The organism is Arthrobacter sp. NPDC089319 (assembly GCF_040684925.1).
In the GTDB taxonomy this organism is placed as follows: Bacteria; Actinomycetota; Actinomycetes; order Actinomycetales; family Micrococcaceae; genus Crystallibacter.
Genome location: NZ_JBFBGZ010000007.1, coordinates 171,376 through 229,046, shown reverse-complemented (window position 1 = coordinate 229,046; position 57,671 = coordinate 171,376). Strand labels below are relative to the sequence as shown.

48 protein-coding genes and 1 tRNA gene (2 of these 49 only partly in view) are annotated in these 57,671 nt (G+C 66.5%); 16 read left to right on the top strand and 33 right to left on the bottom strand.

From position 1 onward, the window contains the following. On the bottom strand, positions 1 to 329 hold the beginning of the coding sequence (gene coaE / locus AB0N75_RS12485) for a dephospho-CoA kinase (protein WP_364650099.1). It extends 883 nt beyond the left edge of the window; 329 of the gene's 1,212 nt are visible here — the first part of the coding sequence; it begins with the start codon at positions 327 to 329; its stop codon lies off the left edge, out of view. Between the two features lie 57 nt (positions 330 to 386). Then, a complete protein-coding gene (locus AB0N75_RS12480) occupies positions 387 to 617 on the bottom strand; it encodes a DUF6480 family protein (protein ID WP_364650096.1) in 231 nt (76 codons plus the stop codon). A 162-nt stretch (positions 618 to 779) separates the two neighbouring features. Between AB0N75_RS12480 and AB0N75_RS12475 the strand changes: the two genes are divergently transcribed. After that, entirely contained in the window at positions 780 to 1,454 is a 675-nt protein-coding gene (locus AB0N75_RS12475; protein ID WP_364650093.1) for a YigZ family protein, read from the top strand. Continuing rightward, positions 1,447 to 2,613, top strand: a complete 1,167-nt coding sequence (locus tag AB0N75_RS12470) for a methyltransferase (RefSeq protein ID WP_364650090.1) — start codon at positions 1,447 to 1,449, stop codon at positions 2,611 to 2,613. Before AB0N75_RS12475 ends, AB0N75_RS12470 begins: the two co-directional genes overlap by 8 nt. 6 nt (positions 2,614 to 2,619) lie before the next feature. On the opposite strand, the gene AB0N75_RS12465 is transcribed toward AB0N75_RS12470, so the two are convergent. Beyond that, positions 2,620 to 2,934 carry a PRC-barrel domain-containing protein gene (locus AB0N75_RS12465; RefSeq protein ID WP_364650087.1) on the bottom strand — a complete coding sequence of 105 codons (315 nt, stop codon included), beginning with the start codon at positions 2,932 to 2,934 and terminating at the stop codon, positions 2,620 to 2,622. A gap of 350 nt (positions 2,935 to 3,284) precedes the next feature. Here AB0N75_RS12465 and sbnA point away from each other — a divergent pair, with 350 nt between their 5' ends. The 6 genes from sbnA to AB0N75_RS12435 are packed head-to-tail and all read left to right on the top strand — an operon-like array spanning position 3,285 to position 13,281. Further along, positions 3,285 to 4,352, top strand: coding sequence for a 2,3-diaminopropionate biosynthesis protein SbnA (gene sbnA / locus AB0N75_RS12460; RefSeq protein ID WP_364650084.1), 1,068 nt, complete (start codon positions 3,285 to 3,287; stop codon positions 4,350 to 4,352). After that, positions 4,349 to 7,405: a Pls/PosA family non-ribosomal peptide synthetase gene (locus tag AB0N75_RS12455; protein WP_364650081.1), complete on the top strand. Its 3,057-nt coding sequence runs from the start codon at positions 4,349 to 4,351 to the stop codon at positions 7,403 to 7,405. Before sbnA ends, AB0N75_RS12455 begins: the two co-directional genes overlap by 4 nt. Beyond that, complete coding sequence (locus AB0N75_RS12450) at positions 7,402 to 10,017, top strand: amino acid adenylation domain-containing protein (protein ID WP_364650078.1); 2,616 nt, start codon at positions 7,402 to 7,404, stop codon at positions 10,015 to 10,017. The genes AB0N75_RS12455 and AB0N75_RS12450 overlap by 4 nt, the downstream gene beginning before the upstream one ends. Then, positions 10,017 to 11,024 carry a TauD/TfdA family dioxygenase gene (locus AB0N75_RS12445; RefSeq protein WP_364650075.1) on the top strand — a complete coding sequence of 336 codons (1,008 nt, stop codon included), beginning with the start codon at positions 10,017 to 10,019 and terminating at the stop codon, positions 11,022 to 11,024. The genes AB0N75_RS12450 and AB0N75_RS12445 overlap by 1 nt, the downstream gene beginning before the upstream one ends. Next, entirely contained in the window at positions 11,021 to 12,088 is a 1,068-nt protein-coding gene (gene sbnB / locus AB0N75_RS12440) for a 2,3-diaminopropionate biosynthesis protein SbnB (RefSeq protein WP_364650072.1), read from the top strand. The genes AB0N75_RS12445 and sbnB overlap by 4 nt, the downstream gene beginning before the upstream one ends. Before the next feature lie 50 nt (positions 12,089 to 12,138). Continuing rightward, the gene (locus AB0N75_RS12435; RefSeq protein WP_364650069.1) at positions 12,139 to 13,281 is read left to right on the top strand and encodes an acyl-protein synthetase; all 1,143 of its coding nucleotides are present in this window, start codon (positions 12,139 to 12,141) and stop codon (positions 13,279 to 13,281) included. A gap of 12 nt (positions 13,282 to 13,293) precedes the next feature. Here the strand turns inward: AB0N75_RS12435 and AB0N75_RS12430 are convergent, their stop codons facing one another. From AB0N75_RS12430 to AB0N75_RS12420, 3 genes are all read right to left on the bottom strand, one after another. Next, positions 13,294 to 14,382: a M20/M25/M40 family metallo-hydrolase gene (locus AB0N75_RS12430; protein ID WP_364650066.1), complete on the bottom strand. Its 1,089-nt coding sequence runs from the start codon at positions 14,380 to 14,382 to the stop codon at positions 13,294 to 13,296. Positions 14,383 to 14,572: 190 nt separating this feature from the next. Beyond that, positions 14,573 to 16,045, bottom strand: a complete 1,473-nt coding sequence (gene rpsA, locus AB0N75_RS12425) for a 30S ribosomal protein S1 (protein ID WP_127514615.1) — start codon at positions 16,043 to 16,045, stop codon at positions 14,573 to 14,575. Between the two features lie 204 nt (positions 16,046 to 16,249). Continuing rightward, positions 16,250 to 17,584, bottom strand: a complete 1,335-nt coding sequence (locus tag AB0N75_RS12420) for a GNAT family N-acetyltransferase (RefSeq protein WP_364650063.1) — start codon at positions 17,582 to 17,584, stop codon at positions 16,250 to 16,252. A 95-nt stretch (positions 17,585 to 17,679) separates the two neighbouring features. Here AB0N75_RS12420 and AB0N75_RS12415 point away from each other — a divergent pair, with 95 nt between their 5' ends. After that, a complete protein-coding gene (locus tag AB0N75_RS12415) occupies positions 17,680 to 18,438 on the top strand; it encodes an ABC transporter permease (protein ID WP_364650060.1) in 759 nt (252 codons plus the stop codon). Between the two features lie 10 nt (positions 18,439 to 18,448). Here AB0N75_RS12415 and polA read toward each other — a convergent pair whose 3' ends face one another. Then, positions 18,449 to 21,223, bottom strand: a complete 2,775-nt coding sequence (polA, locus tag AB0N75_RS12410) for a DNA polymerase I (RefSeq protein ID WP_364650057.1) — start codon at positions 21,221 to 21,223, stop codon at positions 18,449 to 18,451. Between polA and AB0N75_RS12405 the strand changes: the two genes are divergently transcribed. Beyond that, positions 21,222 to 21,719 carry a hotdog fold thioesterase gene (locus AB0N75_RS12405; protein WP_364650055.1) on the top strand — a complete coding sequence of 166 codons (498 nt, stop codon included), beginning with the start codon at positions 21,222 to 21,224 and terminating at the stop codon, positions 21,717 to 21,719. The genes polA and AB0N75_RS12405 overlap by 2 nt on opposite strands. A 48-nt stretch (positions 21,720 to 21,767) precedes the next feature. Here the strand turns inward: AB0N75_RS12405 and AB0N75_RS12400 are convergent, their stop codons facing one another. From AB0N75_RS12400 to AB0N75_RS12385, 4 genes are all read right to left on the bottom strand, one after another. Further along, complete coding sequence (locus AB0N75_RS12400; RefSeq protein WP_364650052.1) at positions 21,768 to 23,546, bottom strand: DUF222 domain-containing protein; 1,779 nt, start codon at positions 23,544 to 23,546, stop codon at positions 21,768 to 21,770. A gap of 301 nt (positions 23,547 to 23,847) precedes the next feature. Continuing rightward, entirely contained in the window at positions 23,848 to 24,396 is a 549-nt protein-coding gene (locus AB0N75_RS12395) for a dihydrofolate reductase family protein (protein WP_364650049.1), read from the bottom strand. 26 nt (positions 24,397 to 24,422) lie between these two features. Then, positions 24,423 to 24,647, bottom strand: a complete 225-nt coding sequence (locus AB0N75_RS12390) for a hypothetical protein (RefSeq protein ID WP_364650046.1) — start codon at positions 24,645 to 24,647, stop codon at positions 24,423 to 24,425. After that, positions 24,644 to 26,029: an inorganic phosphate transporter gene (locus tag AB0N75_RS12385; RefSeq protein WP_364650044.1), complete on the bottom strand. Its 1,386-nt coding sequence runs from the start codon at positions 26,027 to 26,029 to the stop codon at positions 24,644 to 24,646. Before AB0N75_RS12385 ends, AB0N75_RS12390 begins: the two co-directional genes overlap by 4 nt. 249 nt (positions 26,030 to 26,278) lie before the next feature. Between AB0N75_RS12385 and AB0N75_RS12380 the strand changes: the two genes are divergently transcribed. Together AB0N75_RS12380 and AB0N75_RS12375 are read left to right on the top strand one after the other, a co-directional pair. Beyond that, the gene (locus AB0N75_RS12380) at positions 26,279 to 26,638 is read left to right on the top strand and encodes a nuclear transport factor 2 family protein (protein WP_364650041.1); all 360 of its coding nucleotides are present in this window, start codon (positions 26,279 to 26,281) and stop codon (positions 26,636 to 26,638) included. Between the two features lie 101 nt (positions 26,639 to 26,739). Further along, entirely contained in the window at positions 26,740 to 27,360 is a 621-nt protein-coding gene (locus tag AB0N75_RS12375; RefSeq protein ID WP_364650038.1) for an L-threonylcarbamoyladenylate synthase, read from the top strand. Positions 27,361 to 27,368: 8 nt separating this feature from the next. Here AB0N75_RS12375 and ligD read toward each other — a convergent pair whose 3' ends face one another. Further along, positions 27,369 to 28,391, bottom strand: coding sequence for a non-homologous end-joining DNA ligase (gene ligD, locus AB0N75_RS12370; protein ID WP_364650035.1), 1,023 nt, complete (start codon positions 28,389 to 28,391; stop codon positions 27,369 to 27,371). A gap of 51 nt (positions 28,392 to 28,442) precedes the next feature. On the opposite strand from ligD, the gene AB0N75_RS12365 reads away from it, so the two are divergent. Next, positions 28,443 to 29,108, top strand: a complete 666-nt coding sequence (locus AB0N75_RS12365) for an alpha/beta family hydrolase (protein WP_364650033.1) — start codon at positions 28,443 to 28,445, stop codon at positions 29,106 to 29,108. Between the two features lie 58 nt (positions 29,109 to 29,166). Here AB0N75_RS12365 and AB0N75_RS12360 read toward each other — a convergent pair whose 3' ends face one another. Further along, positions 29,167 to 29,607: a nuclear transport factor 2 family protein gene (locus tag AB0N75_RS12360; RefSeq protein ID WP_364650030.1), complete on the bottom strand. Its 441-nt coding sequence runs from the start codon at positions 29,605 to 29,607 to the stop codon at positions 29,167 to 29,169. Between the two features lie 301 nt (positions 29,608 to 29,908). Here AB0N75_RS12360 and AB0N75_RS12355 point away from each other — a divergent pair, with 301 nt between their 5' ends. Continuing rightward, positions 29,909 to 30,361, top strand: coding sequence for an SRPBCC domain-containing protein (locus AB0N75_RS12355; RefSeq protein WP_364650027.1), 453 nt, complete (start codon positions 29,909 to 29,911; stop codon positions 30,359 to 30,361). Between the two features lie 43 nt (positions 30,362 to 30,404). Here AB0N75_RS12355 and AB0N75_RS12350 read toward each other — a convergent pair whose 3' ends face one another. From AB0N75_RS12350 to AB0N75_RS12325, 6 genes are all read right to left on the bottom strand, one after another. Then, a complete protein-coding gene (locus tag AB0N75_RS12350) occupies positions 30,405 to 32,582 on the bottom strand; it encodes an elongation factor G-like protein EF-G2 (RefSeq protein WP_364650024.1) in 2,178 nt (725 codons plus the stop codon). Positions 32,583 to 32,754: 172 nt separating this feature from the next. Next, positions 32,755 to 34,734 (bottom strand): acetate--CoA ligase, encoded by a 1,980-nt coding sequence (acs, locus tag AB0N75_RS12345; RefSeq protein ID WP_364650021.1) that lies wholly within the window; start codon positions 34,732 to 34,734, stop codon positions 32,755 to 32,757. A 6-nt stretch (positions 34,735 to 34,740) separates the two neighbouring features. After that, positions 34,741 to 35,415: an acetate uptake transporter gene (locus AB0N75_RS12340; RefSeq protein ID WP_364650018.1), complete on the bottom strand. Its 675-nt coding sequence runs from the start codon at positions 35,413 to 35,415 to the stop codon at positions 34,741 to 34,743. A 199-nt stretch (positions 35,416 to 35,614) separates the two neighbouring features. Next, positions 35,615 to 36,079, bottom strand: coding sequence for a phage tail protein (locus AB0N75_RS12335; protein ID WP_364650015.1), 465 nt, complete (start codon positions 36,077 to 36,079; stop codon positions 35,615 to 35,617). Between the two features lie 104 nt (positions 36,080 to 36,183). Next, complete coding sequence (locus AB0N75_RS12330; RefSeq protein WP_364650012.1) at positions 36,184 to 38,259, bottom strand: chloride channel protein; 2,076 nt, start codon at positions 38,257 to 38,259, stop codon at positions 36,184 to 36,186. Positions 38,260 to 38,655: 396 nt separating this feature from the next. Further along, positions 38,656 to 38,736 (bottom strand) — tRNA-Leu (locus tag AB0N75_RS12325). Between the two features lie 141 nt (positions 38,737 to 38,877). Between AB0N75_RS12325 and AB0N75_RS12320 the strand changes: the two genes are divergently transcribed. Next, positions 38,878 to 39,471, top strand: a complete 594-nt coding sequence (locus AB0N75_RS12320) for a response regulator (protein WP_364650009.1) — start codon at positions 38,878 to 38,880, stop codon at positions 39,469 to 39,471. A 108-nt stretch (positions 39,472 to 39,579) separates the two neighbouring features. Here AB0N75_RS12320 and pyk read toward each other — a convergent pair whose 3' ends face one another. The 11 genes from pyk to hisI form a co-directional block, all read right to left on the bottom strand. Next, on the bottom strand, positions 39,580 to 41,064 hold the full coding sequence (pyk, locus tag AB0N75_RS12315) for a pyruvate kinase (protein WP_364650006.1): 1,485 nt from the start codon (positions 41,062 to 41,064) through the stop codon (positions 39,580 to 39,582). Between the two features lie 46 nt (positions 41,065 to 41,110). Further along, a complete protein-coding gene (locus AB0N75_RS12310; protein WP_364650003.1) occupies positions 41,111 to 42,571 on the bottom strand; it encodes a glutamate synthase subunit beta in 1,461 nt (486 codons plus the stop codon). After that, positions 42,564 to 47,195: a glutamate synthase large subunit gene (gene gltB, locus AB0N75_RS12305; RefSeq protein ID WP_364650000.1), complete on the bottom strand. Its 4,632-nt coding sequence runs from the start codon at positions 47,193 to 47,195 to the stop codon at positions 42,564 to 42,566. The genes AB0N75_RS12310 and gltB overlap by 8 nt, the downstream gene beginning before the upstream one ends. Before the next feature lie 521 nt (positions 47,196 to 47,716). Then, positions 47,717 to 48,826: a prolipoprotein diacylglyceryl transferase gene (gene lgt, locus AB0N75_RS12300; protein ID WP_364649998.1), complete on the bottom strand. Its 1,110-nt coding sequence runs from the start codon at positions 48,824 to 48,826 to the stop codon at positions 47,717 to 47,719. 97 nt (positions 48,827 to 48,923) lie between these two features. After that, positions 48,924 to 49,727, bottom strand: coding sequence for a tryptophan synthase subunit alpha (gene trpA, locus AB0N75_RS12295; protein WP_364649995.1), 804 nt, complete (start codon positions 49,725 to 49,727; stop codon positions 48,924 to 48,926). Further along, positions 49,724 to 51,052, bottom strand: coding sequence for a tryptophan synthase subunit beta (trpB, locus tag AB0N75_RS12290; RefSeq protein ID WP_364649992.1), 1,329 nt, complete (start codon positions 51,050 to 51,052; stop codon positions 49,724 to 49,726). The genes trpA and trpB overlap by 4 nt, the downstream gene beginning before the upstream one ends. A 93-nt stretch (positions 51,053 to 51,145) precedes the next feature. Beyond that, positions 51,146 to 51,964, bottom strand: a complete 819-nt coding sequence (gene trpC, locus AB0N75_RS12285) for an indole-3-glycerol phosphate synthase TrpC (protein WP_364649989.1) — start codon at positions 51,962 to 51,964, stop codon at positions 51,146 to 51,148. Positions 51,965 to 51,966: 2 nt separating this feature from the next. Continuing rightward, a complete protein-coding gene (locus AB0N75_RS12280; protein ID WP_364649986.1) occupies positions 51,967 to 52,248 on the bottom strand; it encodes an HGxxPAAW family protein in 282 nt (93 codons plus the stop codon). A 119-nt stretch (positions 52,249 to 52,367) separates the two neighbouring features. After that, complete coding sequence (locus AB0N75_RS12275; protein WP_364649983.1) at positions 52,368 to 53,012, bottom strand: Trp biosynthesis-associated membrane protein; 645 nt, start codon at positions 53,010 to 53,012, stop codon at positions 52,368 to 52,370. Continuing rightward, a complete protein-coding gene (locus tag AB0N75_RS12270) occupies positions 53,009 to 54,580 on the bottom strand; it encodes an anthranilate synthase component I (protein WP_364649980.1) in 1,572 nt (523 codons plus the stop codon). The genes AB0N75_RS12275 and AB0N75_RS12270 overlap by 4 nt, the downstream gene beginning before the upstream one ends. A 66-nt stretch (positions 54,581 to 54,646) precedes the next feature. Then, positions 54,647 to 55,084 carry a phosphoribosyl-AMP cyclohydrolase gene (gene hisI / locus AB0N75_RS12265; protein WP_364649977.1) on the bottom strand — a complete coding sequence of 146 codons (438 nt, stop codon included), beginning with the start codon at positions 55,082 to 55,084 and terminating at the stop codon, positions 54,647 to 54,649. 109 nt (positions 55,085 to 55,193) lie between these two features. Between hisI and AB0N75_RS12260 the strand changes: the two genes are divergently transcribed. After that, positions 55,194 to 55,838 (top strand): TIGR03085 family metal-binding protein, encoded by a 645-nt coding sequence (locus AB0N75_RS12260; protein WP_364649974.1) that lies wholly within the window; start codon positions 55,194 to 55,196, stop codon positions 55,836 to 55,838. A 3-nt stretch (positions 55,839 to 55,841) separates the two neighbouring features. On the opposite strand, the gene hisF is transcribed toward AB0N75_RS12260, so the two are convergent. From hisF to AB0N75_RS12245, 3 genes are all read right to left on the bottom strand, one after another. Beyond that, on the bottom strand, positions 55,842 to 56,612 hold the full coding sequence (gene hisF, locus AB0N75_RS12255) for an imidazole glycerol phosphate synthase subunit HisF (RefSeq protein ID WP_364649971.1): 771 nt from the start codon (positions 56,610 to 56,612) through the stop codon (positions 55,842 to 55,844). A gap of 17 nt (positions 56,613 to 56,629) precedes the next feature. Continuing rightward, positions 56,630 to 57,475 (bottom strand): ATP phosphoribosyltransferase, encoded by an 846-nt coding sequence (gene hisG / locus AB0N75_RS12250; RefSeq protein ID WP_364649968.1) that lies wholly within the window; start codon positions 57,473 to 57,475, stop codon positions 56,630 to 56,632. A gap of 96 nt (positions 57,476 to 57,571) precedes the next feature. Next, positions 57,572 to 57,671: the end of a phosphoribosyl-ATP diphosphatase gene (locus AB0N75_RS12245; RefSeq protein ID WP_127514683.1), read on the bottom strand. It continues 164 nt past the right edge of the window; the window shows 100 of its 264 coding nt (coding positions 165-264); its start codon lies beyond the right edge, outside the window — the gene reads right to left on this strand; it ends in the stop codon at positions 57,572 to 57,574.

Sequence of the window (57,671 nt, the reverse complement as noted above, 5' to 3'; positions counted from 1 at the left end):
TGGACAAGGATTCCGCCTTCGCCTGCGGCGGCTGCCAGCTCGGCCGCCCGCGCGCGGACCAGCGGGTGCACAATCGCGTTCAGGCGTTCGCGTTGGGATGGATCATTGAACACCAGGGCGCCCAGCGCCGGTCGGTTCAGCCAGCCCTCGGGGTCCAGGATCTCCGGGCCGAAGGCTTCGACGACGGCCAGCAGGCCGTCGGTGCCTGGCTCCACCACTTCGCGGGCGATCGCGTCGGCATCGACCAGAGTGGCGCCGAGTTCCGCCAGCCGCAGGGCAGCCAGCGATTTTCCAGCGGCAATTCCACCTGTCAGTCCGATTCTCAGCACGACCTCAGTCTAGCCAGCAGGCCAGGCTGGGCCGTCACCGGAATGTGGCGGTCCGGGCTATTCCTCGTGCCCTTGGTCTGCGCTCATCTGATCCTCGGCGGGCGGCGTTTCGCCGGGCGGAACGCCGCCACCGGGTTCCAGCCCGGTGATGTTCTGGTTCTCGGGATCGGGATTGGCCGAGGCACCCTGGTCGGCCGACACCCGTTCCGCGTCGGTCTTGTCCGTGCCCGGACCATGGTCCTGCTCGTCCTGGATGCGCCGATTGAATTCGGGCTGGTTCTTCGCCATAGCTTTACCCTTCGTTGCCGGGGCAGCCGCGCCGGTTCGGGCGGCCCACCTTTCGCCAGACTAAGCACGGTCCGGCCGGCCGGACAAGGGGCGCGTGGGCAACAGGGCGCCGTTCGTCGAAGCCAGGCTCCGGCCCTCCAGAAGGCGATTAGGCTGGAGGATGTGCCCCCTGAGTCCAACGCCAGCAGCTACACCACCATTGCCGGCGAACACCGCCACGAGATCGAGATAAAACGCTCGCGATTCATCACCGTGCTGCGCCGTGCAGAGACCGAGGAAGAGGCCCGGAGCCTGGTGACGGATCTGCGCCGCGAATTCCACGACGCCAGGCACCATTGCAGCGCCTTCGTGCTGGGCCCCGATCGTGCCGTCCAGCGTTCCAACGACGACGGCGAGCCCTCCGGCACGGCCGGCATCCCCATGTTGGAAGCCCTGCTCAAACGTGAGACGGCACCCGGGGTGACGGACCTAAGCGACGTCGCCGCCGTCGTCGTGCGTTACTTCGGCGGGATTCTGCTCGGCGCCGGCGGACTGGTGCGGGCCTATTCTGAATCGGTGTCGCAGGCCGTTGGCACTGCCGAAATGGTGCGGCGGCGCCGGATGCGGTTGTTGGCGGCGCCGACCATGCACGCTGACGCGGGCCGCTTGGAGAATGACCTGCGGGCGTCGGGGACCGTTGTGCTGGGCAGCGACTATGGTGCCGCCGACGTGCGGATCCGGCTCGCCCTGGAAGACCAGCCTGATGTCATCGACCGGTTCAAGGACCAACTGGCAGCGCTGACCTCGGGCGGTCCCGCGCCCATTGAGCTGGGGACGGAGTGGGTGGACCTTGGCTGAACACCGCGACGACACCGCCGACGCCGGAAGCCTCCAGCCGACCTTCGACTTTGCCGTGCTCCGGCGCTGGCCGGATGTGGAAGCGGACAACCTGTTCGCTCACGACGCGGCCGACAAACTCCTGCTGGACACCGCCCGGCCGCTGCTCGCCGGTCTGGAGGGAAGCCGGATCGCGGTGGTTAACGACCACTATGGCGCGCTGACGCTGGCCATGGCCGCTGCCGGTCTGCAGGGCGTCCACGTGGTGCAGGACGCCCTCAGCGCGGAGCGCGCGCTGGACAGCAACGCCTCCCGGCTGGGGTTGGCGGGCTACCGCCACCACCTGTTAGAGCCCGACGCTTTTGACGGCGTCCGGCTGGTGCTTCTTCAGCTGCCGCGCTCGCTCGACGAACTGGAAGAGATCGCCGGCTGCATCGCCGCGGCGGCTTCCCCCGATGTCACGGTGCTGGCCGGCGGCCGGGTCAAGCACATGAGCACCGCCATGAACTCCGTGCTGGCCACATCGTTCTCCTCCGTGACTGCAGGCCTGGCGCGGCAGAAAGCAAGGATCCTCACCGCCTCCGGTCCGCTGCCGTCGGCGGACGGGCGCTTCCCTCGCACCGAAGAGCACGACGTCGGCCTCCCGGCTCCGCTGCGGCTGGTCGCCTTCGGCGGCACCTTTGGCGGACCCAAGGTGGACCCGGGCACGCGGTTCCTGCTCCCCTTGCTCAACGGTGCCCGGCAGGCCGAGCGGGCGGTGGATCTTGGTTGCGGCAATGGCACGATCGCCGCCTATCTGGCCTTGGCGCACGGCGGAATGCGGGTGCTGGCCATGGACCAGTCGGCTTCCGCGGTCAGATCAACGCGTGCCACGGCCGAGGCGAATGCGGTTGCCGACCGGGTGGAGGTGCGGCGGGATGATGCCCTGTCCTCGCTGCCCGCCGCTTCCGAACAGCTGATTGTGCTCAATCCGCCGTTCCATATGGGCAACACCGTCCATGCCGGCATTGCCCTGAAACTCTTCGCCGACGCCGGCCGCGTCCTCGCCCCCGGCGGGGAACTGTGGACGGTGTGGAACAGCCATTTGGCCTACAAGCCGGCGTTGAACCGGTTGGTGGGGCCCACCCGGCAAGTGGCGCGCAACCCTAAATTCACGGTCACCGTCAGCACCAGGGACTGACGCGGCTTAGCGCTCGGTGCCGTAGTAGCGGCGCAGCTCCGCCTCTTCCTCAGGGGTCAGGCCTTCGGCGGCCGCCGGCGAGGGCGAGTCTTTGATGATGTTGTGGCTGTAGGCGACGAAGACGTCGTGTTGATCAATCCGCGCCCCGTCGACCGGCACGAACTTTTCCCGGCTGTCCGCCAGACCCAGGCCCACCGTGATCCACTGGATGGTTCCGGTGACCGGGTCCTGGTGCACCTGGCCCACCACTCCCAGTTTCCGGTCTGCGTTGTCCCACACCGTGGCTTGTTGCAGGGCGTGGACGTCCACTTCTTCCGGCATGATGTGTCTCCAATCCGGCCAATGGCCTGCCGCGGGGCTTTCCCACACCGTAGTGCAGTGTCCCGTTTTTTTGATGGCTCGAGGGCGAAGCGGCCGCGGAAACCACCAAGACAGGCGCCGCGGCCGCGGGTCGCAAGCCGCTTCCCCGGGCCCAGATCTCGATGAGCTGGAACGTGTGCCAATAACGGCGCAATAACGGCGCGATAACGGGGCTGGAGGTTCACTGAAAGGGCATTGCAAACTTGCAGCTTCATGGGGTTCTTGGGGAGAACAGCGATGCTCACTGATCCGACCCGCCATTCTGTGGCGACCCTCGTGACAAAGCTCATGTCAGGGGAACGAGGGATACCATGCCGATCATTAAGGATCCGCACCTGTTTAACGAACAGAGTCTGTTCGTCGACTTGGAAGGGATGCTAGGCCGCCGCCTCTACCTGAAGATCGAGGGCTTCAACTTCGCCGGCTCGATCAAGCTCAAGCCCGCGCGGGAAATGGTCGAGCGCGCCGAACGGGAGGGGCTGATCGGCCCAGACTCCACCCTCATTGAGTCCTCTTCGGGGAACCTCGGCGTTGCGCTCAGCATGATCGCCGCCAGCAAGGGATACCGCTTCGTGTGCGTGATCGATCCGCGCTGCAACCCGGCGACCCGGCAAGTCATGGAGTCGCTCGGGGCACAGGTGGACCTGGTGACCGAACCGGATCCCGTCGACGGATTCCTCGGGGCCCGGCTCAACCACGTCCGGGACCTGTGCGCGTCCGACGAGCGGTACATCTGGCTCAACCAGTACTCCAATCCCGGCAACTGGGGAGCGCATTACCGCTGGACCGCCCCCGAGATCTCCGATCAGTTCCCCGAACTGGACGTGCTGTTCGTGGGAGCCGGGACAACGGGAACCCTGATGGGTTGCGCGAAGTACTTCCGCGAGCACCGGCCCGATGTCCGGATCGTCGCGGTCGACGCCGTGGGATCGGTCTCGTTCGGTGGCCAGCCGGCCACCCGCCTGATCCCCGGCCTCGGCATGAGCGTGCGGCCGCCGCAGCTCGACGAGTCCTTCATCGATGACGTGGTGATGGTCGAGGAGCTGGACACGGTGCGTGCCTGCCACCGCCTCGCGGCGGGCGGGTTCATGCTCGGCGGTTCCACCGGGACTGTGGTCCACGGCGCCTTGTCCTGGCTTGCCGAACACGACGCCCAGGACGCCACGGCGGTGGCCATCTCGCCGGACTTGGGCCGCCCATACTTGGAAACCGTCTACGACCCGGACTGGGTGCTCGACCACTTCGGGGCCGAAGCGCTCGCCACCGCCGAAATGACGGTGGCCCCGGACCGACGGTCCGAGCCGGCATCGGGACGTCGGAACACGGCACCCGTGGCCGATTCCGTCGCCACCGCCTCACTAAGGAGCTTTGTGCAGTGAAACTGCCCGTAGACGACCTGAAGGGGTCTCCGCTGGCCACGGGCGCGGGCGTTGCCCTGGAGCGCCGGCTGGCGGAACTTCTCGCATCGGTCGTTCAGAAGGACGATGTCCCGGTGGACGCCAACTTCTTCCTGGAGCTGGGCGCGGACTCGCTGGTGATGGCGCAGTTCTGCGCCCGCGTGCGCAAGCAGCCGGACCTTCCAGCGGTGTCGATCAAGGACATCTACCAGCACCCCACTATCTCGGCGCTGGCCGCGGCCCTGGCACCGGCGGAAGAGCCGCCGGCGACGGGGCAGGGACAGGTGCAGGACCGGTTGGCGGAGGTGCTGTCCGGCGTGCTCGGCATCGAGCAGGTGCCGGTGGACGCCAACTTCTTCAACGATCTGGGCGCTGACTCGCTGGTCATGGCGCAGTTCTGCGCCCGCGTACGCAAGCAGCCGGACCTGCCAGCCGTGTCCATCAAGGACATTTACCAGAACCCAACGATCACTGCGCTGGCCGCGGCCCTTGCGCCGGCGGAAGATGCATCGGCAACGATGCAGGTGCAGGACCGGCTGGCCGAAGTGCTTGCCGGCGTGCTGAACATCGAGCAGGTGCCGGCGGATGCCGACTTCTTCCATGATCTGGGCGCGGACTCGCTGGTGATGGCGCAGTTCTGCGCCCGCGTGCGCAAGCAGCCGGACCTCCCTCAGATCTCCATGAAGGAGATCTACAGCAACCCGAATATCTCCGCGTTGGCAGCGGCCTTGCAGGTTCTTCCGCAGCAGGAGAAAGACCCGGAGCCCTCGCCCACCGTGGCCTCCGTGCCGGCCACGCCGCCGCCCATGGACGCGCGGACGTGGGAGTACGTCGCCTGCGGCGCCCTGCAGGTACTCGTCTACATCGGCTACTGCGTATTCGCCGGCTTCATCATGGTCGTGGGGTACCTGTGGTTGTTCCCGGACGCGTCGTCGGGTAACCACGACTGGGTGAGCCATGGAACGCCCTTCTGGGAGCTCTACCTGCGATCTATCGCCTACACCGCTGCGACGTTCGTCGTCATGTGCATCCTGCCGGTGATCGCCAAGTGGATTTTCATCGGGCGCTTCCAGCCCAAGGAGATCCGCATCTGGAGTCTGGCCTACTTCCGGTTCTGGCTGGTCAAGGCACTGATGCGCACCTCTCCGCTCTCGCTGATGGCCGGTTCACCGCTGACGACCTTCTACTTGAGGGCCATGGGGGCGAAGGTTGGCCGCAACGTGATGATCATGACCAACCGGCTGCCGATCTGCACCGACCTGCTGACGATCGGGGAGGGCACGGTGATCCGCAAGGACGCCATGCTCAACGGATACCGTGCCCACGGCGGCGTCATCCAGTTGGGTGGGGTGACGCTGGGCCGGGACGTGATCATTGGCGAGGGCAGTGTCCTGGACATCGACACGGCGATGGGTGACCGCTCGCAGCTGGGCCACCGGTCCACGCTCTACACCGGCCAAACCGTGCCCGACGGCGAGCGGTGGCACGGTTCGCCAGGCCGGCCCGGGGCTGCGGACTACGCCACGGTCGAGCCGACACCCTACCGGCCGTGGCGCCGGGGATGGTTCGCCGTTTCCCAGCTGCTGGGCACGGTCGGGCTGGGCCGCACCATGTGGGGACTGGTGATCACGCTGGTTATCCTGGCGGACCCGAACGTCGCGGCCCTTCTGGCGACGCACGAGTGGGCGTTCAACAACTGGATCTTCTACGCCGACGCCGCCGCCTACGCCGGCCTGGGCATCATCGGTGGAACGATCGTGGCGCTGGTCCTCATCACCACCGTGCCGCAACTGCTCCAACTCGCACTGAAGCCCGACAGGGTATATCCGCTGTTCGGGCTGCGTGACGCGGCGGCACGCACGGTGGGCAAGATGACGAACAGTCCCATGCTCGGGCAGTTGTTCGGCGACAGCTCCTACGTCGTGAACTACGTGCGGGCCATCGGGTACCGCCAGCCACAGGTCCAACAAACCGGCTCGAATTTCGGCACGGGGTTCAAGCACGACAACCCGTTCCTTTCGACCATCGGCACCGGCACCATGATCGCCGACGGGGTGTCATTCATGAACACGGACTACTCGGCAACCTCGTTCAAGATCAGTGGGGTGGCGATTGGTGCCCGCAACTTCCTGGGCAACGCCGTTCTGTACCCCGCCGAAGCCAAGACCGGGGACAACTGTCTGCTCGCGACGAAGGTCATGGTCCCGGTCGACGGACCGGTGCGCCAGGACGTGGGCCTGCTCGGATCGCCGGCCTTCGAGATCCCCCGCTCCGTGCTGCGGGACACCCTGCCCGAGGAGCAGAGGAGCCGCACCGAGCTGCGCCGGGACCTGGCGGCCAAGAACGGCCACAACCTGCGCACCATGGCGCTCCTGATGCTGGCGCGGTGGTTCAACGCCACGGTGGCCCTGCTGGTGATGTTCGCCGGCCTTGAGCTGACCGACCAATTCGGTTTCCTTGCGCTCAGTGCGTCGTTCGTCGTGATGCTCGTGCTCGGCGTGCTGGTCCCCATCGGCCTCCAGCACGTTGCGACAGGGTTCCGGCGGCTGCGGCCCCAGTTGTGCTCCATCTACAACCCCTACTTCTGGTGGCACGAGCGGTACTGGAAGCTGCAGGCCCAGAGCCGGTACCTGGCTGTCTTCAACGGAACACCGTTCAAACCGCTGATCTGGCGTTTGCTGGGCGTTCGGATCGGCTCCCGGGTCTTCGACGACGGCCTGGGGATCGTCGAACGGTCCCTGGTGACCATAGGCTCCCGCTGCACGATGAACAACGGCACCGGTATCCAGTCCCATTCCCAAGAGGACGGGATGTTCAAGTCCGACTACAACGTCATCGGAGACGATGTCACGCTCGGCGTCGCAGCCTTCGTCCACTACGGCGTGACCATTGAAGACGGTGCCGCTGTCGCCGCCGACTCCTTCGTCATGAAGGGGACGACTATCCCTCGGGGAACCCTGTGGGGTGGCAATCCGGCCGAAGAGGCCCTTGCCACCGCCACGTCCCCCGTCGCATTGGAAAGGCCTGTGCCATGACCACCCCCTCAGCGCTGACCTGCCGAACCGTCACCGACCACCCGTCGGGATTGGGCAGCGACCGGATCGCCCCCGCCGGCGCCGCACCGACGGCGATTCCCCGGTGGACGCAGGACCGCCGGCCGGGTCAGGGGCGGGTAGAAGTGGCGGTTCCGGAGGACCTGCGGCACGCCGTGCGGACACTAGCCCGGACGCTGGACGCGTCCCCGACATCCATCTGGCTGGCGGCACACGCAAGGGTGCTTCAGGCGCTGTCCGGCGAAACGGAGGTCACCACTGGCTGCAGGTACGCGTCCGGCACCTGGGCCTGCGAAGTCGATCTGGGACAAAGGTCATGGCGGGCTTTGGTCTCCGCGGTGCACTTGCGGGAGGCCCAGGCCGACGCGGGGCAATCCGGCCGCGGGCAGGCGGGTTACGAGGCGGCCGCGCCAAGCTACGAGGTGGTATTCGACGCCGTCCCGGCCGACGATCCCGACCTGCCGGAGGGCCTCGTCCTGGGCGTGTCCATTCGCGACGCCGCGGGTGGCGACGCGTTGTGCCTGGACTACCGGCGCGACGTCCTCGACGAGGACGCAGCCCTCCGGATCGCTGGCTATCATCTGAATGCACTCCGCCATCTGGTCGCCGACCCCGAGGCGGACCCCGACGACGCCGACCTGGTCGATCCCGACGAGCGGCGGCTGCAACTGGAACAGCTGGCCGGACCCGAGCGGCCCCGGCCCCAGCGGCGCTTCCATGAGCTGTTCGAGGACCGTGTCCGGCAGCATCCCGAGCGCATCGCGGCTGTCCAGGATGAGCGCGAGTGGACGTACGAGGAGCTGAACGCCCGCGCCAACCGGATCGCCCGCTCCCTGCACGCGCACGGTCTTCAAGCGGAGGACATCGTGGCAGTGGTCGCCGAAAGGGACCTGGAGTGGATGGCCGCCGTCGTTGGCATCCTCAAGGCCGGCGGTGCCTACCTGCCGATCGAACCGCACTTCCCGGCCGACCGAATCGCCAGAACGCTCACCCGGGCCGGCTGCCGGGTAGTGCTGACCGAAAGTGGCAGCACCACGACGCTCGACGAGGCACTCGACGGGATGCCTGCATTGACCAAGCTCCTGTTCGAGGACGTCGAGGCCGAGGGGCACACCGACGACGACCTCGGCGTGGACGTGCGTCCAGACCAACTCGCCTACGTCTACTTCACCTCGGGCTCCACGGGCGAACCGAAGGGGGCGATGTGCGAGCACGACGGGATGGTGAACCACCTGTACGCCAAGATCGAGGACCTGGGGATCGGCGCCGGCGACGTCGTCGCGCAGAGCGCCCCCCAATGCTTCGACATCTCGCTGTGGCAACTGGTCTCGGCCCTGCTCGTCGGCGGCCGCACACTCATCGTCGGGCAGGACCGCATCCTCGACGTCGAACGGTTCGTCGACACGGTGGACCGGGGTTCGGTGGCGGTCTTCCAGGTCGTCCCGTCGTATCTTGATGCCGTAGTGGCGTATTTGGGCGGCAATCCCCGTGCCCTGCCGCACCTCCGCTGCGTATCGGCGACCGGCGAGGCCCTGAAACGTGAGCTGGTCCACCGCTGGTTCGAGGTGATGCCGAACGTCAAACTGGTCAACGCGTATGGATTGACGGAGACCTCGGACGACACGAACCACGAGGTGATGAGCGCGGCGCCCGCAGGCGACTCCGTGCCATTGGGCCCGCCGATCGCTAACGTCCGGATCCACATCCTCGACGAGCGGCAGCGGCTCGTGCCGCTCGGGGCGCCGGGCGAGATTGCCTTCTCCGGGGTCTGTGTGGGCCGAGGCTACATCAACGATCCGGAGCGGACGGCGCAGGTGTACTCCACCGACCCCTTCGCGGACGGGGCGCGGCTCTACCGTGCGGGCGACTACGGCCGCTGGTCCCCGGACGGCAAGCTGGTGTACTTGGGCCGGCGGGACAACCAGGTCAAGATCTCCGGGTTCCGCATCGAGATCGGCGACATTGAGAACGCGCTGTTGCGGGTTCCCGGCGTCCGCGACGGCGCCGTCGTCGTCGGTGAGGGCGCCGGGCAGTCCAAGTTCTTGGTGGCGTTCTACTCCGGCAACGAGTCGCTCGAGATCGACGAAATTCGCAACGAGCTGGCCGCGCGGCTGCCGGTCTACATGGTGCCGTCGGCCTACAGATGGCAAGAGAGCCTGCCCCTGACCGGCAACGGGAAGATCGATCGGAAGGCATTGACGCGTATGGCGCGGGAGGTCGTTCCCGAGGCCGGCGCTGTCACGGAAGCCCTCTCGGCCACCGAGCAGCGGCTCGCCGAGGCATGGGCGACGGTGCTCGGCCTCCCGGCAGGCCGGATCGGCGGACAGGATTCGTTCTTTGCGCTGGGCGGCACCTCGCTGTCCGCGGTGAAGCTCGCCGTCCTGCTCAAGCGCGCTGTGTCGATCAAGGACATCATGCAGACACCCGTCCTGGCCGACCTGGCAACTCTGCTCGAGGCCGCGTCGCTGGCGGACCTTACTGTTCCGCCCGCCCCGCATCCGGCGGAAGCCGGCGCGGAGCCCCACTCCATGGCGCCTGCGGCAGGACAGGTTGGCCACTCCCACCCGCTACCCGTGAAAGGAAAGGACCTCTGATGTCGTCTCAATCACCCAGGATCCAATTCGACGTGGAACGCCAAGCCGGCCGGACGCCGATGCTCACCGTCGAGTACGGCCACGACCCCGTGCTGTGGGCCGAACAGAACCGTGAGGCGCTGCGTGCGGCCGTGGATGATCAAGGCGCAGTACTGGTCCGCGGCTTGGGCCTCCGTGATCCGGCCGAAGTAGCCGATGCTTTCCAGCGGCTGGTCTCCGGCGGCCTCATGCCGGACCGGGAGGCCTTCGCCACCCGGCAGCCCTACTTGGACGGCGTGTACTCATCCCTCACCTGGCCCGCGAACCAGCCGATGTGCATGCATCAGGAGCTCAGCTATGCGCTCGAGTTCCCCGGTCTGATGCTCTTCGCCTGCCTACGGGCACCCAGCGTCGGTGGGGTGACCGGTGTGGCGGACGCCAGCGCCGTGCTCGACGCCATACCCACGGACATCGTCCGGCGCTTCGAAAGCGAGGGGTGGCTGCTCGCCCGCAGCTACAACGAGGACATCGGCGCCTCCTACGAAGAGGCGTTCGGGGTCTCCGACCGCGCCGACGTCGAGAGCTACTGCCGCGCGCACGAGATCGAGTTCGAGTGGCAGCCAGACGGGGAGCTGCGGACCAGGCAACGGCGCCCTGCCGTGGTTCGGCACCCGGCGACCGGCCAACGCTGTTGGTTCAATCAGGTCGCGTTCCTGAACGAATGGACGATCGCGCCCGAGGTGCGGGAGTACCTGGTGGACGTCTACGGTCCCGACGGTCTGCCGTTCAACACCCGCTTCGGCAACGGCGAGCCGATCGGCGAGGACATCGTCGCCCTCCTGAACGAGATCTACGAGGCACACACCCTTCGAACCCCTTGGGAACCGGGAGATCTCATGCTGGTCGACAACGTCCGCATGGCCCACAGCCGCGAGGCGTACGAGGGACCTCGGGAGATCCTCGTCGGCATGGCCGAGCCGCGCAACATCTTCGATCTCGATACCCACACCCAGGACGGTGCACCATGACAGAGTTTGCCACTCCCCCGGTCACAGAGGCCTCCGGCCCGAAGACCGTTCCGCCTTTCGCGGTCATTGCAGGGGCCCAGGTGCAGCAGGTGCTCCAGGGGCGGGAGAAGCAGGTGGTCGAGCTGGTCGAGCAGACCTACCGGGTGCATGCAGCCGGAGACTCGGTGAACCCCCCGTCCTACTTCCTGCGCTTCCCGGACCGGCCCACCTCGCGCATCATCGCTCTGCCCGCCTCGGTCGGCGGAGAGGTGGAGGTTGACGGCATCAAATGGGTCTCCAGCTTCCCGGACAACGTGGCGTCGGGGATTCCGCGTGCCTCGGCGGTGTTGATCCTCAACGACCGGGCGACGGGCTACCCCTTCGCGTGCATGGAGAGCTCCATCATCAGCGCCTCCAGGACTGCTGCATCGGCCGCCGCCGCTGCGGACTGGCTCAGCCGCGGCCGCGGGCGCCCCCGGCGCATCGGGTTCTTCGGCGTCGGCCTCATCGCCCGCTACATCCACACCTTTTTGAACGCGACCGACTGGTCCTTCGACGAGATCGGGGTGTTCGACCTCTCGGCCGAGAGCGCGGAGGGTTTCAAGGGCTATCTTGAACGCAGCGGCACCCGAGCCCGGGTGACCGTGCACGACGGCCCCGAACAGCTGATCAGAAGCAGCGACCTCGTCGTGTTCGCCACGGTGGCGGGCCAGCCGCACGTGCAAGACCCCACGTGGTTCGCGCACAACCCGCTGGTGCTGCACGTATCCCTGCGCGATCTGGCCCCGGAGATCCTGTTGGCGTCCACCAACATCCTCGACGACGTCGACCACTGCTTGAAAGCCGGCACGTCGGCGCACCTCGCGGAGCAGATGGTCGGCCACCGGGACTTCGTCGACGGCACCTTGGCCGACGTCATGGAAGGAAAGGTCTCACCGGCGGACGACCGCCCCGTGGTGTTCTCACCGTTCGGCCTAGGCGTGCTCGACCTGGCGGTCGGCAAGTACGTCTACGACGAACTTGCCAGCAGGGGGCAGCTGCAAGTGGTCGAGGACTTCTTTTCCGAACTGCGTAGGTACGGCTGACCCGGCGGCCAACCACGTTCATCGATTCGCACCCACCGAGGAGTAACACAATGCTCTCGTTAGCGCAGATGCTGGGGAATGTGTCCCAGGCACACGTCCAGTCCCCTGATGACTGGGCTCAATCGGTCACAGATGTCCTTCGGGACGCCGCGATCTACCATCAGGCCAGAAACGGCTTCTACCGTGCCCAATGTGACGCATTGGGAGTCGATCCCGCCGCGATCAGCGACATCAATGACCTGCAAGACCTGCCCCTGTTGCCGGTCGGCATGTTTAAGCGTCCGGACTCCCAGGTGCTGCTCAGCTGCTCCCTGGCCGACGTCGAGACCGAGACCCGCTCCAGCGGAACCCACGGGGTCCAGTCCGTCGCCCGCCGCAACAGCGAGACTATGACTCGGGCGCTGGTTGGCCTGATCGGGACCTATCGGGAGTTCTTCAACTTATCCGGCGGCGCCGGCCTATTCTTGAACCCAACAGACGCCGAAGCCTCAGAGATGGGTCTGCTCAAGGACTTCAACATCCTGAACAGCGTCTTCGACTACCACGCCTACCTCGTTGCCGACCAGGCGTTCGACGCCAGGGCGGCTTTGGAGCACTTGCACCGGTGGAAGGGCCATATGACCCGGCACATCATCGGTCCGCCGTTCCTTATCGGCCGGCTCCTCCGGTTCCTCGAGCAGGAGAAGATCAGCGCGCGATTGGATCCGTACAGCATGATCATCACTCTGGGCGGATGGAAGCGGCACACGGCCGAGGCCCTCCCTGCCGATGGCTTTTGGGAGCGCTGCCACGACCTGCTCGCCGTACGGCCGGGGAACGTGCGCGACATGTACGGGATGATTGAGTCAAACATGCTCGCTGTCGAATGCCACCTGCATCGCAAGCACGTCCCGCCGTGGTGCTACATCTCCATCCGGGACCCCGGTCAGGTCGGTAAGGAACTCGCTGCGGGGAGCACCGGCACCATCGCCATCCTGGACGCCATTAACACCAGTTACCCGGGCTTCCTTCTCACCGACGACCTGGGCGACGTTGAGACCGGCACCTGCGGCTGCGGGCGAACCGGCCAGGTCATCAACTTCCGCCGTAGGGGGCAGGGCAGCGTGCTTGGCAACTGTCCCGTCACCATCGAGCGCTATCTCGACTCTCGCAGCACCGCCAACGAGGAGGCTCCGGCTCTCGTGAAGGCCTGATTTCACGTCGGCTCAGCCGGCGCCCTGCTCCGTTGCCGCACCCGTGGCGAGGCCGCCATCGATGCCGCCGAGCGAGAAGGTCGCACTGATGAGCGTTTCGGTCATCTGCTCCAGCACGGCCATGTCAACATTGTCGATGGTGTCGCAGTCCTGGTGGTAGCACTCGTCGTACTGGTCCCCGGCCTGCCCGCCGAACGTGAGCGCCTCGGCCTCGCTCTTGGTCCCCGCGTCACCGGTGAACAGGCCCCCGGCCGGGATACCGCCCTGCACGAAAGCGTCGTAGTCCGAATCCTCGATGAACCCAAACGGCAGCGCCTCAACCCCCTCGCTGCGCAGGATGTCCACGAACGCCTGTTCGACGGCGCCCGACCCCTCGGGCCCGGCCTCCTCGCTGTCCGAGCCGTCGCCGTCGTAGACGAACACCACTCCGTTCGGCGAGCCCACCACGTCCACGTTCAGGTACGCGACGTGCGCGGCGGACTCAGCGCCGGAGAGCTCCTCGACGTAGTGCTCCGAGCCGTGCATTCCGTCCTCTTCGCCGCCCCAGAACGCGAACCGGATCCGATCCCGCGACACAGCACCCTGCTCCGCGAGCCTGAGCGCGACCTCGAGCACCGCGGCCACCCCGCTGCCGTTGTCGTTGAGCCCGGGCCCCTCCTCGACCGAGTCCAGGTGCGCGCCGAGCACCAACACGCCTCCCGAGCCGCTGCCTGTATCGGCCAGGATGTTGAACGCGTCCACGGGGTTGCGCCGGCCATAGCTGAACTCCTGCCGCCGAGGCTCGTACCCCGCCGCCCGCAACTGCTCCTCGACGTAGGCCGCTGACGCCTCGTACCCCCCGGTGCCGTCAGCCCGGTTCCCGCCGTTCGCATCCGCCGCCGCCTGCAACGCCTCCAGATGCCGCGCCAGCCCACTGGGCCTTACCACCTCCCGCACGAACGACGGGTCCGGCGGGGTATCCACCTGCACCGGCGGCCGCGGCTCGTCCGCACAGGCGGCAACGCCGCCGACCAATGCTGCGCACAGCGCGACGGCCCACAGCTTGGTGCGGTGATGAGGATAATTCTGGAAACGCTGCGGAACGGATCCTGCACGGACCATGTTGACTCCCCCGAAGTCTGCGTCCTGACGGGCGCTGGTGGGCTCATGCTACGCCCCGGAGGTGCGCGGAGGAAGAACTAGTTGCCCGAATTAACCGCCGCCGAGCCGGCGCAACAGCAAGGAACCCCCGCATCTGACAGGTGCGGGGGTTCCTTGAGCGCCGGATGGTTCCGACGCCGTTGACGCAGTGTTACGCGCCGGTCAGCTTCTCACGCAGTGCAGCCAAGGCTTCGTCGGAAGCCAGGGTGCCGCCGGTGGAGGCCGGAGCCGCCGGGGCGTCGGAGGAGTAGCTGGTCGGAGCGGCCTCGGACTCGCCCGGAGCCTGGGCTTCCTCGGCCAGCGAAGCAGCAACCTGCTTCTTGTGCGCTTCCCAGCGAGCCTGGGCGTCAGCGTACTGCTGCTCCCATGCGGCGCGCTGTGCTTCGTAGCCTTCGAGCCACTCGTTGGTCTCCGGGTCGAAGCCCTCCGGGTACTTGTAGTTGCCCTGCTCGTCGTACTCGGCAGCCATGCCGTACAGAGCCGGATCGAACTCGGTGCCCTCGGGGTCTACACCCTCGTTGGCCTGCTTCAGCGACAGCGAGATGCGGCGGCGCTCCAAGTCGATGTCGATGACCTTCACGAAGACCTCGTCATTGACGGAGACAACCTGCTCGGCCAGCTCCACGTGGCGCACGGCCAGCTCGGAGATGTGGACCAAGCCCTCGATGCCGTCTTCGACGCGAACGAACGCACCGAACGGAACCAGCTTGGTGACCTTGCCCGGGACGATCTGGCCCAGGGCATGGGTGCGGGCGAAGGTCTGCCACGGATCTTCCTGAGTGGCCTTCAGGGACAGGGACACGCGCTCGCGGTCCAGGTCCACCTCGAGCACCTCGACGGTGACTTCCTGGCCAACCTCGACGACCTCGGAGGGGTGGTCGATGTGCTTCCAGGACAACTCGGAGACGTGCACCAGGCCGTCGACGCCACCCAGGTCCACGAAGGCACCGAAGTTGACGATCGAGGAGACGACGCCCGGACGGACCTGTCCCTTCTCCAGCTTGTTGAGGAAGGTGGAGCGGACCTCGGACTGGGTCTGCTCGAGCCATGCACGGCGGGACAGCACCACGTTGTTGCGGTTCTTGTCCAGCTCGATGATCTTCGCTTCGATCTGCTGGCCGATGTACGGAGCCAGGTCGCGCACACGGCGCATTTCAACCAAGGAGGCGGGCAGGAAGCCACGCAGGCCGATGTCGAGGATCAGGCCACCCTTGACAACCTCGATGACGGTGCCGGTAACAACGCCGTCTTCTTCCTTGACCTTCTCGATGTCGCCCCAAGCGCGCTCGTACTGAGCACGCTTCTTGGACAGGATCAGGCGGCCTTCCTTGTCTTCCTTGGTCAGCACCAGGGCTTCGACCTCGTCACCGACGGCGACTACATCGCCCGGGTCGACGTCGTGCTTGATGGAAAGCTCGCGGGAGGGGATGACACCTTCGGTCTTGTAACCGATGTCGAGCAGAACTTCGTCGCGGTCAACCTTGACGACAGTGCCTTCGACCAGATCGCCATCATTGAAGTACTTGATGGTTGCGTCGACGGCTGCGAGGAAGTCTTCAGCGGTACCGATGTCGTTGATGGCGACCTGCGGGGTACCGGGCTTCTCGGTGGAGGTGATGGTCATGTAGTAGGGGCTCCGATGTGGATAGTTTTCGAAAGTTCCGTGACTGCCCTGCCTCCCGGCGCACAACAGCACTCAACCGCTGCTGCCCGTGGGATGCCTTGCCGTTTACGGAAACGGACTGATGTATTTTGGTGTAGCTAATGGAGCCTGCCCTCCATGGAAGGGGCTCTCCATACGCATTACGCGCCCAATAAGTCTAGCCGGTCAGCCCAATTCGGGCAAAGCCGGCATGAAATGGGTGATGCAGTACGGAAGAGCGTCCGTGGCGAACAGGCTGTCCAGCCGGCCCACCGTCTCCGCCGATGCCCCGGAAAAGTGCCCGGCCGCCGCCAGCGTCCTGGCCCGGACCGCGCCGAGGAAGAGTGAGCCGAGCGAATCCACCGGCAGCACGGCGTCGACGTCGGCGTCCGCGGCCAGCCGGTCGACTGATCCGCGGCCGTCCTTCACGGTGAGCCGGTAGGCGCCGCCGCAGATGTCCAACGGATCGCTGATCCGCAGCGTGCAGGCGCCGTCGTGAACGTACGGGCGGGCTTGCAGGACGGTCACCGGATCCAGCACGCGCAGCCACAGGACGTCCTCCGCCGCCTTCACCTCGTAGCCGCGGCTGTCCGTCAGGCCCCAGGCCAGCGGATCCTGCTCCGGGCAGAGCGGGAACTGGATCCGCTCCACCAGATCCAGTGATCCTAGGTAGCGCCATAGTTCCAGATAGGCGTCCTGGCTGGCGGCGACCAGGTCGATCACTTTCACGGTGTATGGCTTGTTGTCCCAGCCGGCGAAGCGATAGCTGACGTAGCCGTCCGGACGACCATCGCCGTCGTAATGGACCGCCGTGCGCACCGACTTGTCCTCCGACGCACTGTCTTGGCTCCAGCGGCCCGAGACGCGCAGGGCGTAGCTGGCCTGGCGGCCAATGGAACCCGGAACGCGGGCGTGGAACCGGTTGAACAATTCCGGCGCCAACTGCTGGAGCGAAGCCGGCTCGGCCAGCTCCATTGTGCCGGTCGCCGGGGCCCGCAGGCCGAACCGCTCCCTGACGTCGATCTCCACCTCACGAGTGAACGTGGCGGCACCGAAGCCGAACCGGCCGTAGATGGTGGCCTCGGAAGCCGTCAGCGCCGCCATCGCCAGCCCACGGTCGGCCGCCTGCTTCAGGTCGTCGGTGATCATCCGCCGCAGCAGCCCGCGGCGGCGGTGCGTTGCCCGGACGGTCACGGCGGTGATGAGATGTGCGTCCATCAGCCGCCCGCCGCCAACATTCAGGGTGTTAACCATGGTGGCGTAGGTGGCCACGGGCACCTGGTTGTCCCACACGCCGGGGCGCGGCGAATCGTCATAGGCACCCCAGAGGACCCGCCGGTCGGTGCCGTAGGCCTTGCTGTACGCGGCGACGTCAACCGGATCCGGCTTCTTGTCGTAGAAGCCGAAGCTGACAGCCTCGAACCAGCCGAGCGTCCTGGCGTCCGGCGCTTCGCCGTCCAGTCCGGCGGCAAACCGCTCAATGCGGAGGTCGTGGCGGGTGTCCTGCATGCGGGTGATCACGGTTTGTGAGCCTAGCTGCCAGTGCGCCGCTCCGCCAGAGCACATCGTGCTCCGCAGGCGCCGCGCCGACAAGCCCGAGGTGCAAGACTGGGCAGGTGCCGGATCATTCAACGCTGCTGAACACCGGTCCCGTTGTCTGGGTTCTGCTGGTTGCCCTGCTGGGCGTTGCCGCCACCGTCGGACGGACCGTGCTGGGGATACCCATCAGGCAGGTCCTGTTGGCCGGGACCAGGGCACTTGCCCAGCTGGCCATCGTCGCCGTCGTCATTTCCCAGCTAGGCAGGTCCGGCTGGCTGGCCGCAGCCTTCCTGCTGCTGATGCTGGCCATGGCCTCGTGGACCGCCGCACGCCGCATCGGTGACACAGCCGTCTGGCGGGCGGCGCTCCCCATTGCCGCCGGGACTGTGCCGGTTGTCGGTTTGATGTTGTTAACCGGGGTTCTGCCGCCGCAGCCCTTAGCCTTGGTGGCCGTGGTGGGCCAGCTGATCGGTGGTTCGATGACCGCCACGAATCTGGCCGGCCGGCGGCTGAGCCAAGAGCTGCAGGCGCGGTCGGGGGAAGTCGAAGCCGGGCTGGCCCTTGGGCTACGGGGCCGTGCGGCCAGATTGCTCGTGGCCCGGCCGGTGGCAGCCGAGGCGCTGTTGCCGGCGTTGGACCAAACCCGCACGGTTGGCACGGTCACCTTGCCCGGAGCGTTCGTCGGCCTGGTGCTAGGGGGTGCATCGCCGCTCGACGCCGGCCTCATCCAACTGGTGGTTTTGGTATCGCTGCTCGCGGCCGAAGCCATTGCGGCTTCCGTCACGGCGTACCTGGCCGAGGGCGGCCTGCTCGGCCACCTCGCCACACCCGAATGAAACGGACCGGCTAGTGGCCGGCCTCCTGCCAGTTGGCGCCCACGCCCACCGAAACATCCAGCGGCACGGACAAGTCCGCGGCACCGCCCATCTGGGCCCGCACCAACTGCTCCACCTGCTCCCGCTCCCCCGGCGCCACTTCCAGCACCAGTTCATCGTGGACCTGCAGCAGCATCCGGGACTTCAGCCCCTGGCTTTCCAGCTCTTGGGCGACGCCGAGCATCGCCTTCTTGATGATGTCAGCGGCGGAACCTTGGATCGGCGCGTTAAGGGCCGCCCGCTCCGACATCTCGCGCAGCTGCCGGTTGTCGCTGGCCAGGTCCGGCAGGTACCGGCGGCGGCCTTCGATCGTCGAGGTGAACCCGTCAACTCTGGCCTGGTCCACCACGCCGCGCAGATAGTCGCGGACGGCGCCGAACCGGGAGAAGTAGTCCTTCATCAGCGTCCGGGCCTCGTCCACCGAGATGTTCAGCTGCTTGGATAACCCAAACGAGCTCAGTCCGTACACCAGGCCGTAGGACATGGCCTTGACCTTGGCGCGCATCTCGCTGGTCACATCCTCGGGCGCGACGCCGAAAATGTGTGCGCCGACGAACCGGTGCAGGTCCTCGCCGGAGCGGAAGGCTTCGATCAGGCCCTCGTCGCCGGACAGGTGGGCCATGATCCGCATTTCGATCTGCGAGTAATCCGCGGTCAACAGCGTCTCGTAGCCCTCGCCGACGACGAACGCTTCCCGGATGCGCCGGCCTTCTTCCGAACGGACCGGAATGTTCTGCAGATTGGGGTTGATCGAGGAGAGCCGTCCGGTGGCGGCCACGGTCTGGGCATAGGTGGTGTGGATCCGCCCATCGTCCGCCACCGTCTTGCGCAGGCCTTCCACCGTCTGCCGCAGCTTCGTGGCATCGCGGTAGGTCAGCAGCTGGACCAGGAACTCATTGCCGGTCTTGGCGAACAGATCATTAAGTGCGTCGGCGTCGGTCGAGTAACCGGTCTTGATCTTCTTGGTCTTAGGCAGGCCCAGGTCCTCGAACAGCACGGCCTGCAGCTGCTTGGGCGAGCCCAAGTTGATTTCCTTGCCGATGATGCCGAAGGCTGCCGAACTGGCGGCGTCGATGGTGACCGTGAAGTCGTCCACCAGCCGGTCCAGCGCGCTGGCGTCCATCGCAATGCCAGCCAGTTCCATCCGCGCCAGCACCAGCGACAGCGGCAGGTCCAGCCCACCCATCAGCTGGTTGGCGCCGCGCTCGACCAGTTGACCGGCAAAGTGCTCGCTCAGCTGAAGCGCTGCGAAAGCCTGCACCACCGCGGGACCGGCCTTGTCATCCTCGGTCAGGCCAAGCTCCAGCTGACCGCTGGCGGCTGCATCCGGAGCCGCCACGGACATCTTCAGGTGGTACTGGGCCAGGTCAGCCAGTTCGTAGCTGCGGCGGTCGGGCTGGATGAGATAGGCCGAAATGGCGGTGTCATCTACCACCCCCAGCAACTCGAGTCCTCTCCGCGAGAGCACCTTATAGGCGTACTTGAAGTCGTGGACGACCTTCGGCGCGTCCAGGTCGGACAACCAGTGTGCCAGCAGCTGCTCGGCCTCGGCGTCCAGCGTGGCCAGCGGCACATAGGCCGCTCGTGCGTGGGCCACCAAAGCCAGCCCGACGGCGTCGTCCCCACCTTCCGCAGTTTCCGCCACAAGCTGCAGGGCGACGTTCAGCTGGTTGGTCTCCGCCAGCCACTCCTTCAGCGCAGCTGCTTCCGAAATCACCTGATGAGCAGGTGCATTGACCTCGGTCTCACGCACGGCGTCTTCCTCGCCGAAGAGGTCGAAGAGCCGCTTGCGCAGCGTGTTGAACTGCAGGGCATCGAAGAGTTCCTCGATAGCGGCGCGGTCGGGGTGCTGCAGCACCATGTGCTCCAGCTCCACCGGCAGCTCCAGGTCCCGCAGCAGGTGGTTGAGCCGCCGGTTCCGCTTGACCGAGTCCACGTTGGCGCGCAGGGATTCGCCGACCTTGCCGCCAATGGATTCCAGGTTCTCCAGGATGCCGTCCACGCCGCCGTACAGGTTGATCCACTTGGCAGCGGTTTTGGGACCCACGCCCGGAACGCCGGGCAAGTTGTCGGCCGTTTCGCCGACCAGTGCGGCCAGATCGGAATAGCGCTCCGGCGGGACAAAGTATTTGGCCTCCACCGCAGCGCTGTCCATTGGCGGGATGTCGCTGATGCCCTTCTTCGGGTACAGCACGGTGACCTTTTCGGTGATCAACTGGAAAGCATCGCGGTCGCCGGAGACCACCATGACTTCCCAACCAGCGTCTTCAGCCTGGGTGCTGAGCGTGGCGATGATGTCATCGGCTTCATAACCGTCAAGGGTGACGGTGGGAATCTGCATCGCCTCCATCACTTTGACGATCAGGTCCACCTGGCCGTGGAATTCCTCCGGCGTCTTGTTCCGGCCGCCCTTGTACTCGGCGTACTCCTGCGTGCGGAACGTGGGGGTGTCAAGGTCGAAGGCCACCGCAACGTGGGTAGGTTCGCGCTGCTCGATCATCTTGATCAGCATGGAAGTGAAACCGTAGACCGCATTCGTATGCTGGCCGGTATCCGTGGAGAAGTTCTCCACCGGCAGCGCATAGAAGGCGCGGAACGCCATGGAATGGCCATCGATCAGCAACAGGCGGTGAGGGCCGGAAGATGCGCCCTCTACGCCGGTCAGCGGAGCCCCGCCGGTGTCCAAAGTGGCTGTCGCTGCGTCCGGTTTGTTAGATTCACTCACACCTGCCAGCCTAGTTCCCATGAGCGACAAATTCACACCCGACGGCGGTGTGCCCGAACACGTGCAGGCCTCCGCCGGGGCGACGATCGCAGAACTCGTCGATGCCGGTGTGCCGGAACACCTGCACCGCTGGCTCCTGCATACCGGCGTCGGTCCGCTGGTGGTCAAGATGGGAATCGTTTTCAGCGAAATGACACCGCAGCGCATCGTCGCCAGCATGCCAGTGGAGGGAAACACCCAGGTGGCGGGCATCCTGCACGGCGGCGCCCACGTTGTGCTGGCCGAAACCCTCGGTTCCTTCGCCGCGGCGCTGCACGCGGGACCCGGCCGCCACGCCGTTGGGATTGAAGTTGGCGCCAGCCACCATCGGTCTGTTTCGTCCGGCCTGGTCACGGGAACCGCGACGGCGATCCAATTGGGCCAATCCCTCACCGTTCACGAAGTGGTGATGACCGACGACGAGGGACGGCGCCTTTCCACGGCTCGGATCACCAATTTGATCCGCGATAACCGCTGAGGAAGCACCCCGGGGAATACGCATGTGAAATTACTACATGCTTTCTGGTCAGGCCGCTTCGCCGACGATGTTGCCCCGAGGGCTTCGCACAACGGCCCATCCATTCTCAGCAGTGACGCCGGGACGGGGACCCTCCGCGGCATTCACTTGTCGCATGGCCGCATTGACCACAGACAGCGCCTGACGGACTGCCTGCACAGCTCGAGCAGGCAGCTCTTCCCCTTGCGGCCCTTGAAGTCCTGTAGCCGTGGTGCCGGGCAGTGGTGGTGAGGTGGAGGTGTAGGTGTGGCCGGTCGGGGTGGTGGTCTCGACGGCGTGGCGGGGTCCGTCGACGGGTTTGGCTGACCAGCCGTCGGCTTCTTTCGACTGGTTGCAGCGTTCACACAGCCCCTGCCCGTTGGCCAGGGAGGTGGGTCCGCCCCCGGACCAGGCGACGATGTGGTCGATGTGCCGGATCGGCGCATCACACCAGAGGCCGGTGCAGAACGCGTCCCGGGCCATGACCATCCGCCGGATCCCGTCCGGGAACTTCCGCGCCTTCGAGTCCATGCCCAACAGCTGCCCGGTTCCCGGGGCTGTGTACAGCCGCCGGATCCAGACATCCTCCACGCCGCCGACTTTCAGGTCCCGCAGCCTGACCTGCCTCGCCTGCTCGCGGGCGGTCTTCCAGCCCGGCTCGGTCCCGGCCGGCGGGGCCTTGTGCCCGAAGCCGCTGCCCGGTGGGCCGGGCGGTTTGTCGCCTGACGGGCTTTGGCCTGCTTGGTTCCCACCGGCATCGGCATCGGCCCCCTCCGGTGGGTCTTGGGGCAGGCGGATCAGGTCCCGGGCGTACTGGGCCGGGACAATGCCGTACCCGGTCAGCCGGGCCGGTTCATTCTCGCCCTGCAGCAGCGCCCGGTCCGTCATCACCAACTGGACTTCGAGGGTGGCCGGGTCGACAGTTGTGCGGCCGGTGACGCGTTCAAACACGGTATCGGCCATCATCTGGCCCCGGGATCTGGGGTCCCCGGCATTGCGCAGCCGCTCCGCCGCTTGATGCAGGGCAGCCATCACCGCAACCCCCTGAGTTACCGGCAGCAGCGTCCGGACCGAGACCATCACATCGGGTTCGGGCCGGGAGGAAACATGCCGGTCCGCTTCGGCCTTCGCCGCCCGCTTCACCACCGCGCGCGCATCCAGCCGGTACGCGATGCGTTTGGCTTCGGCCTCGAGCTGCCGGTTGCCCAGCCCGTGCAGGCGGTCCGGGTTCCCGGCCAGTTCCTCATCAACGCGCCCGCGGTGCTCCGGGGTCAGGCCGTCGGTTTCACGGACCAGGATCGCCGCCCGCCACTCATTCAGCTTCCCCGCCTCAAGTGCTTTGAGTGTGTGCGGCATCTCGTTCACCAGAACCTTCGCCCGTCCCAACAGGACGGCGCCCTGGTTCGGGGACTCCCGCCTCGCCAACCCAATCTGCTTGGCGATCCCCTCGCCCCGCTGCGCGGCCCGAACCCCAGCGGCGGCCCGCTCGGCCCGCATCCGCTGATCCAACGCGACCATCAGCCTGGCCTGATCGGCGGCGATCGCGTCCTTGGCGTTCTCCCGCGCGGTGATCTGATCCACCAACTCGGCCGCGGACGCATCCAGATTCACCGGCGGCAGCGCGATCGCAGACCCGTTCACGGCCGCCGATCCCACGGGCCCGGCAGAGCCGGGCGGACGAATCGTGGCGGCCGAAGGCATCGCGCCGGCCGCAGGCACAATGCCGGGCGCAACCGAGGCATCGGCCGCGGCGGGCTGTTGGGGTGCTGCTGCCGGATCAAACATCTCACGCGTCTCAATCTTCAGCATGCCCACACAGGGCACGGCATCGACTACGAACGGTCGCGGAACAAAGCCCGCAGACGCCACCGGAATACCCCTACCGGTGGCCAACGTTTGGTACTGAACTGCTACTGAAAACAGCCTATAAGCCGGGTGTGACAGTTTCGGATCCGGGCCGAACTGCTGTGAAAAATGCTACGAACCAGCCCTACCTGTTTCGGATCACCAACCAAAGGAGCGGCGTATGCGTGCGAGGCGCTGGTAGCGCAATAATCGTCGCGCTACACTGCGGAACCCGGTGGGATCGGGCACCTTGACCCAGCGCGGCTCAACTGCCGGCGGGCGTGAGGTCGTAGTGCATCTCCACCAGATCGCCCAAGGCGCGGGTGGCACGAAGCCGCGCCGGCGCCGTCGTGCTTGGGACCGGGAGTAGTGGCTGGCCGCCGCCCAGCGCGACCGGGACCAGGGTAAGAATTAGTTCATCCAGCAGACCGGCGGAGGCGTATTGCGCGGCGAGCTGGCCGCCGCCCATCAGCCAGACGTCTTTCTCCCCGGCGTCGGCGCAGATGCTCGGATGGAAGATAGCCACGTCGCCGCGCACAAACGTGATGTCCGCCCCGGCAACGCCCGGCAGTTCGTGGTGGGTAAAAACCCATGTGGGTGTTGAGCCGTAGGCCCAGGCATCCGGCCCCTCTGCCAGCAGAAATTTGTACGTCTCCGAGCCCATCACAATGGCGCCGACCCGCTGCATGAAGGTCTCGATGCTGTCCTGGACGCCGGTGGCGTCGTTGAACTGCATCAGCCAGTCAAGCTTGTTCCTGCGGTCGGCAATATACCCATCCATCGAGCTGCCGACATAGTAGATAGTCCGGGCCATGGGCCCATGCTAGCCAGCGGGAAGGACTAGTGAAAGGCGGGCACGATCAGGTATATGCCGTAGGCCACAGCCACAGCAGCCACCGCAAAGCTCAGGTAGGCCAGTCCGCGGTAGGCCGGGCGGCGCGATTCGGTCGCATCGGATGCCACGGCCAGCAGGCGGACGCCGAGGCCGTAGGAGCCGACCACGAGCAGTGCCGAAACGAGAGTCGCGACGGCGACAATCAGAAATGCGAACCAGTCGATGTTCATCGTGCCGCCCCTTCATCGGTGCCGTCTTGGTTGTTCGTGGTCCCGATCTTGGCGGCCCGAGCAGCTGCCGCCGTAGCTTTCGCCCGGCCCGCTTGCTTGGAGCCCGCTTGCTCGAGGCCAGTCACCTGATCGGGTCCGCCACCGACTTCGGAGCCAGCCGTCGACTCGAGGCCCGCAGCCACTGCGGCCTGTTGCTTGGCCCGCTTCTTAGCGGTGGCCTTGCGCTTCTTCTTGCGCTTGATCCTGACGATCTCGCCGGCCTGGTCAACGTCGCTGATGGCGTTGTCATGACCGATCTGGTTGCGCTTGGACATGATGTACATCACGCCGATCACCAGCGCACCGGCAACGGCGTCGATCACCACGCCGACCACGCCCAGGTGTGCAATGAACGCGGCCAGGGCGCCGATGGCACCGGCCGCGGGCAGGGTCAGCAGCCAGCCGATGCCGATACGCCCGGCGGTGTCCCAGCGGACCTTCGCTCCCTTGCGCCCCAGCCCGGAGCCGATCACCGATCCGGAGGCAACCTGGGTGGTGGACAGTGCGAAGCCCAGATGGGACGAGGCAAGGATGGCCGACGCCGTGGAGGACTCGGCAGCAAAGCCCTGGGCGGGCTTGACCTCGGTCAGGCCGGAACCCATGGTGCGGATGATGCGCCAGCCGCCGGAGTAAGTGCCCGCGGCGATGGCCAGGGCACAGGACAGGATGACCCAGAACTCCGGGCCGGTGCCCGCCGCCTGGAAACCGCCCGCGATCAGCACCAGGGTGATCACGCCCATGGTCTTCTGCGCGTCGTTGGTTCCGTGTGCCAGGGCCACCAGCGAAGAGGAGAAGATCTGGCCGTAGCGGAACCCGCCGCGCTTGGGACTGGAGGCGCTCTCGTCCCGTTTGGTGATCCAATAGGCGAGCTTGGTCGCCAGATACGCCACGGTTCCGGCGATCAGCGGGGCCAGAATCGCCGGCAGCAGCACCTTGGACACCACCACGCCGTAGTCCACCGCTTGGAAGCCGGCGCCGACGATGGCCGCACCGATCAGCCCGCCGAAGAGCGCATGCGAGGAACTCGACGGCAGGCCCAGCAGCCACGTGATGATGTTCCACACGATCGCACCGATCAGACCGGCAAAGATCATCAGCGGCGTGATTTGAATGCCGCCTTCGCCCTCGCGGATAAGCCCGCCCGAGACGGTCTTGGCCACTTCCGTGGAGAGGAACGCGCCCACCAGGTTCAACACGGCTGCCAGTGCCACGGCAGTCTTCGGTTTGATGGCCCCGGTGGCAATCGGGGTGGCCATCGCGTTCGCCGTGTCGTGGAAGCCGTTGGTGAAATCGAAGAACAGCGCCAGCACGACGACGAGCGCGACTATGAAGGTGAGGTCCACCTAGTTACCCAATCTTGTTGGAAGAATTCATCCTGAGTTCACCGGGCCGGGATTGTGAACGCAACCTTTCGGCAAACCGCCTTCCGATTGTAGAGCTCCGCCGGGTCCACGCAAACCGGGCCGGGGCCGTCGCGGGCGCCCCCGAGGGAAAGCCGGCAAGGGCGCCGCGGGAACGCTGCCGTGATCGCCGCGCAAGGCCGCGGAAAATTCGGACTTGCCCGCCTCGGACCGCCGCAGTACAACGGTGGGATGGACGCGAAAACTGCGGCATGGATCACTGCCTACCGGCGGGCGTGGGAGACCAACGATCCGGACCAGATCGGCGCCTTGTTCGCCACCGACGCCGAATATCGGCCCGACCCGTGGACGGCGCCGTGGCGCGGCCGGGACACCATCGTCCGGGAGTGGCTGGCTCGCAAGGACGAACCCGGCGCAGCGACGTTTGAGTGGCGCGAAGTCGCGGTGGCCGACGGCGTTTCCGTGGTGGAAGGAACAACGGTGTATCGAGAGGGACCCACGTACAGCAATCTGTGGGTGATCCGCCTCGACGGCCAAGGCCAAGCGACGCACTTCACGGAGTGGTGGATGGACCAGTCGACCCCTTCCTGACGTCCTGAGGCCCAGCCCGCGCCGGTCGGAGAATCAGCCAGGACCGGCCGCCCGTGGATTAACCCGTGGATCAACAGGCGCCCGGGCCGTAAGCTCAGGGAATGGCGAGATACTTCGACGTCCACCCAGAGAATCCGCAGGCTCGGTCGATCGGACAGATTGTGGACCTTGTCCGGTCCGACGCCTTGATCGTGTATCCGACGGACTCCTGTTATGCGTTCGGCGCACAGTTGGGCAACCGGGACGCCCTGGATCGGATCCGGACCATCCGCCAACTCGACGGCAAGCACCATTTCACCCTTGTCTGCAAGGACTTTGCCCAGCTGGGCCAGTTCGTGCTCATCGACAACAAGGTCTTCCGCAGCATCAAGGCGGCCACGCCCGGCAGCTACACCTTCATCCTGCCGGCCACCAAGGAAGTTCCCCGCCGGCTGCTGCACCCGAAGAAAAAGACCGTCGGCGTCCGCATTCCGGCCAACAACGTGGTCCAAGCCATCCTGACGGAACTGGGCGAGCCGCTGTTGTCCAGCACGCTGCTGCTGCCGGGCGAAGACGAGCCGATGACGCAAGGCTGGGAGATCAAGGAGCGGCTGGACCATGTGGTGGAGGCGGTGGTGGATGCCGGCGACTGCGGCTCCGAGCCGTCCACCGTCGTCGACTTCTCCAGCGGCACCGCCGAGGTAGTCCGGCACGGCGCCGGCGACCCGTCCCGGTTCGAGTAGGCCGCCGGTCAGTCCTTCTTGCGCGCCCGGCTGGGCTGGACCCGCGGCGGCTCGCCCGGCATCTTCGGGTAGTCCGGCGGGAACGGCATCTCCCCCAGGCCCGCTGCGAGGTCGCGTTCCCACCACTGCAGCAGGACGTCGATTTTGCCCGGGTTGTCGTGCATTTTCGCCCAGGGGTCACCAGTTGACTTCAGGCGGTCCGGCACGGTGCCAATGGTGAAGTTCTTTGGGTCAGCGGTCTCCAGTTCGTCCCATTCGATCGGGCAGGAGACTGAGGCGTGCGGCAGCGCCCGCGGGCTGTAGGCACCGGCCATGGTCCGGTCGCGGTTGGCCTGGTTGAAGTCCACGAAGATCCGCTCGCCGCGCTCCTCCTTCCACCAGGAGGTGGTCACCTGCTTGGGCATCCGGCGCTCAATCTCCCGTGCGGCAGCAATGACGGCGTGGCGCACATCCAGGAATTCGTGCGTGGGTTCAATCGGAGCGAACATGTGCAGCCCGCGGTTGCCGGACGTCTTGATAAACGCCTCCAGCCCGGCCTCGGCCAGCACCGACCTCAGCTCGATCGCCACCGGGATGGCATCGTCGAAGGATGTTCCCGGCTGGGGATCCAGGTCGATGCGCAGCTGGTCCGGGTTGTCCGAGTCCTCGGCCCGGGAAGGCCACGGGTGGAACACCACGGTGTTCATCTGGACCGCCCAAACCGCCGCGGCGGGCTCATCGAGCACCAACTGCGGGTGCGAGCGGGCGCTCGGATAGACCACCATCACCGAGCGGACAAAATCCGGGGCGCCCTTGGGCGGATTCTTGGAGAAGAACTGCTCGCCGTCGATCCCGTCGGAGAACCGCTGCAGGGACACCGGCCGGTCACCGTTGGCGCTGATGAACGCCTCCCCCACTTCGGCGATGTAGCGCGCCAGATCCAGTTTGGTGATGCCCAGCTCGGGCCACATCACCCGGCTCGGACTGGAGATACGTACCTCACGCTCACCGTGCGGTCCATCGACCGTCAGCGTTGTTTGTTCGCTGGCCATGGAAACACCTAAACATACACACGTGGCTTCTGGCGAGGGCATGATGGGAGCATGCAAGTCAGCGAGTCACATGTGTCCATCGACGTTGGCCAGACCACCGTCTCCGGCGTCTATGCCCGGCCGGATGACCCGGTGGCCACGTTGGTGGTGGCCCACGGCGCCGGCGCCGGCATGGAACACCCGTTCCTGTCCGGCTTCACCCGCGCACTGAACGACGACGGCGTTGCCACCTTGCGCTTCAACTTTCCCTACCGGGAGGCTGGCAAGCGGTTCCCCGACCGCCCGCCGGCCGCCATCGAGGCCTGGCGCGCGGCCATGCAGGAAGCTGCCGCACGTTCTGAAGGCGAGCCGCTGTGGGCGGCAGGGAAATCCTTCGGCGGCCGGATGGCGTCAATGGCCGTAGCCGAGGGGATGCCCGCCGCCGGCCTGGTCTACCTGGGCTATCCGCTGCACCCGCCGGGGAAACCGGAGAAGCTCCGCGATGAGCACCTGTACGGCATGACGCTGCCGATGCTCTTCCTGCAGGGCACCCGGGACACCTTCGCGACCCGCGAACTGCTCGAATCCGTCGTCGAGCGGATCGGGCCAAACGCCGTCCTGGACTGGCAGGAAGGCGGCGACCATTCCTTCAGTGTGAAGGGCCTCAAACGTTCAGCGGACGACGTCGGTGCCTCCCTGGCCGCGCCGGTGGCGGAATTCCTCCGCTCACACAGCTGACACTCACGGCACCGCCGTCGTCAACGCACGGTCCACCGCCGCCAACACACAGTCAGTGCTAAGGCTGGTCGATGTCGACGATGGTGTCGATGGTCCGTGGGGAGGTGATTGGATCCGCCTGGCGATGGGCAACCTTCCACTCGCCGTCCTCCATCCGGAAGACCGTGGTGACCCGCAGCGATACCGGGAGCATCTCATCGGAGCCGCGGACCTTCGCGTTGGTCCGCTCGATTTCCACCATGTAGGCCACGTCTGTCCCGGCGTAGGCGGTCACCCGCTCGAACCGGTTGGGCTCGCCCTCCCTGAGCATGGAAGCCGCCCGCTCCATGACCTGCTCAATCTGGTGACGGCCCCGGGCAGGCGGGCCGAGCGGATTTGCGAGCGTCACGTCGTCCTGCCTTGAGAACAGTTCCCTCTGCAGCGCCGGGTCTCCCCGGACGAAGGCATCCAAGGCGTGATGGTAGCGATCTACGATCGGCTCCAGATCGGACCAAGACATGATTCCTCCTGAGCACCGCTTCCGGCCCACGGCAGTTGCCGCTGGTGGGGCCGTTGATACAGTCATGCTCCCACCGGCCACGCGGAGACGTCCATCAGGCCGGCACGGATGCACTCTCCGGGGATGAGGCGTCTCGTGGCCAGCGGCCGGACGCGAATCCGGGTGGTTTCCCCGGACGCTCTGCGAGCGCGGCCGGTACCAGCCGCCTAGTCGCGGGCAGATCCCGGGACTACGCTGGGCAGGCAGAGGGGCGCGTTGCCGTGGTCCCGTCGCGCAGCGTATCCCTTGAGGGAGGGATCCAATGAACGAGCGCAGCAGCGGACACACGCTGGAGTTGGAATCCGTGCTGGAAGCGCCGTACGAGCGGGTCTTCCGCATGCTGACGGAACCGGCCGAACTGGTGAAATGGTGGGGCCCCGCAGGCTTCACCACGCCCGAGGCGACGCTCGACCCACGTCCAGGCGGAAGCTACCGCCTGACCATGCAGCCGCCCGACGGCGAGCCGTTCCACCTCGCCGGCGAGTTCCTCGAGGTCGATCCGCCGCGCCGCCTCGTCTACACCTTCCGGTGGGAGGAACCCACGCCCGACGACCGGGAAACCACCGTCATACTTTCCCTCGCCGCCCGGGCCGGCCAGACGTGGATCGCCCTCACCCAGGGCGAATTCGCAACCGAAGAACGGCTCGCCCTGCATCGGGACGGCTGGACCGACGCCCTCGGGAAGCTCGCCGAGGTGGTCCGCGCCGGCGCGTAGACCCTTCCGGCTCCGCCCTACCGTTGCGACTTCTCGCCCGCGCCTACCGTTGCGACTTCTCGCCCGCGGCACTTGCCGGAACCGGGTCGTGGCGCAGATAGGCACGCCGGAAACGTCCGGTGCCGCCGGTCAGCGCCCGAAGCTCGACGGCGTAGCGGAGCAGCTCCTGTTCGGGAACTTCGGCGCTGATTTCGGTTCCCTCCCCGTCCGCTGCGTCCGATCCGGTCAGCTTGCCGCGCCGCGCGGACAGATCACTCATCACCGTTCCCACATAGTCGTCGGGGACCGTAATGGTCACGGCGGAGACCGGCTCAAGCAACTGGATGCGGGCAGCGGCGGCGGCTTCGCGCAAGGCCAGGGCGCCGGCGGATTGGAAGGCAGCGTCGGAGGAATCGACGCTGTGGGTCTTGCCGCCCACCAGCGTCACCCGGATGTCGACGACAGGGAACCCGGCGGAGACGCCCTTTTCCATCTGCGAGCGCACACCTTTTTCGACGGCGGCGACGTACTGGCCGGGGATCACTCCCCCGACGATCTTGTCCACGAATTCGAACCCGGCCCCCTGCCGGAGCGGTTCCACCTCAATGTCGCAGATGGCGAACTGGCCGTGCCCGCCGGATTGTTTGACGTAGCGTCCGTGCCCGGGAGCCGCCGCCGCGAATGTTTCCCGCAGCGGCGTGACCACGTCCACCGTCTGCACGTTGACGCCCTGCCCGCGCAGCCGGTCGAGCACCACCTCGGCGTGGGATTCGCCCATGCACCACAGGATGAGCTGGTGCGTCTCCGCATTGCGCTCCACCCGCAGCGTCGGATCCCCCGCGGTCACCTTGGCCAGGCTCTTGGCCAGCGCGGCTTCATCGTTGCGTGTGGCAGCCTCGATTGCCACTGGCAACAGCGGCTCCGGCATCTCCCACGGTTGGATAAGCATCGGGTGCTCCCTCCCCGACACAGTGTCCCCGGTCTCGGCGGCGCCGATCTTTGTCAGCGCGCAGATGTCGCCGGCGATGCAGTAGGACACCGACCGCAAGGCGGCGGCGACCGGAGCGTGCAGGTGCGTGACCCTCTCGTCACTGTCATGGTCGGCATGGCCGCGGTCGGCGAGCCCATGTCCGGAGACGTGGATGGCCGAATCGTCCCGCAATGTTCCGGAGAACACCCGCACCAGGGATACCCGACCCAGGAATGGGTCTGTGCTGGTCCGGACGATTTCGCCGGCAAGCGGTCCGTCCGGGTCACAGCGCAGCGGGGTGCTTGGCGAACCGTACAGGCCCGTCACCTGCGGCACGGGACGTTCCAGCGGCGAAGGGAAGGCCCGCCGGAGCATGTCCAGCAACTCCGCTACGCCCAGCCCCGTTTCCGCCGAGGTGGCCAGCACCGGGTAGAACGAGCCGCGGGCGACGGCAGTCTCCACGTCGGACAAGAGGACATCAAGCCCAATCTCCTCGCCGCCCAGATAGCGGTCCATCAGGGACTCGTCTTCGCTCTCCGCGATGATGCCTTCGATCAGCGCGCTGCGGGCCTCCTCGGCAGCGGCCAACTCCCCCGCGTCTGCGGGCCGGATGACCGGTTGGCGTTCCCCTTCTGGGTACTCCGACACGCTGCCGGAAAGCAGCCCGTGCAGCCCGGATACCGCAGCCCCGCTCCGGACCGGCAGGTACAGCGGTTGCACCGACTCGCCGAAGGCATGGCGGCAGTCGTCCAGCGCCGCATCGAAGTTGGCCCGCGGGTGGTCCAGTCGGCTGATTGTGACAGCCCTCGGCATTCCGACGGCGGAGCACTCCTCCCACAACGCCATGGTCGCCGCATCGATACGGTCGACGGCGGACACCACGAACAACGCCGCGTCGGCGGCGCGGAGACCGGCCCGCAGTTCGCCCGTGAAGTCCGAGTAGCCCGGGGTATCGAGGAGGTTGATCTTGACGTCGTCGGACATAAAAGGGAGAACGGAGAGCAGCACGGAACGCTGCTGGTGGATCTCCGACGGGTCCGAATCGCTGACGGTGGTGCCCTCCAGGATCGACCCCATCCGGTTGGTCGCGCCCGTCGCCACGAGCATGGCCTCCGCGAGCATTGTCTTGCCGGCTCCGGAATGGCCTACCAGCACCACGTTGCGGATGTGTTCGGGCCGGGAGACCGTGGCCGCGGCAGAACCCTCCGCCCGCCGCAGATCGGTGCTCCGCCGAGATCCCTTTGCCAAGCCGTTGGCGGACTTCCCCGACATGAGCGCCTCCTGGCGTCGTAGGCATCCTCGTCCCTGCGCACTCGCATGCTGTTAACAGATTCGACACCACGAAGGGGTTCAGCGGCAAGGGTTGGACCGCATCGTTGTGCAAACATGCTGCGCAAACAAGGGGGTGCCTGGCGCCAACACGGAGGCTTTTCGCGGGCGCCGGCTAGTGCAGGCCGCCGGCGCCGCCAGGCATGCCGGCCTTGATCAAATCCATGACGGACGAGTCCGCCAGGGTGGTGACGTCCCCGATCGGCCTGTCCTGCGCCACGTCTTTGAGGAGCCGGCGCATGATCTTGCCGGAACGGGTTTTAGGCAGCTCGGCCACCACCATGATCTGCCGCGGCCGGGCGATCTTGCCGATTTCCTTGGCCACATGGTCCCGCAGCTCCTGCACCACCTCGGGTCCGCCGTCGCCCGCCTCGCTGCGCAGGATGACGAAGGCGACGATGGCCTGCCCGGTGGTCTCGTCCAGGGCGCCGACAACCGCGGCTTCGGCGACTTTCGGATGGGCGACGAGCGCCGATTCGATTTCCGTGGTCGACAGCCGGTGCCCTGCCACATTCATGACGTCGTCCACGCGGCCCAGAAGCCAGATATCGCCGTCCTCGTCCTTCTTCGCGCCGTCGCCAGCAAAGTAGAGCCCCGGGAACCGCGACCAGTACGTCTCCACGTACCTGTCGTTGTCGCCCCAGATGGTGCGCAGCATGGACGGCCATGGTTCCTTCAAGACCAGGTAGCCGCCGGAGCCGTTGCCAACCGGAGTGCCCTCGTCATTGACCACGTCGGCCACCACCCCGGGCAGGGCCTTCATGGCGGCGCCGGGTTTACCGGCGGTAATCCCCGGGAGCGGACTGATCATGATGGCCCCGGTCTCGGTCTGCCACCACGTGTCCACCACGGGCGTCCGGTTGTGCCCGATGTTCTCCCGGTACCAAATATAGGCGGCGGGGTTGATCGGTTCGCCCACGGTCCCGATCACGCGCAGGCTGGTGAGGCTGTACTGGGCCGGTATCTCGGCGCCCCACTTCATGAACGTCCGGATGGCGGTCGGAGCGCAGTAGAGGATCGTGACCCTGTACTTGTCGATGATTTCCCACCAGCGGCCCTGGTGCGGGGTGTCCGGCGTGCCCTCATACAGCACGGACGTGGCGCCGTTGGCCAGCGGCCCGTACACGATGTAGCTGTGCCCGGTAACCCAGCCGATGTCCGCGGCCGTCCAGAAGATGTCCGACTCCGCCTTGAGGTCGAACACTGCCCAGTGGGTGTAGGCGCAGGCCGTGAGGTAGCCACCGGTGGTGTGCAGGATGCCCTTGGGCTTGCCGGTGGTGCCCGAGGTGTACATGACGTACAGCGGGTGTTCGGCGTCGAAGGCCTCGGCCACGTGATCGGTGGAAGCCAGCTCCACCGATTCGTGCCACCAGATGTCGCGGCCGGATGTCCAGTCGACCTCTTGGCCGGTGCGCCGGACCACCAGGACGTTGCGCACGTCCGGGCAATCCAGCAGGGCCTCGTCGACGGCGGACTTCAAGCCGTTGGCCTTTCCGCGGCGGTAGGCGCCGTCGCAGGTGATGACAAGGCGCGCGTCACAGTCGTGGATCCGGGTCCGGAGGGCGTCCGCGGAGAACCCGCCGAACACCACGGTGTGCGGTGCTCCGATCCGCGCGCAGGCCAGCATCGCCACCACGGTCTCCGGAATCATGGGCATGTAGATGGCCACCCGGTCTCCGGATCTGACGCCCAAATCGCTCAGCGTGTTCGCGGCCTGGCACACCATCTGGGTGAGCTGGGCGTAGGTGATGGTGCGTGAGTCCCCCGCTTCGCCTTCAAAGTAATAGGCGACCTTGTCTCCGCGGCCGGCAGCTACATGCCGGTCCAGGCAGTTGTAGGCGGCGTTGAGTTTGCCGCCGACAAACCATTTGGCGAACGGCGGATTTGTCCAATCCAGTACCTCGCTCCAGGGGTCGGCCCAGTCGAGCCGGCCTGCCTGCCGCGCCCAAAACGCCAACCTGTCGCCGTCGGCTTCGTCATAGTCCGACGGCATGGCGTTGGCTTGGGCGGAAAAGCTGGCGTCCGGAGGAAAGCGGCGCTGTTCGTGCAGCAGGTTTGCGAGGGTCTCATCCGATTCTGTTGGATCTGCGGCCATGGCCCCTCACCGTCGTCCCACCGGAAGCACGGCCCGTTTGAAGGTGGAGTTCGCGACCACCGCGCAGGAGCAGTACCAAGCGATGAGCGCCGTCAGGATGCCCAGCCAGCCGCCCAGCGCCGTAAGCCCGGCCGCCCCGGAGAAGGCGCCAAGGAACAGTGCGATGAAAGTCAGGGTCAGGAAGACAAAAACGGCGAAGACGCCCACACTGACCCGCCACGCGGACATGGTCATGTAGGCGGTAAAGATGGCCCACGCCAGGAGGTACAGGCCGACGGCTTTGCCGGCCTCCGCCGGCGGAAGGCTGCCCGCGCTGAACTGGCTCAAGTACCAGAAGGACAGCCAGAAGGCTCCGTAGGAGCAAAAGGCTGTTGCGCCGAAGACGTTGCGGTTGGCGAACTCCCAGATTCCCGCGGCAAACTGCGCCATACCGCCGTAAAACAGTGCCAGTCCCAGCACTACCGGTTCGTCGGCCTTGGGGATCATGCCGGCGTTGATAACACTCAGGACGAACGTGGTCATTGCGAAAGCGCCCAGGCCGAGAGCGGCCGGATCGGCAAAAAGTGGGCCGGCGCTCGCCGGTGGTGCCCCAACATTGCCTTGCGCTGGTACGGGATTTTCAGCCCTGCGACCACTTCCAGTCGGGACGGTTCCCGCCGCGGAGCTTGATTCGATACTCATGGTCCGACTCCTTGGTCAGCACCAGCACTGGTGCTTATATCAGGCTACACCTAAACATGCAAGCCCAGTGCGCGGCATCTTTGTGGTGCGCCTCACATCCGGGTGCGATGGGAGTCATCTGGCGCTTGGCGGAGCCGTATTTGGGTCCAAGTGCGCAGGCCGACGTCGTCGTCGGGTGCGGGCACAGAACGCCAGTTGATCAGTATTCGCCCTTGATCACGAAGAAGGAGCCGCGGATCACTCCCGCCAGTTTGGATTTCTGCCGCGCAAACTTGAAGCGCGATGCCAGCTCCTCTGGAACCTCCATGCCTTCGGATAACTTGAATCCGACGGCTCGCTTCCCGCCGGCCTCGATGCTGTACATGACGTTGATGGACAGCCCCGACTCGTAGAACACGTAGTCCATCCGCAGACCGTCGACTTCGAAGCCGGTCGCTTCGAGGGCGCGGGAGCCGATGACAATGTCGCGCTCCTCCTTGAGGATCCGGCTGACCCGGTCGATCACCTCCGGAGCCTCGCTTGCAGGGATAACGGTGAAGACGTGGTCGTACTTGTTGCTGTAGTAGCGTGCCTCGTTGGCGCGTAATCCTGCCAGGGCCTCGGCGACCGGCGACGATTCCAGACCCACAGTAGAAACGTTCTTGAAGTCGACTACGTACGGCATGGCTCCCCCTGATGAGATGTTTGTGGACCACCGAGCGTCCTGCGGTTGATCCACGGTACAACGGCCCAGACCGTGGACCAGCAAGACATGGCGTCCATGCACGCTTACGGTGGTGTTCCCCGGCGCTCGGGTACCGAGTCGTCGGTAGATGCTGGCACCAGCATCAACATCGCGCCGATGAGGAAGCACAGGGCTCCCGCGAGAGTGCCGAGATTGGACAGCTGGGCGTTCCAAACATCGCCGCTCGACGGTATGACGAAGGCCGCGACGGCCGAGATGCCGAACGCAATTGAGCCGATCAGGTTCATCACGCCGATCTTCCACTCCCGAGGCTTGGGCCGGTTTGCAATGGCGCCTCGACCGGCATCCCACAACGCCACAGCGCTGGCAATTAGGAAGGCAATTGACCCCAAAGCGTCGGGTCGCCAGACCCGCTGATCGATCAACTCGGCGCTGAGGTTGTCGTTGACCGCGTTGGCCGTACTCCAGTTGAACCACAGCGTGCCGGCAAGCTGGACAGCGGCAGCGAGCCAGGTGGGATTCCGCGGCGCCCACACCCACAACGAATGGCGCCGTGCGGCCCCTACTCCTGGGAGCGCGTCAACGGCTTCGCGGTACTGCAGGAACGCCGCAGAGGTGAAGAACAGCGATCCGAGGAAGAAGGTGACGGCGCCCGCGCGCAATCCCACGGCGTCGGCGTAGAACGGCACCGCTCCCAAGGCGAACAGGCTCGAACCAATGATGAATAACCCGGCTGTCCACCGCTCCCGTCCGGCCGCATGGTCCGCGCTCGGGACCCCAGATCTCCGCCCGCCCCTGGAGGCAGCCCGGCCGTGGACGGCGCCGGCATCGTCAGCCGCCGCGGGCGTCCCCGCGACTGGAATCGGGAGCACATGGGTGATCACGAAAGCCACTGCCACAGCCACCACCACTTGGGGTGTCACGGCCACACCGTCCGGGCCCAGCAAGAGCGTGGCCAGCAGGGTCGACGTCAAGGGCAACCGCAGCATGGCTGCGCACATGGCTCCCATGCCCATGCCGATCCCTGCGGCGGGATCCATTCCGGGCAAGCCGGCGGCAGCAAGGCCTAGCGCCGCGCCGATGAACATTGAAGGGAACACCGGCCCGCCACGAAATGCGCTCAGCGAGAGTCCGTAGGCCAAGCTTTTACAAACGATCAGCAGGACCAGCACCCCAAGCGAGTAGTCCGCGCCATGTTCAACCAGCTCAGGAAGTGCATCTTGGCCCGAGAACAGCACTTGCGTGAAGCTGTGCCCGGAGATCAGCTGGTACGCCATCGCGGTCAGCCCGATCAGCAAGCCAAGCAAAGACGTCACCAACACCCGGTTCAGATGCACCACACGACGAAGCTTCAGCGCGGCCCAGCGGACCAACCAGCCCAACAGTGCGCCGACCGCGCCCATGATCACCGCCCAGCCCAATGACGCCACCGTCGGCGGCACCGCGGGCGGCACCACGGGCAGCGCCAGCGAGAAGCTACCCAACCCGGTCCAGCTGTCCAGGCCGACGAACACCAGCGCACCGACGCCTGAAGCGAGCAGCCCGGGCAGCGCCATCAGGCTCAGCGTCATTCCCCCGATCCCGGCGGCCTCCATGATCAGGAATGCCCCGAGTACGGGAGAGCCGAGCAGGGTACTGATCGCGGCGAAGCTGCCGGCAGACGCCATGACGGTCTGCGCCATCGGCGGGGCGTCCTTTTTCACCAGGTGCACGGCCAGCGCCCCGAGGCCGCCACCGATCGCGATCAACGGAGCCTCGGGCCCCAGCACTGCACCGAGGCTGAGGGTGGTCAGCGCCGCGAGAATGATGCCCACCAACTCCCGGCCGCTGGGCGGACCGCCTCCCGTCGCGAATCCGAATGCGGGCGAATGGCCGCCGGTTCCCGGCAGGTAACGGATGGTCAAGGCCGTCATCAGCCCACACAGCACCAGCCATGGCACCGGCCACCACGCGGGCGCGGGACCCCCAATGACTTGACTCGGCAGTTCGACGAAGACGTACTGCTGGAGCGCCGTGACCAAAGCGAGAAATCCGTAGGCAATAACCGAGATGGGAACGCCCAAGATCGCTGCCAGCACAAGCGCAGCGATATACCTCCGGGACCGGATCACTTGCAGCGGATCCAGGTTGGTCGGTGGCGACGCGGCAGGCTCGCTCATGTCCGGCCTGCCGGGACACCTTGAAGCGAGGAAACGGTTTCGGGGTGCCCACGGAAACAGTTAAGCATCGCTTCTCCTTCGGCTTGCCGTCCGTTGGACGAGGAGCCGCTGGTCAGGTCTCACACGCGATAGAGGCTGTTCAGTTGCCTGTGCGCCACGCTAGCGCGGCCAAATGGGTGGTGCCTTCACCCGATACGGGTGAAATCGAACCAAGAGGCACCGGCGGAACTCTGGAAGGGCGGGGCGGACACTGGTCACGAAGGCGCGCACCGACCAGATAGCCCCAAGGAGGCCGGGCGGCTCCAGCGGTGGCCGTCAACAAAAATGGGCCCCCATGGGGACCCAGAAACTACTCATTGAACCCCAGAGGCCCACAAGCCTTAAGGGGAAAATACGTGCCCGAGGTGGGATTCGAACCCACACGAGTTTCCCCGCCGCATTTTGAGTGCGGTGCGTCTGCCGTTCCGCCACTCGGGCATGCACCATTCGCAAAAGTCGATCGTCCACACTGTGAAAACCGTCATGCTGCTTGGTGCGCGAATCTACTCTACATGCAGATAGGCTATTTCACGGAACCGACGCCATGGTGAATGGCAACGAAACAGTCTAGGAGCGCCAGTGCCTGAACAAACCGAGTCTGCCCCCGCTCGCCGCGTCGTCGTTGCGGAGGACGAAACCCTGATCCGCTTGGATATCGTCGAGATCCTCCGCGGTGAGGGCTACGACGTCGTGGCTGAAGCCGACAACGGCGAGAAGGCTGTCGAACTGGCCCAGGAGCTGAAGCCGGACCTGGTCCTGATGGATGTGAAGATGCCGGTGATGGACGGGATTACGGCCGCGGAGCAGATCGTGAAGGCGCGTATTGCCCCGGTGGTGCTGCTGACCGCCTTCAGCCAGAAGGAACTGGTGGAGCGTGCCCGCGATGCCGGTGCCATGGCGTACGTGGTGAAGCCCTTTTCGCCGGCGGACCTGATTCCCGCCATCGAGATCGCGCTGTCCCGCCACGACGAAATCACGGCGCTGGAATCCGAGGTCTCCGACCTGCAGGAGCAGTTCGAGACGCGCAAGCTGGTGGAGCGCGCCAAAAGCCTGCTGATCACCAAGATGGGCCTGACCGAGCCGGAGGCGTTCCGGTGGATCCAGAAGACGTCGATGGACCGCCGCCTGAGCATGCGCGAAGTCGCCGAGACGATCATCAACCAGGTGAACTAGCCGGGTAATCTGGGCGGCCGGTCTCCACGCAGCCGCGAGCGGCTTTGGTCGACCACCGACAAGAACGGGCTCCGGAAATTTTCCGGAGCCCGTTCTTCTATGTTGTGGCTAGGAGACCGGCCAGGGTCCGACCTTTTCGGGGCGCGGGTGCGAGTGCCCGTTGAGCACTTCGCCGGCGTCGGCCAGGTCTCCCACCCGGTGGACCTTGAGCGAGTTGGTGGAACCGGCCTTGCCGGGGGGCGAACCGGCGGCGATGACCACCAGATCGTCGATCTCCACCAAACCCCGTTCGTAGAGGATCCGATCCACTTGGGCGGTCATCTGGTCGGTGTGCTCCACGAATTCGACCACGAGCGGCTGGATCCCCCACGTCAGCGAGAGCACGTTCAGCGTGGACTGCAGCGGTGTGAAGGCATACACCGGCCGGCCCGGACGCAACCGGCTCAGCCGCCGCGCGGAGTCGCCTGACTGGGTGAAGGTACAGATGTACTTGGCATCCAGCTGGTCGGCAATCTGCACGGCCGCCCGGGTGATGGCACCGCCGCGGGTCTTGGGCTGGCTGCCCAACGGCGGCACGCGGTCCAGACCGTGCTGCTCGGTGGACTCGATAATCCGCGCCATCGTCTGGACCGTTTCCAGCGGGTACTTGCCCACGCTGGTTTCGCCGGAGAGCATGACAGCGTCGGCCCCGTCGAGGACGGCGTTGGCGCAGTCCGAGGCCTCGGCCCGCGTGGGCCGGGGGTTGTCGATCATCGATTCGAGCACCTGGGTGGCAACAATCACCGGCTTGGCCCAGCGGCGGGCAAGTTCAATCGCACGCTTCTGCACCAACGGGACGTCCTCCAGCGGCAGTTCCACGCCCAGGTCACCGCGGGCCACCATGATGGCATCGAACGCGTCGATGATCTCCTCGATCGCATCCACCGCTTGCGGCTTCTCGATCTTGGCGATCACCGGTACCCGCCGGCCCTCTTCGTCCATGATCTCGTGGACCCGCTGGACGTCGGCGGCGTTGCGCACGAAGGACAGCGCCACCATGTCCACGCCGGTCTTGAGGGACCAGCGCAGATCGTCCTCGTCCTTCTCGCTCAGGGCCGGGACGTTGACTGCCACGCCGGGCAGGTTGATGCCCTTGTTATTGGACACCACGCCCGCCACCGTCACCTCGGTGACCACCTTGACGTCGTCCACTTCGATCGCCTTCAGCGCCACTTTGCCGTCGTCGATCAGCAGGGAGTCTCCCACCTTGACGTCGCCGGGCAAGCCCTTGTGCGTCGTCGAGCAGATTTCGGCGGTTCCTTCCACGTCCTCGGTGGTGATGGTGAACCGGTCCCCCACCGCCAGGTGGTGGGGGCCGTCCACGAACCTGCCCAGCCGGATCTTAGGACCCTGCAGGTCGGCGAAGATCCCCACCGGCCTGCCCAGCTCGGCGGAGGCCTTGCGGACGTTGTCGTAAGTCTGCTGATGCACGCCGTAGTCGCCGTGGCTCATGTTCATCCGGGCCACGTCCACCCCGGCCTTCAGTACGGCAAGGGTGGACTCATAGCTGGCGATGGCAGGGCCGAATGTTGCAACGATTTTTGCGCGTCTCATATCCCTACCCTAATCAGAATGCTGCGGGCGCGCAGGCAACGCCATGCTACGGCAGCACCGCGATCGCCCGGTCCTGCGGGGCAACCGGGGCGTGCAGCCGGGTGGTGCCGGTCAGCCACTCGTCGACGGCAGCGGCACAGGCGCGGCCTTCGGCGATGGCCCACACGATCAGGGACTGTCCGCGGCCAGCGTCGCCGGCCACAAAGATGCCCTCCGCATTGGTCATGTACCTGCCGTCCCGGCCCACGTTTCCGCGCTGGTCGAAGGCCGCGTCCACCTGCTCGCCCAGCTCGGATTGCTCCGGCCCGGTGAAGCCCAGCGACAAGAGCACCAGGTCTGCCGGGATTTCGCGCTCGGTGCCGGGCTTGGGTACCCGCCCGCCGTCCACGTACTCGGTCTCGGCCACCTTCAAGGCAGTGACTACGCCGTTCTCGCCCACGTACTCAACGGTGGAGGCAAGGTAGGTCCGTTCGCCGCCCTCCTCATGCGCGCTGGCCACTTCGAACAGCGTGGGGAACGTCGGCCACGGCTGGTGCGCAGCGCGCTCGGCCGGCGGCTGCTTGCCAATGGCCAGCGTGGTCACCGAGGCGGCCTGCTGCCGGTGCGCGGTGCCCAGGCAGTCGGCGCCGGTGTCGCCGCCGCCGAGGATCACCACGTGCTTGCCCCGGGCATCGATCTGATCGGGAACCGATTCCCCGGCCACCACCCGGTTGGCCTGCACCAGGTAATCCATGGCGAAGTGCACGCCCGACAACTCCCGGCCGGGCAACGGGAGGTCCCGCGGTACGGTGGCGCCGGTGGCGATCACCACGGCGTCGTACCGGCGGCGCAGCTGATCCCAGCTGATGTCCTTGCCCGCTTCGATCCCGGTCCGGAAACGCGTGCCCTCGGCGCGCATCTGGTCCAGCCGGCGGTCCAGATATTGCTTCTCCATCTTGAAGTCGGGGATGCCGTAACGCAGCAAGCCGCCGATCTTGTCGTCGCGCTCGTAGACCGCCACGGTGTGGCCGGCCCGCGTCAGCTGCTGCGCTACTGCGAGCCCTGCGGGGCCGGATCCGACGACGGCGATGGTGTGGCCGGTCAACCGCTCCGGCGCATGCGGCGTCACCCAGCCTTGCTCGAAGGCTTCCTCGATCACCGAGACTTCCACCTGCTTGATCGTCACCGCCGGCTGGTTGATGCCCAGCACGCAGGACGCCTCGCAGGGGGCCGGGCACAGCCGGCCGGTGAATTCCGGGAAGTTGTTGGTGGCGTGAAGCCGTTCAATCGCTTCCTGGCCCATGTCGCGCCAGGTCAGATCGTTCCACTCCGGGATCAGGTTGCCCAGCGGGCAGCCCTGATGACAGAACGGAATGCCACAGTCCATGCAGCGGCCCGCCTGGCTGCGGAGCACGCCCTTCTCCTGCGCCTCATAGACTTCTTGCCAGTCCATGATGCGCACGGGGACGGGACGGCGCGGCTGGGTCTCCCGGTCACGTACTTTCAAAAATCCGCGTGGATCAGCCACCGGTTACCTCCAGGATTCGGGTCCAGACAACGTCGCCGTCGGGGTCCAGCCCCTCGGTTTCGGCGTTCGCCCGGGCTTGCAGCACTGCCGCGTAATCGCGCGGCAGCACCTTGGTGATGCGGGTCAGGGTGTCTTTGAGATCCTCAAGCAGCTGGGCAGCCAGCCGGGAACCGGTCTCCTCTGCCTGCTTCTTGAGCAGCGCGGCGATGGATTCTTCGTCCACGGCGTCCGGCCGCAGCAGTTGCAGCTCCCCGCTGTCCACGCCCTGGGTGTTCAAACGGGCAGGATCCAAATCCAGCACGTAGGCCACGCCGCCGGACATGCCCGCACCGAAGTTTCGGCCGGTCGGGCCCAGGACCAGGGCCACGCCGCCGGTCATGTACTCGCAGCCGTGGTCGCCGATTCCCTCGACGACGGCGGTGGCACCCGAGTTCCGCACAAGGAACCGCTCGCCTACCTGGCCGCGCAGGAACATTTCCCCGCTGGTGGCGCCGTATCCGATGACGTTGCCAGCGATCACGTTCTGCTCGGAGGCGAACGCGTTGGCCCGATCCGGCCGCACGATGATCCGTCCGCCGGAGAGCCCCTTGCCCACATAGTCGTTCGAGTCGCCCAGCAGGCGCAGGGTGATACCGGCCGGCAAGAAGGCGCCCAGCGACTGACCGGCCTGGCCGGTCAGCGTGACGTCGATGGTGTCGTCCGCCAGCGACTGTACCCCGAACCGCTTGGTCACTTCGTGGCCCAGCATGGTGCCCACGGACCGGTCCGTGTTGATGATTTCCAGGCTGATCCGGACCGGCTCGCGCCGGGTCAGCGCGTCGGCGCTCATCGCGATCAGCTGGTTGTCGAAATGCTTGTCCAGTTCATGGTTCTGCGTGGTCAGGTTGCGCAGCGGAACGTCGGCGTCGGAGCCGTAGCCGCGCAGGATCGGCGCCAGGTCAAGGCCGTCGGCCTTCCAATGGTCGACCGCTTCGCGGGTGTCCAGCAGCTCGGCATGGCCAATGGCTTCTTCCAGGCTGCGGAAGCCCAGTTCCGCCAGCAGCTCGCGCACTTCCTCCGCGATGAACTCGAAGAAGTTCACCACAAACTCGGGCTTGCCGGTGAACCGCCGGCGCAGTTCAGGGTTCTGCGTGGCAACGCCCACCGGGCAGGTATCCAGGTGGCAGACGCGCATCATGATGCAGCCGGAAACGACCAGCGGCGCGGTGGCGAAGCCGAACTCCTCGCCGCCCAGCAGGGCTGCGATCATCACGTCGCGGCCGGTCTTCAACTGGCCGTCCACCTGCACCACCACGCGGTCGCGCAGTCCGTTGAGGATCAGCGTCTGCTGGGTCTCCGCCAGCCCCACTTCCCAGGGGGCGCCGGCATGCTTGAGCGAGTTCAGCGGACTGGCGCCGGTTCCGCCGTCGTGCCCCGAAACAAGGACGACGTCGGCCTTCGCCTTGGTCACGCCCGCAGCCACGGTGCCGATTCCAACTTCGGAGACCAGCTTCACGTGCACGCGCGCCGAGGGGTTCGAGCGCTTCAGGTCGTAGATCAGCTGCGCCAGGTCTTCGATTGAGTAGATGTCGTGGTGCGGCGGCGGCGAGATCAGGCCCACCCCGGGCGTTGAGTGCCGGGTCCGGGCCACCCAGGGGTAGACCTTCTGGCTCATTAGCTGGCCGCCCTCGCCGGGCTTGGCGCCCTGGGCCATCTTGATCTGGATGTCCTTGGCGTTGGTCAGATACAGGCTGGTGACCCCGAACCGGCCGGAGGCCACCTGCTTGATCGCCGACCGGCGCTCCGGGTCGAGCAGCCGGTCCACGTCTTCGCCGCCTTCGCCGGTGTTCGACTTGGCGCCGAGCCGGTTCATGGCGATGGCCAGCGTCTCGTGTGCCTCCTGCGAGATGGAGCCGTAGCTCATCGCACCGGTGGAGAAGCGCTTGACGATGCTGGAAACCGGCTCGACCTCGTCCAGCGGGACCGCCGGGCGGTCGCCGGACTTGAACTTCAGCAGGCCGCGCAGGGTCATCAGTTCCTTGGACTGGTCGTCCACGCCGCGGGTGTAGGCCTTGAAGACGTCGTAGCGGCGCTCCCTGGTTGAATGCTGGAGCCGGAACACGGTCTCCGGGTTGAACAGGTGCGGAGGTCCTTCCCGGCGCCACTGGTACTCGCCGCCGGTTTCCAGCGTCCGGTGCGGATCCTCGATCCCGTCCGACGGGTATGCCTGGGCGTGGCGGGCCGCGGCTTCGGCGGCGATCACGTCGAGTCCGACGCCGCCCAGCTGGGACTGGGTTCCGGCGAAGTACTGGTCCACCAGCGACTGGGACAAGCCAATCGCTTCGAACGTCTGGGCGCCGCAGTAGGAGGAGACGGTGGAGATGCCCATCTTGGACATGATCTTCAGCACGCCCTTGCCCAGGCCCTTGATCAGGTTCTGCACGGCCTGGGCTTCGGTCACGCCCTGGAGGTGACCGTTGCGCACCAGTTCCTCGCAGCTTTCCATCGCCAGATACGGGTTCACCGCCGAGGCGCCGAACCCGATGAGCACGGCAACGTGGTGGACCTCGCGAACGTCGCCGGCTTCCACCAGCAGCGAGATCTTGGTCCGGTTGGCGCTCTTGAGCAGGTGGTGGTGCACGGCGCTGGTCAGCAGCAGCGTCGGGATCGGCGCCCACTGGGCGTTCGAGTCCCGGTCCGAGAGCACAATGAATTTCACGCCGCGGTTGACGGCGCCGGAGACCTTTTCGCAGATTTCCTGCAGCCTGGCCGCCAGCTCGGTAGCGCCGCCGTCGGGCCGGTAGAGGCCGCGCACCTTCAGCGTGACGCGGTTGCCCTCCTCGTCTTCCATGGCGGTGATCTTGGCCAGTTCGTCGTTATTGACCACCGGGAACTTCAAGGCCACCTGGGTGGTGCGCACTTGTCCGGTGGCCAGCAGGTTGCCGTCCGGACCGATCGAGGAACGCAGCGACGTCACCAGTTCCTCGCGGATTGCGTCCAGCGGCGGGTTGGTGACCTGAGCGAACGACTGCACGAAGTAGTCGAACAGCAGCCGGGGCCGCTTGGAGAGCACCGCGATGGGGGTGTCGGTGCCCATGGCGCCGAGCGGTTCGGCTCCGGTGCGGGCCATCGGGCCCAGCAGGATCCGCAGCTCTTCGTGCGTGTAGCCGAACGTCTGCTGGCGCCGGTTCACCGATGCCGTGGTGTGCACCACGTGTTCGCGCTCGGGCAGGTCCTCCAGCCCGATCATGTTCTCTTTGAGCCATTCGCCCCACGGGTTGGCCGTCGCGACCTCGGCCTTGACCTCCTGGTCTTCGACCAGCCGTCCGGCCTCGGTGTCCACCAGGAACATCTTGCCCGGCGAGACCCGGCCCTTCTGGACCACCTTGGCCGGGTCAATGTTGACCACGCCGACTTCGGAGGCCAGCACCACCAGCCCGTCGTCGGTCACCCAGTAACGGGCCGGACGGAGGCCGTTGCGGTCCAGCACCGCCCCGACCACCTTGCCATCGGTGAAGGACACCGCGGCGGGGCCGTCCCACGGCTCCATCAACATGGAGTGGTACTGGTAGAAAGCGCGCCGCTCCGGATCCATTGTGGCGTGGTTTTCCCACGCCTCCGGGATCATCATCATGATGGCGTGCGTGATCGGCCGGCCGGAGAGCATCAACAGTTCGGCGACTTCGTCGAAAGACGCGGAATCGGAAGCACCCGGGGTGCAGATGGGGAAAAGCTCTTCCGGTGTATCGCCCAGCAGCGGACTCTTCAGCTGCGACTGCCGGGCGCGCATCCAGTTGCGGTTGCCCTTGACCGTGTTGATCTCGCCGTTGTGCGCGATGGTGCGGAACGGCTGGGCCAGCGGCCAGGAGGGGAAAGTATTGGTGGAGAAGCGGGAATGGACGATGCCGAGCTTGGTCTTGAACCGAGGGTCGGAGAGGTCCGGGTAGAAGGGTTCCAACTGCGCGGTGGTCAGCATGCCCTTGTAGACAATGGTCTTCGATGACAGCGACGGGAAGTACACCCCGTACTTGTTTTGGGCGCGCTTGCGCACCCGGAAAACGCGGGCGTCCAGATCGTTGCCGCCGGCATTGCCGGCATCGAGTCCCAGGAACACCTGGACAAAATGGGGCATGCAGGACCGGGCCATAGCGCCGACCAGTTCGGAGACCACTGGCACTTCGCGCCAGCCAAGAACGGTGAGGCCTTCGGAGGCGGCCAGGGACTCCACGCCTTCCCGCGCTACCGCGGCTTCGGCGTCATCGCTGGGCAGGAAGGCGGTTCCGGCCGCGTACTGGCCCGGCTCGGGCAGTTCGAAGCCCACCACTGCCCGGAAGAATTCGTCGGGGATTTGGGTGAGCAGCCCGGCTCCATCACCGGTTCCTTCATCGGCGCCGACCGCGCCGCGGTGTTCCAGATTGCGCAGCGCCGTCAGCGCCGCATCGACAATGTCATGCCCGGGTTCGCCCCTGAGGGTGGCGATCACGGCCAGGCCGCAGGCATCCTTTTCGTTTGCGGGATCGTACAGCCCGGTCTGCTCCGGGTAGGCGGCGAAACGACTGAACGGCGATTGCACTGTGCTGTGCTGGTGCCCGTGTCCGCCGCCGAGGATGCGTGGGGTACTCGACCCCTTGAATGGAGGAGTCATCTGAACTTCCTTCTCCTAGATGTACGTGAGAAGGGGACGGCACTGGCCCCGCCCGGTTCAGCTTGCGGACAAGCCGGCCCGTGATCCACTGGGAATAGAAGTGGCATGCTCCCCCGGAACAGCGCATTCGATGTTCAGGGTTCGGAAGGGGCCGCAATGGATAAACGGTGCGGTCGATCAGCCACGACCGCCGGGGACCGCACTAGTGGTGCGCCTTGACCGGCGGATCATCCACGTCAGTGTGGTCGGCACGCTGCATTTCTGCCTCCGGGCGGTAGCCCGGGATGATGCGCGCCAGTTCGTTCCGGACTGCCGATGAGGGCCGACCGAACCGCAGAACCTGTCAGTTCTACGGTAGAGAGACGATAGCACGGCGGGCGCCATGTAACCCATATTTTTCCGGATTTTTAACGAGGGTTTTCCAGATTGTTAACAGCGGATTGTTAGCCAGATGTTGAGGCGACAGCACAAAGCCGCCGGAACGAACGCACCGCGTTCGTTCCGGCGGCTTCACGGGCCCGCTAGTCCCTTGTCCGCTTGTTCTCCGCCCCTTCGGCGCTCGACGGGTTGGAGCTGTTCTGGGCGTCAGTGGCGGCGGGCTGCCCGCCCTCTGAGCCGAGCTCCGCCGCGGGCACCTCAGCGGCCTTCTCCCCCGCTGCCGGTGAGGACCCGGCGTCGCCGCGGGAGGCGGGGACACCGTCGTCGTCGGTGGAAGCGTCCTGGCGCACCTCGGCAGTTTCCGCAGCCGCTTCCACGCTGTCCGCCCCACCGGTCGGTGCGCGGCCGGGCAGGTACACCGAATCGGTTTCCGCGGTGCGAGGCTGCCGCGCGAGCACTATGAAGATCACCACGGCAACTACCAGCAGCAGCAGCGACGTCCAAACGTTCAGGCGCTGGGTGATGCCCAGGATCGTGATCATCTCTGCATCGTCGATGCGCAGCATTTCGATCCAGATTCGGCCCAGGGTGTAGAACGCGACGTACAACCAGAACAGCATGCCGCGGCGGAACTTGAAGCGCTTGTCCAGCAGCAGCAGCAGGGCCACGCCGGCCAGGTTCCACAGCGACTCGTACAGGAAGGTGGGGTGGAACAGGGTGCCAGGGGCCGCGTCGGCCGGGAAGTTGGGGCTGTCCGCGTCGACCTGCAGACCCCAGGGCAGCGTGGTGGGGGCGCCGAAGAGCTCCTGGTTGAACCAGTTGCCCCAGCGCCCGATGGCCTGGGCCAGCAGCACGCCGGGGGCAGCCGCATCCATGAAGGCCGGCAGCTTGATGCCGGCCCTGCGGCACGCGATCCAAGCACCCAGCAGGCCGAAGGCCACCGCCCCCCAAATGCCTAGCCCGCCGCGCCAGATCTGCGGAATGAGGGCCAGGTCGCCGTTCGGACCGAAGTACGCATCGGGCGAAGAGAAGACGTGGTAGAGACGGCCGCCGATGATGCCGAACGGGATGGCCCAGATGGCCGCGTCCCAGATGAATTCATCGGGTCCGCCGCGGGCCTTCCAGCGGCGGCTGGTGAGCCACAGCGCCGCCACAATGCCCAACAGGATGCACAGGGCGTAGGCGTGGATCGTGAGCGGGCCGATGCTGAATCCGGACCAGCCGGGGCTGGGGATGGATGCCGGGACGGCCATTGCAATAGTCGTGCTGTACACCAGATTCGTCCTCTAGGCCGAAGTTTGAAGGTCGGAGCGTGGCCGCGGGAGAGCCGCTGACCCACCGGTCATTCTGTCAGGCGCGGGCTGTGCCTTCGCTCAGCCGCGCCGCCAGTGCGCCCAGTGCATCCACACCGGAGCGGCCGAGTTCGGCCACCAGCGCCGTGCCCACGATGGCACCTTCGGCGTAGGCACCGATTTCCCGCACGTGTTCCGCGCTGGAGACACCCAGGCCGACGCACACCCGTTCGGCGCCGGCCTCGTGGGCGGCCTGGACTACTCGCTCCGCTGCGCTGGAGACATTCTCGCGGGCGCCCGTGACTCCCATGATCGACACCGCGTAAACGAAGCCGCGGCTGGCCTTGACCGTCATGGCCATCCGTTCCGGCGAGGACGAGGGAGCGACCAGGAACACCCGGTCCAGTCCGTACTTATCCGAAGCCTCGAACCATTCGGCGGCCTCGTCCGGAATCAGGTCCGGGGTGATGAGCCCGGCGCCGCCGGCCTCTGCCAAGCGGCGGGAGAATTCGTCAACACCCATCCGCATGACCGGGTTCCAGTAGGTCATCACCAGCACCGCGGCGTCGCAACGGGCGGTGATGCCGGCGACGATCTCGAACACCTGGCTGACCCGGAAGCCGTCCTTCAGCGCCTGAACCGTGGCGGCCTGGATGACCGCACCGTCCATCACCGGGTCGGAGTACGGAATGCCGATCTCAATGACATCGGTGCCGTTCTCCGCCAGCGCGACGGCGGCGTCGATGGTGGTCTGGACGTCCGGGTACCCTGCGGGCAGGTAGCCCACCAGGGCGGTCCGGCCCGCGGCCAGGGCCCGGTCGATGGCGGCCGCCGACTTGCTGGCGGTAGCGGTATTGTTCACAGCTGCTCTCCTTCGGAGCCGATTCCAGCCTCGGGTGATTCCTGCGGGAGCAGGCCGAACCACTCGGCGGCGGTGGCAACGTCCTTGTCTCCCCGGCCCGAAAGGTTCACCACAATGATCACGTCCTGCGGATTGTCCTTGCCCTCGGTCAGGCGCTGGCCCACGCGCAGCGCACCCGCCAGGGCGTGCGACGATTCGATCGCCGGGATGATGCCTTCGGTCCGGCATAGCAGCCGGAAGGCATCCATGGCTTCGGTGTCCGTGACCGGTTCATAACTGGCCCTGCCGATGTCCGCCAGGTAGGAGTGCTCGGGTCCGACGCCGGGGTAGTCCAGTCCGGCGGAGATCGAATGCGACTCGATCGTCTGGCCGTCCTCGTCCTGCATCAGGTAGGAGCGTGCGCCGTGCAGCACACCGGGCCGGCCCAGCGTGATGGTTGAGGCATGGCGGCCTGTTTCCACGCCGTCGCCGCCGGCTTCGAAGCCGTAGAGCGCTACCTGGCGGTCGTCCAGGAAGCCGTGGAAGATGCCGATGGCGTTGGATCCGCCGCCGATGCAGGCGCAGACGGCGTCCGGCAGGCGGCCGGTCTGATCCAGGATCTGGGCGCGGGCCTCCTCGCCGATGACCTCATGGAAGTGTCGCACCAGCGCGGGGAAGGGATGGGCCCCGGCCGCGGTGCCCAGCAGGTAGTGGGTGTTCTGCACGTTGGCCACCCAGTCGCGCAGGGCTTCGTTGATGGCGTCCTTCAGTGTCTGCGACCCGGCGGTGACCGGTACCACGGTGGCGCCAAGCAGTTCCATCCGGGCTACGTTCAGGGCCTGCCGGCGGGTGTCTTCGGCACCCATGTAGACCACACACTCCATCCCGAGCAGGGCGGCCGCGGTGGCGCTGGCCACGCCGTGCTGGCCCGCGCCGGTCTCCGCGATGATCCGGGTCTTGCCCATGCGCTGCGCCAGCAGGGCCTGGCCCAACACGTTGTTGATCTTGTGCGAGCCGGTATGGTTCAGGTCCTCGCGCTTGAGGAAGATCCGGGCGCCCCCGGCATGCTGGGAGAAGCGCTTGGCTTCGGTCAGCAGGGAGGGCCGTCCCGAGTAGTTCTTGTTCAGCTCGGCCACCTGGGCGACAAACTCGGGATCGGCTTTGGCCTTTTCGAAGGTGTCTTCCAGCTCGTCCAGTGCCGCTATCAGGGACTCGGGCATCCAGCGCCCGCCGAAGGCGCCGAAGTACGGCCCGGGGGCATGGCGCAGGCTGTTTCCGGCGAGGAAAGCGTCGACTGCTTCCTGTGGGTTTCCGGACTCGGCCGGGGTGTCGGGGCTCTGCGTCATGGCGGTCCTCATCTTGTGCTGGGGGCAGGCCGCGGAACCACGGATGGCCGCTGCCCGCCCCTGAAGGATTCTTACGTAGTACGGGCCGTTGCCTCAGCGGCGGGCGGCAACGGCTTCGGAGCCGGCGGCGCCGAATTCGGCGACGGTTGCTTCCGGATCGCCCATCGTGACCAGCGCCTCGCCCACCAGCACGGCGTTGGCACCCTGGCTTGCGTAGTCGCGGACATCGGCCACCGAGCGGACGCCCGATTCCGCCACGACCACGGCGTCGGCCGGGATCCTGCCCACAAGCTCCGCGAACAACGAGCGGTCAACATCCAGCGTCTTGAGGTTGCGGACGTTCACTCCGATGATGCGCGCGCCGACGGCCACGGCCCGGGCAATCTCCTCGGCGGTGTGCGTCTCCACCAAGGCGTTCATGCCCAGCTCGTGCGTGAGGGCCAGCAAGGCCCTCAGCTCGGCATCGTCCAAGGCGGCGACGATCAGCAACACCAGATCCGCACCATGGGCGCGGGCCTCGAAGATCTGGTATTCCTCAACGTTGAAGTCCTTGCGCAGCAGCGGCAAGTCCACCACGGCGCGCACGGCGTCGAAGTCGGCCAGTGAACCGTTGAACCTTCGCTGCTCCGTCAAGACGCTGATGACGGCGGCGCCGCCGCGTTCGTAAGCGGCGCCCAATTCGGCGGGGTCGGCGATCGAGGCAAGCTCTCCCTTGGACGGGCTCTTGCGCTTGACCTCGGCAATCACCTTCAGTGCGGCACGGGGGGAATCGTTGCCGCCCAAGGCAGCGTAGGCATCGCGCGCTGCGGGCGCTTCGGCGGCCAGCCGCTGGATCTCCGCGAGCGGTACCTGGGCGCGCCGGGATTCGAGGTCTTCCCGGACCCCAACGATGATGTCGTCGAGAACGGTCACGCTTAGTGTCCGCTGCCCTGGATCTTGCTGCCGTCCACGCCGTAGCCGGCCTTCTTCATGATCCAGCCGGCGATCAGGCCAAGGATCATCACGACCACGCCGGCCCAGAAAATCACGTTCGAGGCCATGGCGAAACCGATGCCGGCCACGATGGAGCCGGCGATCATGATGAACACGCAGGTCCAGGCGGCGGGGCTGTTGCCGTGGCCGATGACTTCGTCGTGGATGCTGCCTGCCGGATCCGTCTTCATTGCGGTCTCGGTGGTGGTGGCGTGGTTGGCCATGATGTTTCTCCCTCTAAACGGTTCTGCTTCTTCATTCTGCCATTGTTTAGCGGCATGGCAGGCCAGTATGACACGCTCGCCGGCGGCCCCGCCTCCCGCCCGGAGCCGGCGCCGGCGGTTCAGTCGGTCGGATCCTCGCCGCGGCTGAGCTGGTCCCAGCTGTCGATTTCATCGACGCTGCCGGCCCGGTCGGAGGGCAGGCCGTCGGCCTGGCGTTCGGCGGCCGGCACGTACTTCTTCGACGCGGCCCAGGACCGACCGGCCAGCACCAGCCAGACAGCCGTCGCCACCAGCAGGATCCCGGACACGGCCGCAAGGTACGGAAAGACCGTGACGACGACGTCGGCCTCTCCCCCGATCTGGCCGGTTGCCTCGCCGATGGCGGCCGAGGCGGCTGCCGCGGGATTGGCCACCACGGCCAAGCTCGCCGCGGCAATGCCGATGCCTGCTGCTGCGAGCAGCACGGCGATCACGATGCGCGCAATCCGGCCGGCAATGGACGCCGCCAGGCCTGCGGCCAGCGCCACCAGGGCCAGGGCTGTCACGGCGGTGGCGGCGTCACTGCCGGCCACGCTGACGTCGGGGGTCTGTACCCTGGTTCCCGGGAGATGGGCGGTGAGCCAGGTCTGCGTCGTGGTCCCGAAGGCGGCCAGGGCGACCGCCGCCGCGGCGAGCACCACCATGCCCTTGCGCTGCCACCGTGAGCCGCCGGTCTTCCGTTCCGGTTCCTGGCCCTTGGCCGGTGTGGTCTTGTCCCCGCTCATTGCTGCCCCTTCACCGGCACATGCGCCGGATTGGCCTGATGCAGCCGCGCCGCCAGCGTCACCGCCCGCAGCGGAGCCGCCGCCTTGTTAACGGTCTCGAGCGCCTCGGCCTCCGGCTGGGAATCGGCCACGATCCCGCCGCCGGACTGAACGTAGGCGATGCCCCCGCGCAACAGCGCGGACCGGATGGCTATGGCCATGTCCATGTCCCCGGCGAAGTCCAGGTAGCCCACCACTCCCCCGTAGATACCGCGGCGGTGTGGTTCCAGTTCATCCAGCAGCCGCAGTGCCCGCGGCTTGGGGGCGCCGGAGAGCGTCCCGGCCGGGAATGTCGCGGCCAGCACGTCGTAGGCGGTCTTGTCCGGGGACAGCCGGCCCACCACGGTGGAGACCAGGTGCATGATGTGGCTGAACTTTTCCACTTCCATGAACTGCGTGACATCAACGCTGCCGGGTTCGCAGACCTTGGAGATGTCGTTGCGGGCCAGGTCGACCAGCATCAGGTGCTCTGCGCGTTCCTTCTTATCCGCCAACAGTTCCTCGGCCAGTTCCTTGTCATGTTCCACGCTGTGTCCGCGCGGCCGTGAGCCGGCGATCGGGTGCGTGATGACTTCGTCGCCGGTTACGGTGACCAGCGCTTCCGGGGAAGACCCCACAATCGAGTAGCCCACGCCGTCGGAGTCTTCCAGGCTGAACAGGTACATGTAGGGGCTGGGGTTGAGGTTCCTCAGCACCCGGTAGACGTCCAGCGCAGAGGCCGAGCATTCGGCCTCAAACCGGCGGGAGATCACCACCTGGAACACTTCGCCGTCGACAATTGCTTCCTTGCCGCGGTCCACGGCTGCCAAATACTTATCGCGGGCCCAGCGATGGGTCACGCTGTTCATCAGCTCGTCAGTTGCCAGCGCGGAATCTTCCAGCACGGACACCTGCTGCGCCAGCGGCTCGGCCAGCTGGGCCAGCATGTGCTTGGCCCGCTTGACCGCGTCCAGCCACGCCTCGTCGACCCGCTCGTCGCGGTTGTCGAAGTTGATCGCATTCGCAATCAGCGTGACTGTGCCTTCGGCGTTGTCGTGTACGGCCAGATCGGTGACCAGGTTCATGGCCAGTTCGGGCAGGTTCAGGTCGTCCTCCGGCGGAGAGGTCAGCTTCTCCCAGTGGCGCACGGCTTCCCAGCCGACAAAACCGACCAACCCGGAGGTCAGCGGCGGCAGCGCTTCGAAGCGTTCGGTGCGCAGCGCCTCCACGGTTGCGCGCAGGGCCTCCACCGGGTTGCCCTCCCGCGGCACCCCCACCGGCGGTTCGCCCAGCCAGTGCGCCTGCCCGTCCTTGGTGGTCAGCGTGGCCCGGGAATGGGCCCCGATGAACGAATAGCGCGACCAGACGCCGCCCACCGCAGCGGATTCCAGCAGGAAGGTGCCCGGCCGCTCGCCCGCGAGTTTGCGGTAGATCGAAATCGGGGTCTGTTCATCGGCGAGCACCTTGACGGACACCGGGATCACCCGTCGGTCCCGCGCCAAGGTGCGGAATTCCTCCAGGCTGGGGCTGATGACTCCGAGGTCCTGCATGCGTTATCCGTCTTTCACTTCAGTCGCTGATCAAGCTGGGGTTGGGGAAAGGTGCGGGCGGCTTCTTCAGCTGCCCAGCGCTGGTCCGTCGTCCGACGCCGGACGGTGGCCGGCAACGGCGCCGAGGTCGCGGCCGTCAAAGCAGGTGCGCGTGCCCGTGTGGCAGGCCGCCCCCACTTGATCCACCCGGACCAACAAGGCATCGCCGTCGCAGTCCAGGGCCACCGACTTGACGAACTGAACATGCCCGGAGGTGTCGCCCTTGCGCCAGTATTCCTGCCGCGAACGTGAATAAAACGTCACACGGCCGCTGGTCAACGTGCGGTGCAACGCCTCATCGTCCATCCAGCCAAGCATCAGCACCTCGCCGGAATCGAACTGCTGGACCACCGCAGCCACTAGACCGGAGGCGTCGCGCTTAAGCCGCTGGGCGACGGCAGGATCAAGGGCCGCCGGACCCGCGGCGGGCGGCAGGGTATTCGGGGATTCAGGCTGGGAAGACATCCCTACAAGTCTAGTGCCAAGTCCCGGTGCCCCCTGCCCGCGCCAGGACGGCTTGGAGGGACAGGATTTGCCGCCCGAAACCGGCGGCTTCGTGCTAGGTTCAGGAGTGATGCATTACGTAAATCCGTCCCGTGAAGTCCTGGCCGAGACCTTGCTGGCTGCCGGGCCGGATGCGCCTACCCTGTGCGAGGGATGGAAGACTGCCGAGCTCGCCGCGCACCTCTATATCCGTGAACACCGGGTGGGTGCCGCACTCGGGCTGGCCTTTAAGCCGCTCGCCAAAGTTTCCGACGACGCCACACGGAAGACGGCTGACAAAGCCCGAGCAACGGCCGGCTACGCCAAACTGGTGGAAGCCTTCCGCGCCGGGCCACCGGCCATATCGCCGCTCAAGGTCCCGGCCGTGGACAATGTGGCCAACCTGGTCGAGTTCTTCGTCCATACCGAAGACGTGCGCCGCGCCACCGACCGCTGGGCGCCGCGCGCGCTCGACGAGGACTATTCAACCGCCCTGTGGGACGACCTGGTCAAGCGTGCCGCGCTGTTGTACCGGGGCGTGGATCTGGGCATCGTGCTGGTGCGTCCGGATGGACCGCGGCACGTGGCCAAGCGCGCGCCGGTATCGGTGGCCATCGTCGGAGAACCCAGCGAACTGCTGATGCATGCCCACGGCCGCACCAAGCACGCCCTGGTCACCTTTGAGGGCCAGCCCGATGCGCTGGCCCTGCTGGAGAGTGCCGAAATCGGCCTCTGAGACTCAGCGGACCGGATAGCCCGCGTCCCGGATAGCCTGCTTCACCTGGGCGATCGCGTCGTCGGGGCCAAAGTGGAACACCGAGGCGGCCAGCACTGCGTCGGCTCCGGCGGCCACGGCCGGCGGGAAATGCTCCGGCTTGCCGGCCCCGCCGGAAGCGATCAGCGGAACATTCACCGCGGCGCGGACGGCGCGGATCATTTCCAGGTCGAATCCGTCCTTGGTGCCGTCCGCGTCGATCGAATTGAGCAGCAACTCCCCCACGCCGCGCTCGGCTGCTTCCTTCGCCCACTGCACCGCGTCGATCCCGGTACCCTTGCGGCCGCCGTGCGTGGTGACTTCGAATCCGGAGGCTACCGAGGGATTGTCGGTGCGGCGGGCGTCCAGCGAGAGCACCAGCACCTGGGAACCAAAGTGGCGGGTGATTTCGTCAATCACGTCAGGCCGGGCCACCGCGGCGGTATTGATCGCGGCCTTGTCCGCCCCGTACCGCAGCAGCTTGTCCACGTCGGCGACTTCCCGCACGCCGCCGCCCACCGTCAGCGGGATGAAGACTTCCTCCGCGGTGCGGGCCACCACGTCGAACGTCGTTTCGCGGTTCCCGGAGGAAGCGGTGACGTCCAGGAACGTGAGCTCATCGGCGCCGGCACGGTCGTACCGGTGCGCCAACTCCACCGGGTCGCCGGCGTCGCGGAGGCCTTCGAAATTAACTCCCTTGACCACACGTCCGGCGTCGACGTCGAGGCAGGGGATAACGCGGATGGCAACAGTCATGGCTTACTCCGGAGCAATCAGATGCGGCAGGCGTGGATGGTGCTGACCAGAATGGCCCGGGCGCCGAGATCGTAGAGCTCATCCATGATCCGGTTGGTCTGGGTCCGGCGGACCATTGAACGCACGGCCACCCAGCCGGTGTCGCGCAGCGGCGAGACCGTGGGTGACTCCAGACCGGGGGTCAGAGTCGCGGCGGCATCCACCAGGTCCTTGCGGATGTCGTAGTCCATCATCACGTATTCCCGGGCCACAATGACGCCGCGGAGGCGGCGCATCAGCACGTCCAGCCCGGGCGGAGGGTTCTCGCCGGAGCGGCCGATCAGCACGGCCTCGGATTTCAGGATGGGGTCGCCGAAGATCTCCATGCCCGCGGCACGCAGGGTGTTGCCGGTTTCCACCACATCGGCGATGGCATCGGCAACACCCAGCCGGACGGAGGATTCAACCGCGCCGTCCAACCGGACCACTGAGGCTTCGATGCCGCGCTCGGACAGGTAGCTGCGCAGCAGACCGTCGTAGCTGGTGGCCAGGCGCTTACCGTTCAGCTGCTCGGCGCGGGAGAACTCCCCCACCGGGCCGGCGAAGCGGAACGTGGAGGTCCCGAAACCGAGGTTCATCAGCTCCACGGCTTCCACCTGGGCATCCAGGAACAGGTCGCGGCCGGTGATGCCGACGTCCAGGGTGCCGGACCCCACATAGACGGCGATGTCGCGCGGGCGCAGGAAAAAGAACTCAATATCGTTGTCCGGGTCGGTCATGACCAGTTCGCGGGAGTCGCGGCGCTGGCGGTAACCGGCTTCCCCCAGCATGGCGGAGGCGGCCTCGGACAGGGATCCCTTGTTGGGAACAGCTACACGGAGCATGTGAAAGTCTTTCTGGAATCGGCTCGGCCGCAGCGCGGCCTTCAAGGATGGATTCGGCCTGGGTCCGGGCGGGGCGCCGACGAGGGCGGCGTCCCGCTACAGATGCTTGTAGACGTCCTCCAGCTGCAGACCCTTGGCGATCATCAGGACCTGCAGGTGGTACAGCAGCTGGGAGATTTCCTCGGCGGCGGCTTCG

Coding starts and splice junctions, on each gene's coding strand:
- AB0N75_RS12480 (WP_364650096.1), bottom strand. CDS start 617: ATGGCGAAGAACCAGCCCGAATTCAATCGGCGCATCCAGGACGAGCAG.
- AB0N75_RS12465 (WP_364650087.1), bottom strand. CDS start 2,934: ATGCCGGAAGAAGTGGACGTCCACGCCCTGCAACAAGCCACGGTGTGG.
- sbnA (WP_364650084.1), top strand. CDS start 3,285: ATGCCGATCATTAAGGATCCGCACCTGTTTAACGAACAGAGTCTGTTC.
- AB0N75_RS12450 (WP_364650078.1), top strand. CDS start 7,402: ATGACCACCCCCTCAGCGCTGACCTGCCGAACCGTCACCGACCACCCG.
- AB0N75_RS12445 (WP_364650075.1), top strand. CDS start 10,017: ATGTCGTCTCAATCACCCAGGATCCAATTCGACGTGGAACGCCAAGCC.
- sbnB (WP_364650072.1), top strand. CDS start 11,021: ATGACAGAGTTTGCCACTCCCCCGGTCACAGAGGCCTCCGGCCCGAAG.
- AB0N75_RS12435 (WP_364650069.1), top strand. CDS start 12,139: ATGCTCTCGTTAGCGCAGATGCTGGGGAATGTGTCCCAGGCACACGTC.
- AB0N75_RS12430 (WP_364650066.1), bottom strand. CDS start 14,382: ATGGTCCGTGCAGGATCCGTTCCGCAGCGTTTCCAGAATTATCCTCAT.
- rpsA (WP_127514615.1), bottom strand. CDS start 16,045: ATGACCATCACCTCCACCGAGAAGCCCGGTACCCCGCAGGTCGCCATC.
- AB0N75_RS12405 (WP_364650055.1), top strand. CDS start 21,222: ATGAGCGACAAATTCACACCCGACGGCGGTGTGCCCGAACACGTGCAG.
- polA (WP_364650057.1), bottom strand. CDS start 21,223: ATGGGAACTAGGCTGGCAGGTGTGAGTGAATCTAACAAACCGGACGCA.
- AB0N75_RS12400 (WP_364650052.1), bottom strand. CDS start 23,546: ATGCTGAAGATTGAGACGCGTGAGATGTTTGATCCGGCAGCAGCACCC.
- AB0N75_RS12395 (WP_364650049.1), bottom strand. CDS start 24,396: ATGGCCCGGACTATCTACTATGTCGGCAGCTCGATGGATGGGTATATT.
- AB0N75_RS12390 (WP_364650046.1), bottom strand. CDS start 24,647: ATGAACATCGACTGGTTCGCATTTCTGATTGTCGCCGTCGCGACTCTC.
- AB0N75_RS12380 (WP_364650041.1), top strand. CDS start 26,279: ATGGACGCGAAAACTGCGGCATGGATCACTGCCTACCGGCGGGCGTGG.
- AB0N75_RS12375 (WP_364650038.1), top strand. CDS start 26,740: ATGGCGAGATACTTCGACGTCCACCCAGAGAATCCGCAGGCTCGGTCG.
- ligD (WP_364650035.1), bottom strand. CDS start 28,391: ATGGCCAGCGAACAAACAACGCTGACGGTCGATGGACCGCACGGTGAG.
- AB0N75_RS12365 (WP_364650033.1), top strand. CDS start 28,443: ATGCAAGTCAGCGAGTCACATGTGTCCATCGACGTTGGCCAGACCACC.
- AB0N75_RS12360 (WP_364650030.1), bottom strand. CDS start 29,607: ATGTCTTGGTCCGATCTGGAGCCGATCGTAGATCGCTACCATCACGCC.
- AB0N75_RS12355 (WP_364650027.1), top strand. CDS start 29,909: ATGAACGAGCGCAGCAGCGGACACACGCTGGAGTTGGAATCCGTGCTG.
- AB0N75_RS12350 (WP_364650024.1), bottom strand. CDS start 32,582: ATGTCGGGGAAGTCCGCCAACGGCTTGGCAAAGGGATCTCGGCGGAGC.
- acs (WP_364650021.1), bottom strand. CDS start 34,734: ATGGCCGCAGATCCAACAGAATCGGATGAGACCCTCGCAAACCTGCTG.
- AB0N75_RS12340 (WP_364650018.1), bottom strand. CDS start 35,415: ATGAGTATCGAATCAAGCTCCGCGGCGGGAACCGTCCCGACTGGAAGT.
- AB0N75_RS12335 (WP_364650015.1), bottom strand. CDS start 36,079: ATGCCGTACGTAGTCGACTTCAAGAACGTTTCTACTGTGGGTCTGGAA.
- AB0N75_RS12330 (WP_364650012.1), bottom strand. CDS start 38,259: ATGAGCGAGCCTGCCGCGTCGCCACCGACCAACCTGGATCCGCTGCAA.
- pyk (WP_364650006.1), bottom strand. CDS start 41,064: ATGAGACGCGCAAAAATCGTTGCAACATTCGGCCCTGCCATCGCCAGC.
- gltB (WP_364650000.1), bottom strand. CDS start 47,195: ATGACTCCTCCATTCAAGGGGTCGAGTACCCCACGCATCCTCGGCGGC.
- lgt (WP_364649998.1), bottom strand. CDS start 48,826: ATGGCCGTCCCGGCATCCATCCCCAGCCCCGGCTGGTCCGGATTCAGC.
- trpB (WP_364649992.1), bottom strand. CDS start 51,052: ATGACGCAGAGCCCCGACACCCCGGCCGAGTCCGGAAACCCACAGGAA.
- AB0N75_RS12280 (WP_364649986.1), bottom strand. CDS start 52,248: ATGGCCAACCACGCCACCACCACCGAGACCGCAATGAAGACGGATCCG.
- AB0N75_RS12275 (WP_364649983.1), bottom strand. CDS start 53,012: ATGAGCGGGGACAAGACCACACCGGCCAAGGGCCAGGAACCGGAACGG.
- AB0N75_RS12270 (WP_364649980.1), bottom strand. CDS start 54,580: ATGCAGGACCTCGGAGTCATCAGCCCCAGCCTGGAGGAATTCCGCACC.
- hisI (WP_364649977.1), bottom strand. CDS start 55,084: ATGTCTTCCCAGCCTGAATCCCCGAATACCCTGCCGCCCGCCGCGGGT.
- AB0N75_RS12260 (WP_364649974.1), top strand. CDS start 55,194: ATGCATTACGTAAATCCGTCCCGTGAAGTCCTGGCCGAGACCTTGCTG.
- hisF (WP_364649971.1), bottom strand. CDS start 56,612: ATGACTGTTGCCATCCGCGTTATCCCCTGCCTCGACGTCGACGCCGGA.
- hisG (WP_364649968.1), bottom strand. CDS start 57,475: ATGCTCCGTGTAGCTGTTCCCAACAAGGGATCCCTGTCCGAGGCCGCC.